We start from the raw sequence: 55780 nt of genomic DNA, 5'->3' as shown, positions 1-55780 counted from the left end.
GCCACCGGTGTGGGGATCGGCGTGTACGTAGCGGGAGTTACAGTCGGTGGTAACGGCGAGCGCTTTCTTCGACCCTTTCACGGCAACGATAGACGCGTCTGAAGGGGCGTTGGTGCTGGCGTTGGCGGTACCTACCATGCTGTCGTACTGCGTATATACCCAACGTTTGGACGCGATGTTGGGAAGCTGCGCGATCTTCTCGCCCACTTTCTTCGCATCGGCGATATCGGGAACGTTCTGGATATCGAACTGTTTAACTTTCTCGAAGTATTTGGGCTCTACGTAGGCGCGGTGGTACTGGGGAGCGCCGCCGCCGAGCACGAGGCTTTCTGCGGGCACTTCGGCTTCAAGCTCACCGTTCATATAGAAACGGAGGATGGGCTCTTTGGTTACTTCACCGATCTGCACGCAGTGGAGGTCCCATTTTTCGAAGATATCGAGGACTTCTTTCTCACGGCCTTTATGGACCACGATGAGCATGCGTTCCTGGCTTTCGGACAGGAGCATTTCCCAGCCTTTCATGTTAGCCTGGCGGGTGGGCACCTTGTCGAGGTGGATGATCATACCGTGTTCTCCTTTGGCAGACATTTCGGCGGTGGAGCAGGTGATGCCTGCTGCGCCCATGTCCTGCATACCAACGAGTGCGCCGGTGGGAACGAGCTCGAGGCAGGCTTCGAGGAGTTTCTTTTCCTGGAAGGGGTCTCCTACCTGAACGGCCGGGAGATCTTTGGCGGATTCTTCGGTGATGTCTGCCGAAGCGAAGGAAGCGCCGCCGATGCCGTCTTTACCGGTGGCGGAGCCTACGATGAATACGGGGTTACCGGCGCCGTGGGAGGTGGCGGAAACCATGGTGCCTACTTTCAGTACGCCCACGCTCATGGCGTTCACGAGGGGGTTGGTGCCGTAGCAGTCTTCGAAATATACTTCACCGCCCACGGTGGGTACGCCGAAGCAGTTGCCGTAATGGCCGATGCCGTGTACCACCCCTTTGAGGAGGTGCTGGTTCTTTTTATCGTTGATGTTGCCGAAGCGCAGGGAGTTGAGGGCCGCGATGGGGCGGGCGCCCATGGTGAAAATATCGCGGTGGATACCTCCTACCCCGGTGGCTGCGCCCTGGAAGGGCTCGAGGGCCGAGGGGTGGTTGTGCGATTCAATTTTGAATACGCAGGCCCAGCCGTCGCCGATATCTACCAGACCGGCGTTTTCCTCACCAGCTTTCACGAGCAGCCTACCGCCTTCCCGGGGCAGACTTTTCAGCCATACGATGGAGTTCTTATAGCTGCAGTGCTCGCTCCACATCACCGAGTACATGCTCAGTTCGGTGAAATTGGGGGTACGGCCCAGGATGGATTTTATGCGTTCAAATTCGTCTGCTGTCAGTCCTAACTGTTCGGCGGTTTCAACTGTGGTCGTTTGCATGAATTGAGAAGGTTTATAAAAGAAGATGCAAAACTACATAGATTTCTATCAATTGACAAGACGGAACACGAAAGCCCTTCATACGAATTATAAATTTTTTAATATATCAGTTTGAAGGGTTCCGGCCTTCGAATATTTGGCCGAATTTTAAAAAACACCTGTTTTTTCCGGCGAAATGCAATTTTTTGGTAACATTCTGCCGATTTGCTTGCATTTTAAACCAAACTGGCGTTTTTTTGTATAAAATTTTTCACATCATGCAATCGTTACGCTTTCAAGCGCTGGAAAATCTGACCGGCGTTGACTTCAAAGTAAAGCCTGAGCTGAATGGCAAAATTACCGACGTATTCGGCAGCAACGTGTTCACAGGCAAAGCCATGCGCGAACACCTCAGCGACGAGGCTTATAAAAGCCTGATGAATTCCATCAAGGGCGGAAATAAGATCGAACGCAAAATGGCAGAACAGATCGCTTCCGGCCTGAAATCCTGGGCTATGAAGAAAGGCGTAACCCACTATACGCACTGGTTCCAGCCGCTGACCGGTACTACCGCCGAAAAACACGACTCCTTCTTTACTATTAAAGGCGACGGTTCTTCCATCGAAACTTTCGACGGAGACGCCCTCGTTCAACAGGAGCCCGACGCTTCCAGCTTCCCCAACGGCGGCATCCGCGCTACTTTCGAAGCACGTGGCTACACCGCATGGGACCCCTCTTCACCCGCCTTCATCATCGAGCAAGGCACCGGCAAGACCCTCTGCATCCCCACCATCTTCGTAGCCTACACCGGCGAATCCCTGGACTACAAAGCGCCCCTCCTGAAAGCGCTCTCCGGCCTGGACAAAGCTGCGGTGGACGTATGCAACTACTTCGATAAAAACGTTACCAAAGTTACCGCCACCCTCGGCTGGGAACAGGAATATTTCATGATCGACGAAGGTCTGGCCAACGCCCGTCCCGACCTGCTGCTCACCGGCCGCACCGTAGTAGGCCACGCGCCCGCTAAAGGCCAGCAGCTGGAAGACCACTACTTCGGCGCCATCCCCGAGCGTGTATACGCTTACATGCGCGATTTCGAAGAAGAATCATACAAGCTGGGCATCCCCCTGCGCACCCGTCACAACGAAGTGGCTCCCGCTCAGTTCGAGTGCGCTCCCATCTTCGAAGAAGTGAACATCGCGGTGGACCACAACTCCCTGCTGATGGACGTGATGAGCAAAGTGGCCAAACGCCATAAACTGAAAGTGCTCCTCCACGAGAAACCTTTCGCTGGCATCAACGGTTCCGGCAAGCACAACAACTGGTCGCTCGCTACCGACACCGGCGTGAACCTGCTCGCCCCCGGCAAAACGCCGAAAACCAACCTGATGTTCCTCACCTTCTTCGTGAACACCATCAAGGCGGTACATGACTACGCTGACCTGCTGCGCGCTTCCATCGCTACTCCGAGCAACGACTTCCGTCTCGGCGCCAACGAAGCTCCCCCGGCCATCATCTCCGTATTCACCGGCAAATACCTCTACGAAGTTCTGCAGGAAGTTAAATCCCGCGTAAACAATAAGTTCGACGAACAAGACGAAGCGATCCTGAAACTGGACCTCCACCGTCACATCCCCGAACTGATGCTCGACAACACCGACCGTAACCGTACCTCTCCGTTCGCGTTCACCGGTAACAAATTCGAGTTCCGCGCCGTAGGTTCTTCCGCCAACTGCGCCTCCGCTATGACCGTTCTGAACACCATCATGGCTAAAACCCTCGTTGAGTTCAAGAAAGAAGTAGACGGCCTCATCGAAAAAGGCGAGAAGAAAGAAATCGCTATCATGCAGACCCTCCGCAAATACATCGTTGAATCCGAGAAGATCCTCTTCGAAGGCGACGGTTACAGCGAAGAATGGGCGAAAGAAGCGGAAAAACGTGGCCTTCCCAACGTGAAAACCACCCCGAAAGCCCTCGACGCTTTCGTTACGCCGAAATCTACCAAACTGTTCACCGAAATGGGCGTTTACAACGAGAAAGAACTCCACGCACGTCACGAAATCCTCCTGGAAGACTACGTGAAGAAAGTTCAGATCGAAGCCCGCGTGATCGGCGACCTGGCTACCAACCACATCCTGCCCGCAGCTGTGAAGTACCAGAATGAACTGCTCACCAACATCAAAGGACTGAAAGATGCCGGTTTCGGCGACGACGCTTCCAAAGCGCAACGCCAGATCGCAACCAAGATATCTGAACACATCAATGTCATCAGCGAAAACGTGCAGGCAATGATCGAAGCCCGCAAAGTAGCCAACAAGCTCGAAGACAGCCGTCAGAAAGCCATCGACTACTGCGAAAAGATCAAGCAACCGTTCTTCGACACCATCCGTTACCACTCCGACAAACTGGAGTTCCTGGTGGATGACAAAATTTGGGGTCTTCCCAAATACAGAGAGCTGCTTTTCTTGCGATAAAAACCGTAAGATTGTTTTGGTGTATGATGGCCCCCGGTATTCACCGGGGGTTTATCTTTTTCAGGGGACGCCCTGTGAACGATCCGTACGATTTTTTTTATATTGGGATAAATTCCCAAGCCCGTATGATAAGAACCCTGAAACTCCCGCTGTTCCTTTGCCTCCCGTTGCCCCTCTTCTCCCAGCAGTCAGACAAATCGATAAACATCCAATCCCGCAAAGAACCGCCGCCCTTCGGGCCGCTCCGTTTCCGTGAAGATTCCGTCACCATCATCGGTGAATTTAAGAACTCCGTTTCCAGCCCTCCCTTTATGGTTATTTTCACGAATTGGGTTACCCGGGAGCAGGTCAATTACGCCGCTGCTGTCGACGCTTCCGGGAAATTCAGGATGAAGTTTCCCTTGCCGGCGGAGAGCTCCATTATCATGAAATGGGGAAATGCCTATTTCGGAAACGTGGCTGTGCCCGGCGAAACGATTTACCTGCACGCCGATGCCAACGCGATAGTGGAACAAGTGCCGCAGGATTCCGCGGGCATTGTGGCGCATGCCGAAAGGCAGGCGGTCCGATATGCAGGAAAAAATGCGCGGCTGCATAATGAAATCCACCGGTACATGGAAGTATCCCAATCGCTGAAACTGCCCAGATACGCGGATTTCGACTGGGGCAGACAGTTTAAAACCATGCAGCAATATTCGGATACGATGGCCAGTCTGTTCCGTATTAAAATGCGGTATTTCGAAGACTATAATAAAAAGCACCGGCTGGAGGCGCGCAGCCGCCAGTTCATCGAAGCCCGCATACGGTACGATATTGGTTCGCGGCTTACCCAGCAATATTTTGTTATGCCCGGCAAGGATAAATATGCAGGCGACGATATTTTCTTCCAAACCGTGGATACCATCGCCAGCCAGCGTTTCGGAACGGGCTACCTGTCTGACGAGTACCTGGTCGTGATCGACAATATCCGCGACCACAGCGAAATGAAAGCCTTGGCGCTCCGGCTCAACGCAGATTCTATTTATGAACAACGCTACCGCCACCCCATAGAAAAAATCCTGACCGATACCTGGAAAACCTCTGAAAAGTACAGCCAGGGCTTCGTTTACAGCGATTCCATGCTGAAGGAAGTGCGCAGGAAAGTAACCGATACCTTCCTGTTGAACCGGCTCTACCGGCAAAACGACTCTCTCAAAGCGCTTGATGCAGATGATGCGATATTGGCTGAAACACACTTCATCACGGAGTTTCCCGTTATGAAGTCGGCGGATGAGATCTTTGCGCACATCGTTGCCCCGTTCAAAGGGAAAGTGATCTATCTGGATATCTGGGGTACCTGGTGCCCGCCCTGCCGTAAGATGATGGAATATATGCCCGCTATCAAAAAACAATATGCAGGAAAGGATGTGGTTTTCCTGTACCTGGCCCAAAACTCGCCCGAAGCCGCCTGGAAAAACACCATCAAACAACTCCGGATCACCGGCCCGAACGTTGTCCATTACCGTATGCCGGCAATGATGCAACAGGTATTTGAAAGACAATATCTTACAGGCGGCTACCCCAGCTACCTGCTCATCGATAAAGAAGGTAAGCTGGTCACCAAACAGGCGCCCTGGCCCTGGGCCCCGGATGCACTGTACGAAGCCATCGATAAGCTTTTATAAGGCTGTATATTCCTCCGGAAAACAAATCTACGAAAATTTCGTAATAATCTACGAAAGTTTCGTAGAAAGATGTAAATTGGATAAAATTCCACCTGTATGAATAAAATCCTTTTTACGATTTGGCTGATGGGATGCGGGTTTCAGGGTGATGCGCAGCCTGCCGGAACGGACACCGCGGCTTTCGGGCCTTTACGGTTCCGGGACGACTCCGTCACCATCATCGGCACATATAAAAACTTCCGGTTTTCGCCGGGGGCGTATTTCAAAGTTTCTTACCGGGACTGGGTCACCGCCCGGGAGGTCACCTTTTCCGCCCCTATCGACGAGGCAGGCAAATTCCGTATCCGGTTCCCTTTGCCGGTGGAGTCGCAGTTGTATATCGATTATGACCGGTTGTATGAAGTCAATCTTGGCATTCCGGGCGAAACGATGTACCTCCAGGCCGATATGAATAACTACCAGGTGCCCGACAGCATCGGCGGCGCTAACCGGAAAATTGTGGCCTGGCTCGGAAAATGGCCCGGCGCGCAATACAATGGCACACACGCGAAAATGCACAACGAGATCCGCGACTGGCACAGGCACCAGGCCAGGCTTGCATTGCCCGACTATCAGGATGAAACCTGGGAGCCGCAATTCCCTTCCACACAAGCTTACCTGGATACCATTGCCGGGATTTTCCGGCGAAATATGAATGATTTCAGCAGTTACGCAAAGTCCCGCAAGCTGGGAACCCGCACCCGGCAATATATTGAAGCGAACATCCGGTATGATGCCGGGTGTGCGCTTACGCAAAGTTATTATTTGAACGCACGGACAGACAAACAGGCGATCTTTCCCGAATATTTCACGACCGCCGACACGATCGCCTCGCTTCGCTACGGAGCCCCTTACCTGACCCGCAACTACATCGTTGTGCTGCGCGATATCCGCGGCCACAGCCAATCGCACGCCAGGAAGCTGAAACTGGACCCCGATTCCGCGTACCGCGTGTGGGTCCGCCATCCCATCGAATACGATTTAACCGCCACATGGCTCGCCTCGCAAGCTTTCAAGGCAGGAAAAACGCTGGACGAAACCGCACTTTCAAAACTGCGATCGCAGGTAAAAGATACGTTCCTTTTTCAGAATGTCATGGATCGGAACGAAGCGCAGAAGGCTATCCAGGTCAATGATAAGCTGCTTGCCGGCACCCGGCTTATCACTGAATTCCCCCATCTCAAATCGGCCGAAGAGATTTTCCAGCACATCACTTCGCCCTATCGCGGCAAAGTGATCTATCTCGATGTATGGGGCACCTGGTGCGGCCCATGCGTCGAAATGTTCCAGTATATGCCCGCCATAAAAAAGCAGTATGCCGATAAGGACGTCGTATTCATCTACCTCGCCAACCATACGCCCGAAACGGCCTGGAAGAATGCCATCAAAGTGCATGGGATCACAGGCGCCAACGTGGTGCATTACCGGATGCCGGAAACCATGCAGGCGATGTTCGAGAAAGGATACCAGTTACGGTCTTTCCCCAGTTTTCTGCTCATCGACCGGGAGGGCAAACTGGTGACCGGCCGCGCACCCTGGCCCCGCCATACGGAAGACCTCCACGCAGCCATTAACAAACTTTTATGAGCGCGCGGTTAAACCTGGGTCCCTTACAACGGTCTATGTAAGAAATTAATCGCCATGATGAAACAAATTGTATGGATGGTGCTACTGACCGGAAGCGTTTCCCTGGCCAATGCCCAGGAGAAGCCTGCTGCCAAGGCAGACCTGAACCTTACCGAACAGCAGACCACAAAAATCCGTGATATCAACAAATCGTATATGGACGGGTTGAGGGATCTGCGAAACAATCAATCCCTCAGCAAGGAAGACCGTAAATCACAGTTCGACGCCCTGCGCACTACCCGCCAGGACCAGATCAAAACCGTACTTGACAAAGACCAGTTCGCCAAATGGGAGAATAACCAAAAACTCCTTGCCGACCGTAAAGGCCGCCATCATGGCAAATTCGGAAGGGACGGGAGGTCCGGCCAGGAAGGCAAAGACGGTAAAATGGCCCGCCGCCATCACGATCGCAGCCAGGAAGCCGTAACAGCCCTGGGTCTCAGCGAAAAACAAGGCGCCGATCTGAAAGCGATCAATAAGGAATACATGGAAAAAGCCATGGCCCTTAAAGATGCCGGCAAAACCGAGCGCCGGGACAAGATCAAATCCTTCCACAACGAACGCCTCGAAAAAGTGAAACTCGCCCTCGGCGACGAAAAATTCACCCAATACAAAGCATGGCGTGAGCAAGAAAGAATGCAACACAAATCCGGTATGCGCAAGGAAGGCATGATGAAAAGGAAAGCAGCCACTCCCGCAGCCGAAAAATTATAAACTGCCTGTCCACGGTTCAGGACAGCAACTTTTGTGTCAATCAATTCGTCTAAGAACGTTTTAAGGTTTAATGCGACAGGCCGTCCGAAAGGATGGCCTTGTTGTTTTATAGGCTTACTTTTGCCGGGCATCAAACTTTCCGGCATGCAAACGAAAGTAATACCCGTTCTTCGCATCTTCGACCTCGCCAAAATGCGGGAGTTTTATATCGACTGGCTGGGGTTTACGGTAGACTGGGAACACCGCTTCGAAGCGGATGCGCCTGTCTATATGCAGGTTACGCGGGGCGATGTAACCCTGCATCTTTCGGAACATCATGGCGATGCGTGTCCCGGCGCAAAGGTGTTCATCGAAACGCAGGGCGTGCGGGAACTGCATGCCGAACTGACGGAGAAGCGGTATAAATACAACCGTCCCGGGCTGGAAGAGGCGTTCTACGGCGCCTGGGAAGTAACCCTGCACGACCCTTTCGGCAACCGGCTCGTGTATGTAGAGCGGTTCCGGTGAACTGGGCAACGCCATCAACTTTCCAGGTAACGAACTTTTAAGGCCTGAATTTGCGATCCTACGAACGGACGAATCCGTGAAAGCGACCGAAGCCTTGTTTTGATCCAGGCAAGCGCTTTCAATTAGCCAGGCCATAACAGGTGATTGATTCGTAACGGATTCCCGGTGGTTCATCCCATTTCGGAAAACTGCGTTGCCTGGCGGAGTAAATTCGTTCCATTACCGATCGAACGAATTATGGCGGCCGCCAGTTCCCTGGCGGGCCCAAGCAATTTCACCGGCAACGATAGTGTTGCGTGTTAATCAAACTGTCATTACAAATAATGCTGGCGGACTGCTTTTGCGGTCCGCTTTTTTATTGCCGGGGCCTGCAGAAAGGAAACGGCTCCCGCAGGTAAAACGGCCCAAAGCCAGGCAACGACGATCATGCAAATGGGAAACACAGGCGGGGCAAGGGATGTTAAAAAAGCAGGGCCGCTCCGGAAGAGCGGCCCTGGGCAATATTTACAAGTAAAACTATTGCAGTTTGAAGGTTTCGGTGAACTTGGTGGTAAAGTTGCCTTTACGGAAGTTCTCGTCCTGCATGAGTTGCTGATGGAAGGGGATGGTGGTTTTCACACCTTCGATCACGAATTCGGACAGGGCGCGCTCCATGGTGTTGATGGCTTCTTCGCGGGTTTGCGCAACGGCGATCACCTTCGCTACCATGGAATCGTAGTACGGAGGGATCACATAACCGGCGTAGATGTGAGAATCCACGCGTACGCCGTGGCCTCCGGGGGTGTGGAGGACGGTGATTTTGCCCGGCGAAGGACGGAAATCGTTATGCGGATCTTCCGCGTTGATGCGGCACTCTATGGCGTGCATCTGCGGCGTGTAGTTTTTCCCGGAAATGGGGATACCGGCAGCGATCTTGATCTGTTCCTTGATGAGGTCGAAATTGATCACTTCTTCGGTTACGCCGTGCTCCACCTGGATACGGGTGTTCATTTCCATGAAATAGAAATTACGGTGCTTGTCTACCAGGAACTCGATGGTGCCTACGCTTTCGTAATTGATGGCGGAAGCGGCTTTGATGGCGGCTTCACCCATTTTCTCACGAAGCTCGGGCGTCATGAATGGAGAGGGAGACTCTTCTACCAGTTTCTGGTGACGGCGCTGGATGGAGCAGTCGCGCTCGGAGAGGTGGCATACTTTGCCGTATTGGTCGCCGGCAACCTGGATTTCGATGTGACGGGGCTCTTCCACGAATTTCTCCATGTAGATGCCATCGTTACTGAAGGCGGCGCGGGCTTCGTTTTTGGCCATTTCGTAGGCATTGGCGAGCTCACTTTCGTCCCAAACCACGCGCATACCTTTACCACCACCGCCTGCGGTGGCTTTGAGGATGACGGGGAGGCCCATTTCCTTCGCCAGTTTCTGGGCTTCTTCCACGCTTTCGAGGAGGCCTTCCGAACCGGGGATTACCGGAACGCCGGCGGCGATCATGGTTTCCTTGGCCGTCATTTTGTCGCCCATTCTGCGGATCATTTCCGGAGTGGGCCCGATGAACTTGATGCCGTGCTCACCGCAGATCTCTGCAAAGCGGGCGTTTTCGGCGAGGAATCCGTAACCGGGATGGATGGCGTCTGCGTTGGTGATCTCGGCAGCAGCCATCAGGTGAGGGATATTCAGGTAAGAATCGCTGCTTTGCGGCTTTCCGATACACACGGCTTCGTCGGCGAAACGGACATGAAGGCTGTCTTTATCCGCCGTTGAATAAACTGCCACTGTCCTGATCCCCATTTCCTTACAGGTACGGATGATGCGCAGGGCAATCTCGCCACGGTTGGCGATCAATATCTTTTTGAACATGTTACGCAAATAGTGTTATAAAAAACGGCAAAAGGAAAAGGTTGCAAGCAAACTTACAACCTTCAACCGTTATGGAATGATTTACGGTTCTACAAGGAACAGCGGCTGGTCGTACTCAACCGGGGAAGCATCCTCCACCAGTACTTTCACGATCTTGCCGCTCACTTCGCTTTCGATTTCATTGAACAGTTTCATGGCTTCGATGATGCAAACTACCTTGCCGGGTGCCACTTCGTCGCCGACGTTCACGAAAGACGGTTTGCCCGGTCCTGCGCTGCGGTAGAAAGTACCGATCATGGGAGATTTGATGGTGATGAGGTTGCTGGCGGCGGGAGCTGCTGCGGGGGCGGCAGGTGCGGCGGCAGCGGGCGCAGCGGCGGCAGCTACGGGCTGGGGAGCCGCTACTACCGGTTGGACCGCCGTTACGGCCGGTACGGTAACGATCTGCTGTACTTCTTGCTCTTTCTGCTTTATCGTAATCTTAAACTGGTCCTGCTCAATGCTCAGTTCGCTGATATTTGATTTGTTGATCATTTTAATCAGCTCCTGAATCTGTTTAAAGTCCATGTAGACAGTTTTTGGTTTTAGTAATTTTGCTGTTCGCGAAAATGATGAATATGAGATGGTATATGGCTATTCTTTTACGCGCTCGATGTATTCACCGGTTTTGGTGTTAATGCGGATCAGCTCGCCTTCGTTCACGAACAGGGGCACCATGATGGTAGCGCCGCCTTCAACGGTAGCAGGCTTCAGGGTGCGGGTAGCGGTATCGCCCTTCATGCCGGGCTCGGAATAGGTCACTTTCAGGACGATCTTGTCGGGCAGTTCCACGGCCATGGGCAGTTCGGTCTCCGTGTTAATGGCGATCGCCACCTCGTCTCCGTCTTTAAGGAACTGGGGCGCGTCGATCATCTGCTCATTCACTACGATCTGCTCAAAAGTTTCTTTATCCATGAAATTGTACCCGCTTTCATCCTGGTACAGAAACTGGTATGCTTTTTTCTCCACACGTACCGGATAGATGGTATCGCCGGAGTTCCAGGTGTGCTCGATAGAACGGCTATTGTCAACCCCCTTCAATTTGGCCCATACCTTGGCGGCTGCACGGGCGGTTTTATTCTGACCAAACTCTACAACAGAATATAAGCTGTTATCCAGCTTAATGATTAATCCTGTTCTGATATCTGCGGTGGTAGCCATAAAAGGTCAAAGATTTAAAGTTAAAAATTTACATTAAGGATTGCAAAAGTAAAAATTTTAGAATATGAACAAACAATTCTTGCCGGATTTCCCACAAAAGCGGTATAGATTTGACGGCGAACCGCTTGTGCGGATGATTACTTTAACAATAAAACAAATATAAAGATGCGTACATGGTTATTCGTGCTTTTATGCCTCCCGACCCTGCTGAAGGCCCAATCCGGGCATAATCATGCTCATGAAAAACAACCGGGCACCCCGCTCCCCCCTTTCAAACAGTACAATTTCATCGCGCCTTTCCAGCTGACGGCCTATACCGGCCAGGTTTTCACCAAGAACGACATCCCCAAAGGGAGGCCGACCATGGTTTTCCTCTTCAGCGTGGAATGCGACCATTGTGCGCATATGACGGAAGACATTCTAAAGAACATCGACAAATTCAAAAAATCGAACATCCTCATGGTAACACCTTTCAAACTCGAAAGGATGAAGGCCTGGTACGACCAATACAAGATCGGGAATTACCCCAATATCATCATGGCGGCCGAGCCTACCCGGCAGATCGTATATTACTATGACCTGCACAACTTTCCCGGTATTTACCTCTACAACAGGAAAGGCCAGCTGGAAGCGGATTACGAAGGTACGGTTAAACTGGACACCGTGTTAAAGCATTTGTAAATTTTCCGGAAGGGCCGCCGAAAGGGGAAATTTTAGCAGTTTCCTCCGAAATTACGGTTCCGATATCCTATTTTTGTTACCCAATTAATTCTTCACCTTTTTAAAATATTCAGATACGATGAAAGTAACTGTTGTAGGAGCTGGAAATGTGGGCGCAACATGCGCTAACGTGCTGGCCCACAGAGATTTCCTGCAGGAAGTAGTTTTGCTGGACATCAAGGAAGGAACCGCAGAAGGCAAGGCACTCGACACCTGGCAGCAAGCGCCGATCGATTACTACAGCACCAAAGTGACCGGCGTTACCAACGACTATGCTAAAACCGCCAACAGCGACGTGGTAGTGATCACTTCCGGCCTCCCGCGCAAACCGGGCATGAGCCGCGACGACCTGATTTCCACCAACGCCAATATCGTTAAATCTGTTACCGAGAATATCGCCAAACATTCTCCCGACGCCATCATCGTAGTGGTTTCCAACCCGCTGGACGTAATGACGTACTGCGCGTTCCTCACCGCGAAGAAAGACAGCTCCAAAGTGTTCGGCATGGCAGGTATCCTCGATACCGCCCGCTACCGCGCTTTCCTGGCAGACGAGCTCGGCTGCTCCCCGAAAGACATCCAGGCCATCCTCATGGGCGGCCATGGAGACACTATGGTGCCCCTCCCCCGCTACACCACCGTTGCCGGCATCCCCGTAACTGAACTGATCGCCAACGATAAACTGGAAGCGATCATCCAACGCACCAAAGTGGGCGGCGGCGAAATCGTGAACCTGCTCGGCACCTCCGCCTGGTACGCTCCCGGCGCGGCTGCAGCTCAAATGGTTGAAGCCATCCTCAAAGATGAAAAACGCATCTTCCCCGTTTGCGCATGGCTCACCGGCGAATACGGCCTGAAAGACATCTACCTCGGCGTACCCGTGGTACTCGGCAAGAAAGGTATCGAGAAAATCATCGAACTGGACCTGAACGAGGGCGAAAAAGAACTCCTCAACACTTCCGCCAAACACGTGAAAGAAGTGATGGACGTGCTCGACAACATGAAAACTCCCGCCTAACCAAGGCCCAATATCTTCCGGAAAGCACCTGTTACCAGGTGCTTTCCTTTTTCCATACAGCCCCGCCCGTTCATATCATTGATTATCGTACCTTTGGCCCGGGCTATATCAACTAAAATCATCACCGGCCCCCAAAACCATATCATGAGCAGGCTCCTGTTTGCCATACTGTTATGCTCTTCGTTGGCCTCGATTGCACAAAGCCCGGTCTGGAAAGCGGACCGCGAAAGATCGTCTGTGTCCTTTTCCGTCACCCATCTCATGATCTCCAAAGTGGAAGGCCGCTTCCGGGAATTCGACGGCGAAATCTCCGCCGCAAAACCCGACTTCACCGACGCCTCCATCAAATTCGATGTAGACGCTTTCAGCATCACAACGGGAGACGATAAGCGCGACAACCATCTCAAATCGAGCGATTTCCTCCATGCGGAACAATTCCCCAAACTGTCTTTCCGCAGCACCGCCTTCCGCCGCATCACCGAAGGCAGATACCAGCTGGAAGGAGACCTCACCATCCGCGACGTCACCCGCCGCGTCAAATTCAACGTTGCCTATGGCGGCACCACCACCGAAGGCAACCGGCAAAGGGCCACTTTCAAAGCCACAACGTATATCAACCGGTTCGATTATAATTTACAGTGGGACAAACTGACCGAGGCAGGGGGCATGGTCGTCGATAAAATGGTCAGCATCATACTCAAGCTCGAGTTCGTAAAATAATAAAGGGCCGCCACAGGGTCGAGGAAATCCCTGTTTGCCGCCAATCCGTTAATTTGCAAGATATTATTGCCGCATATGTCCAATATCGAAAAATTGATCTCTATCAGGAATTTCACCAGTGAACACCATAAAGGTCTGGTCAGCCTCATCTTCGTAGGCAACTGGATCATCTCCAAACACCAGAACTTTTTCAAGGAGTACGACATCACCATGCAGCAGTTCAACATCCTGCGCATCCTCCGCGGTCAACACCCCAAATCCGCCAGCATCAACACGCTCAAAGAAAGAATGCTCGATAAAATGAGCGACGTTTCCCGCCTCGTGGAACGGCTCCGCAAAGCCGACCTCGTGGAAAGAAAAAGCTGCGAGGCAGACCGCCGCGCCGTAGATGTGAAAATCACCCAGAAAGGCCTGCAACTATTGAAAGAAATCGACGAGAAAATTTTCGTATTGGAAGAAACCCTTAAAACCACGTTGACAGACAAGGAAGTAGCACAACTCAACAAACTGCTCGACAAGCTTCTTGGCGCCTACGAATAGCCTTTACTCCTCCACGTAATCCAGGTCTTTACCGAACGTTTCCTCCATGGAATACGCGAACCCGAACGCCAGCACAATGCAGATCACACCCGTGGCCAGGCCGCTTTGGAGGTAACTGAGCCCTGCCGTCTGCAAGCCGCCGAACACCAGCGAGATCACCGGCAGCATGCCCCGCGCGTAATTGGGCACCGTAGTGGCCGCCGTGGCGCGAAGGTTGGTACCGAACTGCTCGGCCGCCACCGTTACGAAAATCGCCCAGAAGCCCACGCTGAAGCCCATGACGCCGCAAACCGTGTAGAACAGTTGCACGCTGGCGCCGTACAGGTTGAAATACAGCACCACGCTGATCAATACGAGGGTATAAAAAATATACAGCACCTTTTTCCGGCTGCGCATGATTTGACTGAGGTACCCGCTGGCCAGATCGCCGAACGTCAGCGCGGCGTAACAGATCATAATGGCCTTCCCGGGGTTGATGGGGCCCTGCACGCCCATTTTCTCCGCAAACGCGTTGGAAAACGTCATGAGAATGCCCACCACGTACCAGGTCGGCAGCCCGATCATGATACATTTCAGGTAACGGAAGAACCGCTCCTTATTGGTGAAGAACTTGAAATAATTGCCGCGGCTGACGCTGCTTTGCTTGATATTGTTGAACATCCCGGACTCTACCACGCTGATGCGCAGAATGAGGAGCGCCAGGCCCAGGCCACCGCCGATGTAATAGCAGATCCGCCAGTTATCGCCGAAATATTCCGACACGAAATAGGCCGCCACGGCCCCGGAAATGCCCACACTCGCCACGATCATCGTGCCGATGCCCCGCTTTTCCTTCGGCAGCACTTCCGACACGAGCGTGATCCCCGCGCCCAGCTCGCCCGCCAGCCCAAGCCCCGCTATAAACCGCCAAACCATATACCAGAAAATGGCATTTTCTCCCCCTATCATCCCGTTGGCGACATTCGCCACGGAATAAAGCAGGATCGATCCGAACAGCACGGAAAGCCGGCCGCGCTTATCCCCCAGCACGCCCCAGATAATACCGCCGATCAGCATCCCGATCATCTGGATATTGATCAGCCACATGCCCACGGAATCGATTTTGTCGGCCGAAACGCCCAGCGATGTTAGACTTTTGATACGGATGATGCCAAAAAGCAGCAGATCGTAAATATCGACGAAGTAACCCAGGGAAGCCACGATCACGGCGGCGTTCAATAATTTGACGGGTTTGCTGGCGGAATTCATAAAGGACAAGATTTTCGGTTGATACGTGGACTTTCTGTAAAAAAGAAAGAGACGCAAATTTATTGCGTCTCTCTAAATATCAAAATTTATTATGATTTTATTTCTTCCCGCTTTTCCGGCGTTTCGATCGGATGGCCTTCTTCATCGAAATTGGCGTGGATGCCCGATTTGCCGAAAATCAGCTTGATCGCCACCGGCAGCGTCGTGATCACCACGATGATGACGATGATCCATTCCAGGTGGTCTTTCAGGGTCGGGAAAGCCTTATCCAGGAAGTGGCCGGCCAGCATGAGCGAAAATACCCAGGTAAACGAGCCGATGATGTTCCAGAACATGAATTTTTTCCTTTCCATCCCTACGATCCCTGCGATGATCGGGGCGAACGTACGGACGATGGGCAGGAAACGGGCCACGAAAATAGCCCCGCCACCATATTTGTCATATACTTCCTTCGCCTGCCAGAGGTGTTTTTTCTTGAACAGGAAGGTATCTTTCCTTTTGAACAGGATGGGCCCGGTTTTGCGGCCGAACCAATACCCCACGATATTTCCGAGCACGCCCATGATCGCGATGAGGGTCATCATCACCAGGAGCGGCATATTGAAAAAGCTTTCGGCCAACAGCTCGGCATAAATACCGGCAACAAAAAGCAGGGAATCCCCCGGGAGGAAAAATCCAATAAACAAGCCCGTTTCCGCGAAAATGATCGCGAGAATCAGGTAATATCCTCCGTTTGCAATAATCCACTCAGGGTTAAGAATGTGCTTGAAAAAATCTATGATCTGGTCCATGCTAATGTTTAAAAACTATAGTTAAGCGGCTAAAAATAATCTTTTATATGTCAAGAGGAAGTTAATATTTCCTGAAATAGGCCTTAGGCTTTGGTTTCAGGCGGAAGTTCCTTGAAATCGACCTCTCCTTCCCACTTTCCGATCACGGCGGTGGCCAAACAGTTGCCGATCACGTTTACCGAGGTACGGGCCATGTCCATCAGCTCGTCGATCCCCAAAATGAGGAAAACCGGCCAGGTGGGCAGGTGGAACGAGGCCACGGTGCCGAGGATGATCACCAGGGTGGCGCGGGGAACGCCGGCTACGCCCTTGCTCGTGAGCATGAGCGTAAACACCATGAGGATCTGCTGGGGCCAGGTCAGCGGGGTGCCGGCCGCCTGGGCCACGAACACCGACGCCAGGGCCAGGTACAGGGTGGAACCGTCGAGGTTGAAGCTGTAACCGGTCGGCATCACGAACGCGATGATCTTCCGCGGAACGCCCATCCTTTCCATGGCTTCCATGGCTTTCGGCAGGGCGGATTCCGAGCTGGTGGTGGCAAAGGCGATGGAAACGGGCTCGGAAATTTCCTTGATGAACCGTTTGATGGGCAGGCCGATGATCAGCGCCACCGGTACAAAAACCAGCAGCACGAACGCAATGAGCGCCACATACAGGGTAAGGAGCAGTTTCAAGAGGTTCCCCAGCACATCGAGCCCGCCATGGCCCACGGTATAGGCGATGGCCGCACCCACGCCCACCGGCGCGAAGTACATGACGATGTTCGTGAATTTGAACATGGTCTCGGAAAGACTGCCGCAGAAATCCAGCATGGGCTGGCGCATTTTGTCTTTCACCATGAGCAGCGCGATCCCGAAGATGACGCTGAACACCACGATGGGGAGGATTTCGCCATGATAGATCGATTTGGCGATGTTTTCGGGGAAGATGTGAAGGATGATATCCTGCCAGTTCTGCGGTTTGGTGGCCGGCAGCACTTCATGGCCTGCGGGAGGCTGCGGAACGCCGACGCCCGCCTGCGAAATGTTAATGGCGGCCAGGCCGATGAACAGGGCGATGGTGGTAACGATCTCGAAATAAACGAGTGATTTCCAACCCATACGGCCCACCTGTTTAATATCGGAGTGCCCGGCGATGCCCACCACCAGCGTGGCGAAAAGCAGCGGGGCGATGATGGTTTTGATCAGTTGCAGGAAGACTTTACTGAGCACCTGGAAGTTCACGGCGATGGCCGGCCAGTCGTGCCCCAGCTCTCCGCCCACCAGCATGCTCACGAGGATCCAGGTGGTGAGGGATTTTTTAGCGATAGCAAACCACACGAATGCCGCAACCACGATCCAGCGGGTGATCACAAGGATATCCTGCGGAATGGATACCGCAGTGTAAATATCAATGACATGCAAGATGGCAACGATCGTTAAAACGATAAATGCGGTGATGCCTGCCTTCCGTTTATTCATCATGAAATAGAGGTGATTTAGGTTTAGATGCGACAAAAATTGCCCAAAAATAAGGTTCTCGGTCGAAAATTCCCGCAGATGGGCGTTACCGCTCGTACATAAAATAAAATATGGCATTTATCATTAAGACACTATATTTGGCGATCTATAAAACAAATCTAACCGCTAATATCAACCACAACCCTCTATTTGTATGAGTAGACTCTTTGTCAAAAAGCCGCTTGCACAGTTATTCTCGGAAGCTTCCGATTCTGAAAAAGGGCTTAAAAGGTCTTTAACTGCCACCAGCCTCGTTGCACTCGGTATCGGCGCCATCATCGGCGCGGGCCTCTTTTCCCTTACCGGGCTGGCCGCCGCCAACAACGCCGGCCCCGCCGTAACGCTTTCCTTCGTGATCGGCGCCATCGGATGCGCATTCGCCGGGCTTTGCTACGCCGAATTCGCTTCCATGATCCCCATCGCGGGCAGCGCCTACACTTACAGCTACGCCACCATGGGCGAATTCCTCGCCTGGATCATCGGGTGGGACCTCGTGCTCGAATACGCACTCGGTGCCGCCACCGTTTCCATCAGTTGGTCGCAATACCTCGTCAAATTCCTCCATCACTACAATATTCATTTGCCGGCACAGCTCACCGCCTCGCCGTTCGAAACCATCACTATGCTCGATGGTTCCACGGTAACCGGCATCATGAACCTCCCCGCCGTCCTGATCATCATCGCGCTGTCGCTCCTGCTGATCCGCGGCACCCGTGAATCCGCGCTGCTGAATGGTTTGCTCGTTGCCCTGAAAGTTGCGGTGGTACTGGTATTCATCGCAGTGGGCTGGAGCCACGTAAACCCTGCCAACTACGATCCCTACATTCCCGCCAACACCGGCGAATTCGGCCACTTCGGCGTTTCCGGCCTGTTCCGCGGCGCTGCCGTGGTATTCTTCGCCTTCATCGGGTTCGATGCGGTGTCCACCGCCGCCCAGGAAGCCAAGAACCCCAAGCGCGACATGCCCATCGGCATCCTCGGTTCCCTCGCCATCTGCACCGTTTTATATGTGCTTTTCGCGCACGTGATGACCGGCCTGGCCAACTATACCGAGTTCAAGGATAGCGCCGCCCCCGTAGCCATCGCCATCGCCAAAACGCCCTACGGCTGGCTGCAGCAGGCTATCATCCTGGCCATCCTCGCAGGCTACACTTCCGTGATCCTCGTGATGCTCCTGGGCCAAAGCCGGGTGTTCTATTCCATGTCGCTCGACGGCCTCCTGCCCAAAACCTTCTCGCAGGTTCACAAAAAATACCGCACACCGTATAAAGCCAACATCCTGTTCATGGTGTTTACCAGCCTTTTCGGCGCCTTCGTTCCGGTTCACATCGTGGGCGAAATGGTGAGCATCGGTACCCTGTTCGCTTTCGTGCTGGTTTGCGTGGGCGTGATCGTGATGCGCAAAACCGACCCCGATGTACCGCGCGCTTTCAAAGTGCCCCTGGTACCGGTGGTACCCATCATCGGCATCATCATCTGCCTGGCCCTCATGGCCTCCCTCCCGCTCGATACCTGGCTGCGCCTCGCCGCCTGGATGGGCCTGGGCCTCGTGATCTACTTCGCCTACAGCAAGCATCACAGCAAACTCGGCAACAAACTGTAACCAAACACCCATCATACAAAATCCCGCCAGCCATGGCGGGATTTTTATTTCCGGTAATCCCGGATTTGACGGGAATTTAATATTTTTGCAGCCTCCTTATCACCGGCCCCCCGGAGCATAAGGCAAACTCTTTCAAACATTATGGGACGTATTTTTGAAGTAAGAAAAGCGACCATGTTCGCCCGCTGGGACCGCATGGCCAAACAATTTACCCGTATCGGCAAGGAAATCGCCATGGCGGTGAAACAAGGCGGTATGGACCCCGATAACAACCCAGCTCTCCGTCGATGCATCCAGAACGCCAAAGGCGTGAACATGCCGAAAGACCGTGTAGACGCCGCCATCAAGCGCGCGATGGGGAAAGACAAGACTGATTACGAAGAAGTTGTATACGAAGGATATGCCCCTCACGGCGTCGCCGTTATGGTAGACACCGCCACCGACAATACCACCCGTACCGTTGCCAACGTGCGCATGCACTTCAACAAATGCGGCGGCAGCCTTGGGAACAGCGGTTCCGTAGGCTTCATGTTCAACCGCCTCGGTGAATTCAAGATCAAAAACGCCGGCCAGAACCTCGAGGACCTCGAACTCGAACTGATCGACTTCGGCCTGGAAGAAATCGGGGAAGACAGCGAAGGCAACATCATCGTTCGCGCCACCTTCACCGAATTCGGCAACATGTCGAAAGCGCTGGAAGAAAAAGGCCTGGAAGTGATCGCCGCCGAACTGAAGCGCATCCCCGCTACCACGGTGGAACTGAACGAGGAACAAGCCAAGGAAGTACTGGAGCTGATCGACCGCCTGGAACAGGACGACGACGTACAGCAGGTATTCCACAACCTGAGATAATCGTACCCACGAAATAACAAAAAGGCCCGCCGGTTGGCGGGCCTTTTTTATTATCTGAAACGCCTTCGCGAGGCGCTAATAGTTTGTTTCAAACGTATCACGGCTGCAGGGCCGCTACTCGCAAATGCTCAGGAAACCTTAAGACAGCTCCCGCTACCCGCCGATCACATTTTGCGGCACCCCATCCAGGAAAGCTTTCACATTCTCCACTACCTTGTTCATGAGGCGGGAACGCGCTTCGCGGGTGGCCCAGGCGGTTACCCGCCGATCACATTTTGCGGCGCCCCGTCCAGGAAAGCTTTCACATTCTCCACCACCTTGTTCATGAGGCGGGAACGCGCTTCGCGGGTGGCCCAGGCGGTTACCCGCCGATCACATTTTGCGGCACCCCGTCCAGGAAAGCTTTCACATTCTCCACCACCTTGTTCATGAGGCGGGAACGCGCTTCACGGGTGGCCCAGGCGATGTGCGGCGTAACGTAGCAGTTGCGGGCCGTCAGCAGCGGATTGTCTGCGGAAGGGGGCTCCACTGATAAAACATCCAGTCCTGCCCCGGCAATCACCCCATTATTGAGCGCATCGGCAAGATCCTGCTCGTTGATGAGCGGACCGCGGCTGGTATTGATCAGCATGGCCGAAGGGCGCATCGTAGCCAGCAGCACGGCATTCACGAAGCCTTTATTGGCCTCGTTGAGCGGACAATGCAGGGAAACGATGTCCGCTTCGCGGAAACAGGTGGCCTGGTCCGTGAAGGTGACGCCTTCCATCCGGTCGCGCTCCGGATGTTTGTGGCTCACGATCACGCGCATCCCGAACGCCAGGGCGATACGCGCCACCGCCTGCCCGATCTGTCCGAAACCGATGATAGCCAGCGTTTTCCCGGATAATTCGGTGAGCGGCATCTTCCAATAGCTGAAATCGGGACAGGCCGCCCAGTCGCCGTTCCGGACGCTGTCTGCATGCAAACCCACGCCCTGGCAAAGTTCCAGGATGAGGGAAAAAGTGAGCTGGGCCACGGAAGCCGTGCTGTATGCGGGAACGTTGGAGACAATAATGCCTTTGGCGCGCGCTGCGGCAACGTCTACCACGTTGTAGCCGGTGGCCATGACGCCGATGTAGCGAAGGGCTGGCAGCTGGTGGATGACGGACGCGGGGATGAGGGATTTATTGGTGAGGAGGATTTCTGCTCCGAGGGCGCGGGCCGCCACATCGGCGGGGGCCGTTCTGTCGTGGACGGTTAAGGTGCCGAGGGAGCCTAATGCATCCCACGACAGATCTCCGGGCTGTAAAGCATATCCATCCAGTACTACGATTTTCATATGTGCCGGCTTTTTGATGAAGGACTAAAAATAGACAATTCCGCCGTCGATCAAAAGCCTGCACGGCAATATCGTACCCTTCAAAAAATCCCGTTGCGACCAGGCATAGGAAGGGAATCCCACACCCAACCCCGAAAGACCGGTCTCCCACCGTTCAACGGAAGAAAACCGGCCCTTCAGTGAAAAAAACCAACATGGAAAGGATGATCGATCTGCGCGGATAACTGCAGGTACATCAACAAAACCAGGCAATTAAAAAATCTGCACAAATCAAGAAGTTGGTTAACAAACAACATCACCCTTATATATTACTCATGGGAAACCCATAAAAATTCCTTGGTACAGGAATATTCCGGATGATCTGGCGTGACAAAAGGCTTCAGGAGAGCATTCGCGCTGGTAATTCCCGTTGTAACATTATCAACGGCAGCAACCATCAATATCAGCACCATACTGCTCCGGATCATTTAATAGCCGGATCACCAGGTACCATCGCTCCATCGACCCGGCAAAAAAATCCAGCTCCCGGCGCACCTGGCCCCGCGGCTTACCTCATGCGAAATCTATACTTAACAGGAAAAAAGATTCGCATGGGAAGCGAAGCCTCATGTCAACCGGTCGATCATCCAAATGAAAAAAACGTGTTCGTACATCTGTAGCGGAATGCATGCCTCATCGCAACAGCGTCACTTTATGGAACTGGTTGTTCAACTTGTCGACCACGAAATTTCCATAGATCGACCGGTAAGTACCATAACAAAGTTTCCCCCCTACTTCCATATTATGTTCCTTACCCAGCGGGTGAAGCCCCTCTATCAGCCCCACGAACCGCATTCTTTGCAATTGGCCGCCACAGCGGCATTTGATTTCAGAAAGCCTCTTGTGAGAGTGTACGATCGTACTGCATCTGATACATCTTGCTTCCATAATTCAGTTACGTTTTAATAAATTTTGGTTGTTGTCCCCTAACGCATGGATAGATGTTCTTTTGATATAAAGCGGTTAACAAAGCGCACACGCGTTTGTATAGACTAAAGAGGAGAAAAATGTAGCAGAGGGTTAAAAAAAAAGAGAAAACCTGTACCTGTTTTTTCCGGGTGGTTAATCCGGCGATCATAGGAAATGGTTAAAAATCTTTTAAAAAAACCAGGCCAGGTCCGCACAGAAAAATTCAGAGGATATGGGTAAACAATCTTTTCGATCTGGCGCCCGGGTAACCCCACTGTAATGAAAACTGAAAGAAGGCCGCCCTTTTCAGAACGGCCCCCGTTTTCAGCCTATTTGAACCGTCTAAGCAATTTTCATTTTGATTATGCCTGCAATTTATCTCATTCCATTAACCAACGAATAGCAATGGGAGAATGAACAGACAATGAACATTACGAAAGACAATGAACAAACAATTGGCTGATAATGAATACGATATAGATTAAATTGAATAACTTTTCTTGAAGAGCAGCCACTGCGCCTGCGCCACCGCAGGGTTCCTGGGATCACTGTTAACAATCAATAAATAACCCGCCAGCCGGCTCAACTGCCAGTCTTCCGACATCTCCCCGCCCTGCCAGCAGTAAATCCGCCGGAAATTCAACGTCACGGGCATCCGCAGCGCCGCACAGGCCTGCATCGCACGGTCCAGCGCCATCCGCAGCCCCTCCCGCGTATACCCCAGCATCTCCAGCAACTCGCTTGCATAAAAATCAGGCGCCGCCTCCGATTCCGCCCGGTGCTGCTGCTCGAGGATTTCTTCCAGGTAATCGATCGTTTGTAACATAAGCTTCCATTTTTTGTGGTTTACTGATCCCTGTTCGCCAATTTCCGGAACATCGCCTTCTCTTCATCCGTAAGGTTTTGCGGCACGGTGATCCTGATCCGCACATAAAAATCCCCCGGCTCCCCACTCCCTCCTTCCGCAACAGGCAACCCCTTTCCTTTCAACCTGAACATCCGCCCGCTATCCGTCCCCTCCGGGATCGTCAATTGCAACGCACTCCCCGGCACCGGCACCTGCACCTTCCCGCCTAAAATCGCCGTATACACGTCAATCGGCACTTCCAGGTACACATCCTTCCCCTTCAACTCAAATCCCGATCCCGGTACAATACTCACCTCTATCAACAAATCTCCCGCTTCGCCGCCGTTCAAACCCGGACTGCCCTTACCTTTCAGCCGCAACACCTGTCCATCCGCCGTACCCTTCTTTATCTTCAGATTCAACTTCTGTCCGTTCACATTGATCTGCCGCGTAGCGCCCGTGTAGACGTCTTCGATACTCACGTCCATCGTAGCATGCAAATCCCCGCCACGCCGCGTGCGCGAACGCCCCTGCTGTGCGCGGCTGCGGAACCCGCCGCCGAACAGGTGCTCGAAGAAATCGGAAAACTGCCCGCCTTCCCCGAACATGTCCTCGGCGTCGTACTGCTGTCTGCCGCCCTGCTGTTGCTGCGCCCGCCAGCGGTTCCAGTCGAAATCGCCCTGCTGCGCGCCGGCCTGCTCATAATACTTCCAGTTCTCGCCGAACTCGTCGTACTTTTTCCGCTTCTCCGCATCGCCCAATACTTCATATGCCTCGTTCAATTCCTTGAACTTCTCTTCCGCGAGCTTGTCGTCGGGATTTTTGTCCGGATGATACTTGACCGCCAGTTTGCGATAAGCCTTCTTGATCTCGTCGGCACTCGCCTTTTTATCTACGCCCAGTATCTTGTAATAATCTTTATAGTCCATATTTCCAGTATAACAATTTGTGCGCCGGCCTTGTTTGGCCCCGCTGTCCATAAAAAATGCCCCCTGCGCATACAGGGGGCACGTACCTTCACGGCATATCGTTGCAGGTCCGTTATTCCCTGATCATTTCCATAACTACTTTCACCACATCCTCCACGTTGGGCTTGGAGAAGTAATCGCCGTCGGAACCGTAAGCCGGGCGGTGCGCCTGGGCAGACAGGGTGCGGGGCGCCACGTCGAGCCAACGGTAACCGCCCTGCAGTTCCATCACTTGCTGGAACATGTAAGCGGTGCCGCCGCCGGGCACGTCTTCGTCCACGAAAAGGATGCGGTTGGTCTTTTTCAGCGAATCCAGGATGGAATGGCTGGTATCGAAAGGCAGGAGCGTTTGCACATCGATCAGTTCGCAGGAAACGCCAAGCCCGGAAAGGGTTTGAATGGCTTCCTCGATGATGCGCAGCGTACTGCCGTAAGAAACGATGGTAATGTCGGTACCCTCATGCAGGATTTCCGGAACGCCCATGGGCACCGTGAATTCGTTGAGGTTCTCCGGCATGCGCTCTTTGAGGCGGTAACCGTTGAGCGATTCGATGACGATCCCCGGTTCGTGGGCGCGCAGGAGGGTGTTGTACATCCCTGCCGCCTGCACCATGTTGCGGGGCACGCAAACGTAGAAGCCGCGCAGGGAATTGATGATCATTCCCATGGGGCTGCCGGAGTGCCAGATCCCTTCCAGCCGGTGGCCGCGGGTGCGGACGATGATGGGACAGAACTGCGTGCCGCGGGTGCGGTACTGCAGGGAAGCCACATCGTCGCTCAGGGGCTGCAGGCCGTACAGCAGGTAATCCAGGTACTGGATTTCCGCGATGGGCCGCAGGCCGCGAAGCGCCATCCCGATCCCCTGGCCCATGATGGTCAGTTCGCGGATGCCGGTATCGGAAATGCGGACTTTGCCGTGTTTGGCCTGGAGGCCGGCGAAGCCCTGGTTCACGTCGCCGATCTTGCCCACATCTTCGCCGAAAGCGAATACCAGCGGGTTGTCGGTGAACAGTTGATCGAAGTATTTATTCAGCACTTCGTAGCCGTTGAGCACGGGAGCGTCTGCCGCATATTCGGCCGGCACTTCCGGCACGTTGAGCGCCGAATTGGCACCCGTGGCGTACAGGAGGCTGTTGTAATTTTCTTTTTCGGTGACGAGCTGGTTGTCGTAAAACAGTTGCAGATCGTTCAAAACCGGGGAAAAATCGCGCGGGTAGCGGAACAGGATATGCGCGGCGGATTTGAGGATATCGCGGCGGAGGGGCTCACGGTTGGCGGCCAGCTCCTGGATGGTATGCTGTACCAGTTCCGTTTCCACCCGGCCTTCCTCGACGAGGTTTTTGAGGATGGCGGTCAGCCCCTGCACCTGGCCCCTGATGGGCGCGATGTATTTTTCCCAGGCGCGTTTGCGGCCTTCGTGGGCGAGCACTTTGGCTTCGGCTTCCACTTCCTGGAGGGCGCCTTCGTCGGCCAGTGCGTTCACGAGGATCCACTGGCGCATTTTGCTGTTGCAGTCGAATTCCTTTTCCCAGGCCAGGCGTTCCTTGCTTTTGTACCGCTCGTGCGAGCCGGAAGTGGAGTGCCCCTGTGGCTGGGTGATCTCTTCTACGTGGAAGAGCACGGGCACGTGGGTTTCACGGGCTTTGCGGATCCCTTCCTCGAACACTTCGCAAAGGCCGGCGTAATCCCATCCCTTTACATTATATATCTCCAGCCCGTTGGTCTGCTCCCCTTTCCGGAAGCCTTCCAGCGCGGCGCTGATAGAACCTTTGGTTGTCTGATACTTGCGGGGAACGGAAATACCGTATCCATCGTCCCACACAAAAATGCAAAGCGGCACCTGCAGCACGCCGGCGGCGTTCACGGTTTCCCAGAAATGGCCCTCGCTCGTAGATGCGTCGCCGATAGTGGCGAAGCAAACTTCGTTGCCCTGGTGGGAAAGGTGCGTCATCCCCTCCAGCTCCGGCACTTCGCGGAACAGCTTGGAAGCATAGGCCAGGCCCAGCGCCCGAGGCATCTGTGCGGCAGTGGGCGCCATATCCGCAGCGGTGTTCTTCTGCGCGGTGAGCGGCAGCCAGTTACCGTCCATATCGATATTAGGAGTGGCGAAATGCGAATTCATCTGGCGGCCGGCGGAAAAAGGATCGTTCGCCAGGTCCGGATCTGCATACAGCTGTGAGAAAAACTGCTCTACATTGGCCACACCCGTTGCGAAAGCCCACGTCTGATCGCGGTAATAGCCCGAACGGAAATCGCCCGGCTTGAAATATTTGGACATCGCGATCTGCGCCACTTCCTTGCCATCGCCAAATATCCCGAATTTGGCCTTGCCGGTCAAAACTTCCCGGCGGCCCAGCAGGCTTACTTCCCTGCTGATACAGGCCAGCCTGTAATCATTCAAAACTTCCCTGCGGAACTCCTCAAATGACAACTGGCTTTGCATATTCATAGCTAATTCGTTGTTTTCGATCATGCCATCCTTGTTAAAGCACAAATGTAGGGGAAATTGATGAATGGGTAAATGCCCGCGCTCATCGCGTAAAAATTAAATTTTTAAGAAATTTTTAATATCTTGATATGCACGGTTCAGTTTTTGGCCGTAAATTTGAATTGGAAACTGGTAGAAACGTAAATGTTTAACCAATCGACTAAAAAACCAATATTATCATGAAAAAATTCGTTGTATCCCTATTTGCAACTTTACTGGTTACCACTTCACTGTGGGCGCAGGCACAGAACGGCGGCGGAACGACTAATGCAGTAGACGCCAAGCTCAAATTCAAGAAAGAAACAGTTGATTTCGGTAAAACCAAGCTCAACAAACCCGTAACCGTTACTTTCGAATTCACCAACGTCTCCAAAGAGCCCGTGCTGATCGAAGCTGCCAAACCCAGCTGCGGCTGCACCACCCCGAAATGGACGGCAGAGCCCATCCTTCCCGGAAAGGCAGGTACCATCACGGCCACCTACAGCGCGAATGCGGTAGGCAAACCGATGAAAACCATCTACCTGAAGTTAAAGGGAGTTGACCAGGAGAAGGAACTATTCCTCACAGGAACGGTTGAAAACTAAAAAAAGCAACAGCAAATAGCAATGCCTCCCGGACAACCGGGGGGCATTTTTGTTTAATATCGTCCATAACATAGCGAGTTGCCTTACCTTTGCCTCGCTAAAAACCAACACCAAATGCCGAACATCAGTCAGCGCGGCCAGATCATGCCGCCCTCTCCGATCCGAAAACTGGTACCCTTCGCGGAAGCAGCTAAAAAGAAAGGAGTTACGGTTTATCATCTCAACATCGGGCAACCCGATATCGAAACGCCGCAACCCGTGCTCGACGCGGTGCGCAATTCCCATTTCAAAGTCCTGGAATACAGCCACAGCGCAGGCAACGAATCTTACCGCCGCAAACTCACCACGTATTACGACCGTTTCGGCATCCAGGTGGATTACAACCAGATCATCGTGACCACCGGCGGCTCCGAAGCCATTATCTTCGGTTTCATGGCCTGCCTCGACCCGGGCGATGAAGTGATCATCCCCGAGCCCTTCTACGCCAATTACAACGGCTTCGCCGTGGAAGCGGAAGTGAAAGTGGTGCCCGTGACCTCCGGCATCGAATCCGGCTTCGCCCTGCCACCCATTGCCGACTTCGAAAAGAAGATCACGCCCAAAACCAAAGCCATCCTCATCTGCAATCCCAACAACCCGACCGGTTACCTCTACAGTCCCGAGGAACTGAACGTGCTGCGGGATATCTGCAAAAAACATAACCTCTTCCTCTTCTCCGACGAAGCGTACCGCGAGTTCGCGTATGACGGCACCACCCTGTCTGCCCTGCAGCTGGAAGGCCTGGAAGACAACGTGGTGGTGTTCGACACCATTTCCAAGCGCTATAGCGCCTGTGGCGGCCGTATCGGCGCCCTGGTGACCCGCAATAAAACACTGCTGGATTCGGTGATGAAGTTCGCCCAGGCCCGCCTGAGCCCGCCGAGCTTCGCGCAGATCGCTGCGGAAGCTGCCGTAGACCTGCCGGAAGATTATTTCGACGGCATCAAGGCGGAATACAAGAGCCGCCGCGACCTGCTCGTGAAGCGCCTCAACGGCATCCCCGGGGTGTTCTGCCCCAATCCGGGCGGTGCGTTTTACGCCATGGCGAAGCTCCCGATCGACGATGCTGACAAATTCTGCCAATGGCTGCTGGAAGATTTCAGCTACGACCAGCAAACGGTGATGCTGTCTCCCGGCACCGGCTTTTACGCCACTCCGGGCCTTGGCAAGCAGGAAGTGCGCCTGGCGTACGTCTTGAACCTGGAAGCGATCGATAAGGCCATGACGGCACTGACAAAAGCGTTGGAGGTGTATCCCGGCCGCCGCTAAACTGTCAGCGTTTCCTGTCAGTATGAGTTAAAAAAGTATTAAATCTGAAAAACTGACAAAAATCATGTTTTTGCGATCGATGGCCTGGAAAGCCTGGCAGCAGCAAGATTTTACATTATAAATAATTCTATATGATGTTTTTCAGATAAAAACTATAAATTTTAATGACTTACTGTTTTGAAATTTGATTTTTATGCCTACATTTACTGTGTAATCAGGACGCAAAGGTGCAGATTAATCAAATAACAAAATATAAAATACATGTTAGGCAAATTTCTAAACCTGCTTTGCAAAAAATTAACTTGTATAATTTTGACAAATGGGAAAATGGCCCGACCTTTGCATTATCAACATTATGTAAAAAATCGGCGACTAACTAAAACGTTTTAGCCAAACAACATATTTTTGTATCAGTTTTTCATAACGTGGAATTTATAAAGGCAAACGGCTCTGTTCACAGAGCCGTATTTTTTTTCCCATACAATTTCAGCCCTCTCCAACCGATTGCATTTTGAAATCCTCTATTTCAAGAAAACTTAGCCCCTTTTTAAATCCTCATCTCGCCGAATTTTTCCTATTATTGTCATGTAATGAAAAGACAAGGTAGGTATCGTGCTTTACCGCATGGTACCTTTCGCTAGTTTTCATAACGTGGAATTTTAAAATGCAACGGTCCTGACTCCTCAGGACCGTCCATTTTTCCCCTATCCCACATTTCAGGGCATAAAAAAAGGCCCCCTGTGCGGAGGCCTCTTCCCTATCTTGTCGCATTCACACCTTATTTGGTATGATTGCGGATCATTGTAAAGAAATCATCGAACAGGTAACGCGAATCGTGCGGACCAGGCGTGCTTTCCGGGTGATATTGCACCGAAAACGCCGGTTTGTTCTTGATCCGGATACCTTCTACGGAATTGTCGTTCAGGTTGATATGGGTCACTTCCACGTTCTCGGAAGCTTCCACCGCCTGCTTGTCGATCGCGAAACCGTGGTTCTGCGTAGTGATCTCGCATTTGCCGGTCTGCAGGTTCTTCACCGGGTGGTTCAGGCCGCGGTGGCCATGGTGCATTTTATAGGTCGGGATCCCGTTGGCCATAGCCAGCAGCTGATGCCCGAGGCAGATGCCGAAGAGCGGGCGCTCGGCGGCCAGTACTTTCTTGATGGTTTCCACGGCGTAAGTCAGCGGAGCAGGGTCGCCAGGGCCGTTGGAAATGAAATAAGCGTGCGGTTTGAACTCCTCGCAGGTTTCGAAAGACGTTTGCGTGGGGTGCACTTTCAGGTAGGCACCTTTTTCGGAGAGGCATTTCAGCATGTTGCGCTTCACCCCGTTGTCCAGCACCGCGATGCGGATCTCGGCGTTGGGGTCACCTACGAAATAAGGTTCTTTGGTAGATACTTCGGCGCAAAGCGCGAGGCCTTCCATGGAGGGAACTTCTTTCAGGCGCTTGGCCAGCTCCTGTTCGTCCAGGATTTCGGAGGAGATGATGCAGTTCATGGCGCCCTTGTTGCGGATATGGGCCACCAGCGCACGGGTATCCACTTCGTGAATCGCGACCAGGTTGTTCTCTTCCAGGAAAGTGGCGAGGCTCTGGTCGGCCATTTTACGGGAGTAGTTGGAAGCGATGTTCTTGCAGATCAGACCGCTGATCTTTACGGAACTGGATTCCACGTCTTCCTTTTTGGTGCCGTAGTTGCCTACGTAGCAGTTGTTCATGATCAGCACCTGACCTTTGTAGGAAGGGTCTGTGAACACCTCCTGGTAGCCGGTCATCCCGGTATTAAAACAAAGTTCCCCGGACGCGGTACCTACTTTACCGAACGCTTTTCCGTGGAAAACGGTGCCATCTTCGAGCAACAGCATGGCAGGCTGTGTGGATCTGATAGTCTGCGGCATTTCTTCTTACCCTTACTTTTTTTATGTCCCGAAAAGGACGATTAAAACTGCGCAAAGTTAGGGCATGATTTTGAATTTCGTGCAGGTTTTTCCGATCAATTCATATGAATGGATGTCATGATTTTGTCAGCAGTCTGTTTACCGGCAGGATCATCGGCCGAATGGGTCACTAACAACTGTACCTGGCTGCCGCCTTTTACGAAAACGAGGCTTTGAAAAGCAACGGGCGAAGTTTCCTGCAACACGTACGTCCCCTGTTGTAACAGCGCCGGCTGGCCGTCCACTTGCAGTTCGCGGGAAGTATAGCTGAACCGGGATACGCCGGGTTTGATCTCCATTTCGCGGGCCGTCCGTTGCGCCGCCTCCTCCAGGACCACGCTGGCCTGCGCCAGGAATACCGATTCTTCCATCCTGATCATGATCCCTTCTGCCCTTCCGCCGGCCTGGAAGGCCTTTCTGCGCATATTGGGACGGTCGTCGGGGGATTCGGGCCGCAGAGACAATGGTGTTTGGATCCGGATGAGATGCCCTTTAAAAGTCCGCCATTGATCGGCCTGCAGCAGCGTGGGTGACACCCTGGGCTCCCTGAAAAACGCCATCAGGTAGGGCCCGTACAGGAAGCTCAGTCCCAGGACCGCCACAAAGCAAACGATCCCGAAAGCCAGCGTCGCTTTTTTCCGCAGCGTAAAATGGGCCTTCCGCTCCTTCCGGCGCTCCAGTGCGGCAAATTCCTCCCCGGAAATACCGTTCTCCAGCCCGAATGCGTCGAGGTTGCCATCCGGATGATGTGCCAGCCAATCTTTATAAATGACGGGAAATTTCTTGCCGCAATGGTCGCAGAACGTGAGGTATTCGGATTTCAATGCGCTGTATTCGGTACAGTGCTGGCATTTCATGTAGTTCATAGGGAGGATATTAGGTGCCGGTGACGCTAAATTACGTTTTTTCTATATGTATTCAAAATCTGGCGGCCGTGAACCACGAAGCGGTCAAGGTTTTTCATGATCAATTCGTCTTTAAATTCCAGCTTTCCTGCTTTGCATTCGGGGCAGCAGATCTCAGCCCCTGGCGTTTCACGTAAAACCCGGGCAACCTCCATCCACCTTTTCCATTTATCGTTCATAACAAAGTGGTGATGATGCGATCAAAAAACGTGATTTTGCAGCAGCTCCGGAATCCCTCTTTTCAAAAATCCATTTCTTCCTTTCCTGCATAAAAAAAGGGATAAGGTATGAACCTTATCCCTTCTGTATAGCTTTCTCGAAAAACTACTCAGCAGCTTTTTCTTCAGCAGCGGGTGCTTCAGCGCCTTCAGCTTCAGCCTTTTTCTTACCGCCGGCACGACGGGTTTTCTTGGCGGGAGCTTTATCAGCAGCGGCAGTTTTACCGTAGATTTCGTTGAAGTCAACCAGTTCGATCAGCGCAGTTTCGGCGTTGTCACCGATACGTTTGCCAAGCTTGATGATACGGGTGTATCCACCGGGACGGCTGGCGATTTTCTCGCTGATGGGGCCGAACAGTTCCTGGATAGCTTCTTTGTCCTGCAGGTAGCTGAACACGATACGACGGTTGTGGGTGTCGTCGGTTTTACCACGGGTCAGCAGGGGCTCTACGTAAACGCGGAGTGCTTTGGCTTTAGCCAGGGTGGTGGTGATACGTTTGTGAGCAATGAGTTCGCAAGCCAGGTTGCTCATGAGGCTTTTGCGGTGAGCGGACGTGCGGCTCAGTTTGTTCAATTTCTTTCCGTGACGCATGACTTTTTGTTGTTTGGTTTCCCTCGCACCGTGTCAGGAATTGCAAGGTACTTGTTATAAAATGCAAATCACGCCCATCCTAACGGCGGCGTGATTTACGAAATGAATACTATTCTTCGTCGAGTTTCAGTTTGGACAGGTCCATACCGAAATGCAGGCCTCTTTCGCCCAGCACTTGTTCGATCTCGCTGAGGGATTTCTGACCGAAGTTGCGGAATTTCATCAGCTCTTCCTGTTCGTACTGTACCAGTTCGCTCAGGGAGTTGATTTTGGCCGCTTTCAGGCAGTTGAATGCGCGTACGCTCAGGTCCAGATCTTCCAAGGGAGTTTTCAGGATCTTGCGCAGCTGCAGGGTTTGTTCGTCTACCACATCTTCTTTCTCAGCGTCTTTGGTATCAAAGCTGATGTTTTCATCGGTGATGATCATCAGGTGCTGGATGAGGATACGGGAAGCTTGTTTTACCGCTTCTTCCGGATGGATGGTACCGTCTGTCACTACTTCCATGATCAGTTTCTCGTAGTCGGTCTTCTGCTCCACACGGGTGTTCTCGATGCTGTATTTCACGTTTTTGATGGGCGTGAACACGGAATCGATCGCGATATAACCAAACACTGCATCTTTGGGTCTGTTTTCCTCTGCCGGAACGTAACCGCGGCCTTTGCCGATGGTCAGCTCGATGTCCAGCTTGGCGGAAGGATCCAGGGTGCAGATCAGCAGTTCGGGGTTCATGATCTGGAAAGAGTTGGTCGCTTTCTCGATCATATCTGCCCGGAACTCGGTTTTGCCCTTGATAGAGATCTGGATTTTCTCGCTGCTTACTTCATTCTCAACGATTTTCTTGAAACGAACCTGTTTCAGGTTGAGGATGATCTCAGTAACGTCTTCCGTGATCCCTTTCAGGGTGCCAAACTCGTGATCAGCGCCTTCGATCTTGATACCCACAATGGCATAGCCCTCCAAAGACGACAACAGCACGCGGCGGAGCGCGTTACCAATTGTCACACCATAACCCGGTTCTAACGGACGGAATTCGAATTGAGCTTCAAAGTCGGTAGACTTCTGCAAAACGATCTTGTCAGGCTTTTGGAAATTAAGAATTGCCATTGATATGCTTGATTTATGTTTTTAAGGTATGTTTTACGGATATAGCCATCCCGGGTTACGGGATGGCTATAACGTTATTACTTGCTGTACAATTCCACGATCAGCTGCTCCTTAATGTTTTCGGGAACAGATTCTCTTTCGGGGTAAGCGATGAAAGTACCTCTCAGTTCTTTCTCGTTGAAGTCTACCCAGTTGTACTTGGGGTTCTTGCCGCGAACCTGGCTGGTCACCGCGGTGTTGCCTGCGGATTTAGCTTCGAGGCCTACGATGTCGCCGGGTTTCAGCTGGTAGGAAGGAACGTTCACCACCACGCCGTTAACGGTAATGTGTTTGTGGGAAACGAGCTGACGGGCAGCCGGGCGGGAAGGAGCGATGCCCATGCGGAACACGGTGTTGTCCAGACGTGCTTCCAGCAATTTGATCAATACTTCACCAGTAACGCCTTTACGACGGTTCGCTTCTTCGAAGAGGTTACGGAACTGTTTTTCCAGTACGCCGTAAGTGTACTTCGCTTTTTGTTTCTCTCTCAGCTGCAGCGCGTACTCGCCCAGTTGTTTACGCTTGCGCTGTGCGCCGTGCTGACCGGGAGGGTTGCTGTTCTTGCCTAAATACTTGCCATTGCCTAAGATAGGCTCTCCAAAAATCCTGGAGATCTTGGTCTTTGGTCCTGTGTACCTTGCCATGTTCTGTGTTGCAGATTTTTAGTTCCGATGCACGCTCATTTAAAAATCTTAAAATCCGATCGTGCACCCACTGGTGAATAATAAATGTAATAAAATATTAATTACGAATACGAATTAACCGGTACAAAAGTTCAATTGTACCGGATAATTCGTATCGGAATATCTCGAGACTATACCCTTCTCTTTTTCGGAGGACGGCAACCGTTGTGCGGCAGCGGAGTAACGTCTTTGATGAGGGTTACCTCGATACCGGAATTCGCGATGGCGCGGATTGCGCTTTCACGGCCGGCGCCGGGTCCTTTCACAAATACGTCAGCTCTTTTCAGGCCAGCGTCGATTGCAGTTTTGGCGGCATCGCTAGCAGCCAGCTGAGCAGCATAAGGAGTGTTCTTTTTAGAACCCTTGAAGCCCATCTTACCAGCAGAAGACCAGGAGATAACCTGACCCTGCTTGTTGGTGATGCTCACGATGATGTTGTTGAAACTTGCAGAGATATGTACATCTCCGAAGTTATCCACTTTTACTACCCTCTTTTTAGCGGCAGCTTTAGTATTTGATGCTTTTGCCATAATACGTTAAAATTCCAACTATGAAACTCCAAATCCGCTTGTCTATAAAAACCCCTTATGCCGCCGCCTCCCGGATTTGGACGGAGGACCAGCAGACCAGGGAATTTATCACTATTTCTTCGGTGCCTTCTTTTTACCTGCAACCGTCTTACGCTTACCTTTACGGGTACGGCTGTTGGTACGGGTACGCTGGCCTCTAACCGGCAGACCTTTACGGTGACGCAGACCACGGTAGCAGGCGATATCCAGCAGACGCTTGATGTTCATCTGAACCTCGGAACGCAGTTGACCTTCAACTTTCAGCTCGCCATTGATAATGTTACGAATCGCAGCTTGCTCATCGTCATTCCAATCCTTCACTTTCTTGTTCAAGTCAATTTCCGCCTTATTCAGGATATACACTGCGGTGGAGTGACCGATTCCGAAGATGTAAGTCAGTCCAATTTCACCCCTTTTGTTTTTAGGAAGATCAATACCGGCTATACGTGCCATATTAATTGTTTAGTTTATTATTCTTTATAATGAGTAACAGATGCGATTATCCCTGACGTTGCTTAAAACGGGGATTCTTTTTGTTGATCACCAGCAATTTACCCTTGCGGCGAACGATCTTGCAGTCTGCACTTCTTTTCTTGATGGAAGCTCTTACTTTCATGAGTCAATAGTTATAAATCTACTAGTGTATTTTATTATTTATACCTGAAAATTATACGACCCCTGCTCAAATCATAAGGGCTCATCTCAACCCCAACCTTGTCGCCCGGCAGGATGCGAATATAGTGCATCCGCATTTTCCCAGAAATGGTGGCCAGAATCTCATGCCCGTTTTCCAGTTTCACCCGGAACATCGCATTTGATAAGGCTTCGAGAATAATACCATCCTGTTTAATCAGTGCCTGTTTCGCCATAAAAATTTTTAGGAATGCAAAGATACCATAAAAGTTTCTGAAAGAGAAAAATTTAGGGCAAATAATATTTTTAAATATCCGGATTGTGGATAAAGTCCCCCCACTTGTTGTGAATAATTCTACAACTATCTACAAAGCAAGATGATATGTATATAGGATTACTTATAGGCATGGGGCATTTTATTGCGCCACCGCCGCCGCCAACACCGGGTTTTGCTGCTCAGCCGCCTCGATTTCCACAAAAGTGGACAGCACGTCGGCCTTCCCCTTCTGCACCGAAACCGTATGTTCGTAGTGCACCGACACCTTCCGGTCTCTCGTCACAACCGTCCAACCATCTTCCAGGTACTCCACGTCCCGGGTACCCAGGTTCACCATCGGCTCGATCGCGATCACCAATCCATCCTTCAGCACGGCACCGCTGCCCCTGCGGCCATAATTCGGCACCTGGGGGTCTTCATGGAGGTTACGGCCCAATCCGTGGCCTACCAGCTCACGCACCACGCCATATCCCCGCTCCTTCTCCAGGTAGTCCTGGATGGCATAGGCGATATCGCCTACCCGGTTGCCCACAATGGCCTTTTCAATGCCCTTGTTGAGCGCCACCTTCGTAGCGGTCATCAGCTTCCGTACATGCGCCGGGACCTCCCCTATCGCGAAGGTATAGGCACTGTCGCCATGGAATCCGTTCTTGAACACCCCTACGTCTACAGAAACGAGGTCGCCCTCCTTGATCACATATGCATTGGGAATGCCATGCACCACCGCTTCGTTCACGGAAATGCAGCAGGTATTGGGAAACCCTTTATAATTTTTGAAGGAGGGCACCGCACCGTGGTCGCGGATGAATTGCTCCGCGATGGCGTCGACGTCCAGCGTGCTCATGCCTGGCTTCAGCCGGCGGGCCACCTCTGCGAGCGTGGCGCTTACCAGCTGGGCACTTTCCCGCATCAGCTCAATTTCTTCTTTTGTCTTATAATGAATCATAACATGCAAAATTAACTAAAAATGCCGAGACGGCATTGCCGTAAACAAAACAGCCATCCTGCTCATTAGTTCAGGATGGCTGCCAATATATTTGCCTGGTGCGGTTATGCGTTGGCGGGTGAAGTTCTGCCTTTGATGCGGCCGGAGCTCATGAGACCGTCGTAGTGACGCATGAGCAGCTGGCTTTCGATCTGCTGCAGGGTATCGAGGATTACACCTACCATGATCAGCAGCGAGGTACCACCGAAGAAGGTAGCGAACTGGCTGTTCACGTTGAGTGCGGCAGCGATACCGGGCAGTACGCCTACGAGCGCCAGGAACACCGAGCCCGGGAGGGTGATGCGGTCCATAACGGCGCCGATGTAGTCGGCAGTAGCTTTACCGGGTTTCACACCGGGGATGAACCCGTTGTTGCGTTTCATTTCGTCCGCCATTTGGGTGGGGTTGAAAATGAGCGCGGTGTAGAAGAAGGTGAAGACGATCACCAGTACCGCATAGATCACATTGTACCAGGGGTTGGTGTGATCGCTGAAGATACGGATGAAGCCGGACGCGCCTTCGCTCTGGGTGGCAAAACCGATCGCCGTGGCCGGGATGAACATGATGGCCTGGGCGAAGATGATGGGCATAACGCCTGCAGCATTCACTTTGAGGGGAATGAACTGGCGAACGCCACCGTATTGTTTATTGCCTACGATTCTCTTGGCGTAATTCACCGGGATTTTGCGTGTTCCCTGTACCAGCAGGATGAGCCCGATGGTGATCACGATGAACATGGCAATTTCCACGAGGAAGATGAGGAGACCGCCGCCGGCGCCTGTTGTTTTCAGGGAGAATTCCTGCAGGAGGGATTCGGGGAGGCGGGCGAGGATGCCCATCATGATGATGATGGAGGTACCGTTACCAATGCCCTTATCCGTGATTTTTTCACCCAGCCACATAACGAACAGCGTTCCGGCGGTCAGCACCACGGTGGTGGAGAGCCAGAACATGAAGCCGCCGTATGCGGGGATGAGCGCCGCACCGGATTGCGTTCTGAGGTACGCAACGTAGGCACTGGCCTGGAAAGCCGTCACGATAACTGTGAGCAGGCGGGTGTATTGGTTGATCTTCTTCCGGCCGCTGTCACCTTCTTTCTGTAATTTCTGGAAATAGGGAACGGCGATCGTGAGGAGCTGAATGGCGATAGACGCCGAGATATAGGGCATGATGCCGAGGGCGAAGATGGATGCGCGGGAGAAAGACCCACCGGCAAACATGTTGAACAGCCCCAGGATACCTTGCTGGGAAGTCTCGGAGAATTTGGCCAGCTCGTTGGGATCGAGACCGGGAAGGGTGATATAGGAACCAACACGGTATACCAGTACCAGGAGCAGCGTTGTGAGGATGCGTTTACGCAGGTCCTCGATACTCCAGATGTTCTTTATGGTTTCGATAAATTTCTTCACAGGAAGATAAGAGTTTAATAACGCGTGTAAAATTCGAAAAGACGCACTACTCCGTAGGCGCCTTCTCTATCGTAATTTCTTAAACCAGTTCCACAGAACCACCAGCTGCTTCGATGGCTGCTTTGGCTTTCTCGCTGATCGCGTTCACTTTCAGCGTTACTTTGCTCTTCAGTTCACCGTGGCCCAGTACTTTCACCTGGTCGGTTTTGCTGATGAGGCCGTTCATGTAGAGGTTCTCGAGGCTGAATTCCTGGATACCGTATTTTTCAACGATAGTGTCCAGCTGACCGATGTTGAAGACTTTGTAGTCTACACGGCTGATCGGATGGAAACCACGTTTGGGCAGACGGCGCTGGATCGGCATCTGGCCACCTTCGTGACCACGTTTGCTGGAGTAACCGGTGTTGGATTGGGCACCTTTGTTACCTTTCGTAGAGGTACCACCTTTACCGGAGGCCTCACCGCGACCCAGGCGTTTTTCTTTATGTACTGCGCCTTGTGCAGGACGGAGTTGATGTAAGCTCATTTGTGTAATTGTTTTACTTGCGCGGAAATCAACCGCTCGCTTTTACAATGATAATTCAAAAAAACAGAAAGCCAAATGTAAAAATGAAAATTTTACATTATGCATTCACTTGTTCCACTTTCACCAGGTGGTGAACGGTGCGAACCATGCCCAGGATCTGGGGAGTAGCTTCCACCTCAACGGAATTGTTCATCTTTTTCAGACCGAGCGCCTTCAGCGTCAGCTTCTGACGTTCAGGACGGTCGATTCCGCTCTTTACCTGGGTGATCTTGATCTTTGCCATTTTACTTTGATATATTTCCAATGAAAAATTCCGGTAACTGAAGCCTGGCCGCAGCACCGGGATTATATCGGCCCGGTGATTATCCGTTGAAGACTTTCTTCAGGGACACGTTGCGGGTTTTGGCTACCTGAATAGGTTCACGCAGCAGGCCCAGCGCCTTGAAAGTAGCTTTCACCACGTTGTGGGGGTTTGCGGAGCCGAGGGATTTGGCGAGTACGTCGGTGATACCAGCGCTTTCCAGAACGGCGCGCATGGAACCTCCGGCGATTACACCGGTACCGTGAGCAGCAGGTTTGATAAGCACTTTGGCAGCGCCTTCCTTAGCCAGCTGGTCGTGAGGAATAGTACCGTGGTGAACGGGGATCTTGATCAGGTTCTTCTTTGCATCGTCGATACCTTTGGTGATCGCTTCCTGCACTTCCTTGGCTTTACCCAGACCGTGACCTACCACGCCGTTTTCGTTACCCACTACCACCAGCGCGGAGAAGGAGAAAGTACGACCACCCTTGGTAGTCTTGGTAACCCTGTTGATAACTACAACCTTCTCTTTCAGTTCCAGATCGCCGGCTTTTACTTTATTGAATGAATTCTTTGCCATTTTTATTTAATAAGAATTACGATATCAGTTTGATTAGAATTGCAGACCGCCTTCGCGCGCGCCTTCGGCAGTTGCCTTAACGCGGCCATGGTAGAGATAACCGGAACGGTCGAACACGCAGGTAGTGATACCCAGTGCGGTCGCTTTAGCGGCCAGGGCAGCACCTACTTGCTTCGCCTTTTCGGATTTGTTGCCAGTCACACCTGCCAGCGCTTTATCGCGGGAAGATGCAGATGCCAGGGTAGTGCCGGTCGTATCGTCGATCAACTGGAGGTAAATCTCCGCGTTGCTGCGAAATACGGACAGTCTGGGCTTCTGTGCAGTTCCGCTGATCTTCTTACGGATACGAAAGCGGATATTCTGTCTTCTGTTTGCTTTTGTAATCATTACTTTAAGTATTTGATCTCCCGATGCTGCCGGGATTTTATTGGTAAAGTAAACATCGGGCACTGCTGTCCAATGTTTACTTTCATGTTTTAAAATGGTCCTGTCCCCTATCCTTACAGCCTTATGCCGCGCAGCGAAGGGACCGGAAATTATTTACCGGCGGATTTACCAGCTTTCTTACGTACCACTTCGTCGCTGTAGCGCACACCTTTACCTTTGTACGGCTCGGGTTTGCGGAGGCTGCGGATTTTAGCGGCAACCTGGCCCAGGAGCTGGTTGTCGATACCTTCCAGCTGGATCAGCGGGTTTTTACCTTTTTCGGTAACGGTGTTCACCTTCAGTTCCTTCGGAATTTCGAAGATGATGTTGTGGGAGTAACCGAGGGACAGGTCGAGCAGCTGACCGTTGTGAGCAGCTTTGTAACCTACACCTACCAGTTCCAGTTGTTTCTTGAAACCTTCGGTTACGCCGGTCACCATGTTGGCGAGGAGGGCGCGGTACAGACCATGCAGGGCGCGGTGACGGATCTGGTCGGTCGGACGGGTAACCAACAGTTCGCCGTCTTTCGTTTCCACTTTGATATCGCGATCGATCGCTTGTTTCAGTTCGCCTTTGGGGCCTTTTACGGTCACCTCGTTAGTAGCGTTCACGGTAACCGTTACGCCGCTGGCCAATTTAATCGGGCTTCTGCCTATACGTGACATGATGTGTCAGTTTATTTGTTGTGAACCGGCATCCCGGGTTCAGCCCGTATAGAAGGCTTAATAATCGAAAATGCCGTTAATCCCGCCCTGGTAAAGGACGGGATCAAAATATGATTAATATACGTAGCAAACTACTTCGCCACCTACGTTTTGCGCTTTGGCTTCCTTGTCGGTCATAACACCTTTGGAAGTGGAGATGATCGCTACACCCAGACCGTTCTTGATTCGCTTGAAATCTTCGGGTTTGGAGTATTGACGCAGACCGGGACGGGAAATCCGCTGCAGGTCGGTGATAGCCGGAACCTTGGTCTGGGGATCGTATTTCAGAGCGATCTTGATGATGCCCTGTTTGTTGTCTTCCTCGAATTTGTACTTCAGGATATAACCTTTGTCGTACAGGATCTCGGTAATGCGTTTCTTCAGTTTGGAAGCTGGAATTTCCACGATCCGGTGGTTTGCCATTTGGGCATTGCGGACGCGTGTCAGAAAATCTGCTATTGGATCAGTAACCATTGTTAGTTAAAGTTGTAAATGTGTACAATGCGATATCCAATCGATATAGATAGGAATCAAAAAAACTTGTCGGAGCTGCCGGTAAAAATTACCAGGAAGCTTTTCTTACGCCAGGGATTTTGCCTGCCAGTGCCATGTCGCGGAACATGTTACGGCAAATGCCGAACTGACGCATGTAACCTTTCGGACGACCGGTCAGCTGGCAACGGTTGTGCAGGCGAACGGGAGAAGCGTTTTTAGGCAGTTTGTCGAGCGCTGCGTAATCACCTTCAGCTTTCAGCTGGGCGCGTTTTTCAGCGAACTTAGCCACCATGGCTTCTCTCTTTCTTTGTCTGGCTTTTACGGATTCTTTTGCCATGTGTTATTATTGTTGATCTTTTTTGATGTTCTTGAACGGCATACCCATTTCTTTCAGGAGCTCGTAAGCTTCTTCGTTGGTTTGGGCGGTAGTAACGAACGTGATGTCCATACCAGTGATTTTGGTCACCTTGTCGATGTCGATTTCCGGGAAGATGATCTGCTCGGTAATACCCATGGTATAGTTACCGCGGCCGTCGAAAGCCTTCTCGTTCACACCCTTGAAGTCGCGTACGCGGGGGAGGGAAACGGCGATCAGGCGATCGAGGAATTCGTACATGTTCACGCCGCGCAGGGTTACACGCGCACCGATGGGCATGTGCTTACGCAGTTTGAAGTTGGAGATGTCTTTCTTAGACAGGGTAGCGATGGCTTTCTGACCTGCGATGCGGGTCATTTCGTCTACCGCAACATCTACCAGTTTCTTGTCACCCACAGCACCGTTGATACCCTGGTTCAGGCAGATCTTGGTCAGGCGGGGAACCTGCATCACGCTTTTATAGTTGAATTTCTTTTGCAGCGTAGCTACCACTTCGTTGCGGTATTTAGCCTGCAGTCTGGGTTGATATGATGTGTTTGCCATTATTTGATTACCTCCCCTGATTTTTTAGCGATACGAACTACTTTACCATTTTCTCTCTGGCGGTTTACGCGCGTAGCTTTACCAGCCTTAGCATCCCACAACATTACGTTGGAAAGGGAAATGGGAGCCTCCTGCTTAACGATACCACCCTTGGTGTTCTGCGCAGTCGGTTTCGTGTGCTTGGTGATGATGTTCACGCCTTCTACCAGCACTTTAGGATTGGTGGCATCTACGATGACTTCCAACACCTTGCGCGCTTTGGTACGGTCCTTGTCCTCACCGGAAATTACCACAACCAGGTCGCCTTTCTTAATGTTGAACTTAGGCTTAAATCTAGTTTTCATCTGTTTGTTTGTTTATACGCCAAGCAAAACTTGGGTCTCGCTTGATTAAAATATATGTCGTTTTATGAAACGGGCTGCAAAGATATGCAAAGATTTCGGATACTGAATCCAGTTATTCACATAAAGCGCGTCACTATATATAACCCACTTATGCCCAACAACTTTGATCCTGTATCCGAAATCCTATGTCGACTCCTTAAAGCACTTCAGGTGCCAGGGAGATGATCTTCATGTATCCTTTATCGCGAAGCTCACGGGCAACCGGACCGAATATACGGGTACCGCGCGGCTCGTCAGAGTTATTCAGCAATACTACGGCGTTGTCGTCGAAGCGGATGTAAGAACCGTCGCGGCGACGGAGTTTCTTCTTCGTTCTTACAATAACAGCTTTGGTTACGGTACCTTTTTTCATACCGCCACCGGGGATGGCGTCCTTCACGGTCACCACAATCTTGTCGCCCACACCTGCGTAGTCCTGGCCGGAGTTGCCGAGTACGCGGATGCAGAGCACTTCTTTGGCGCCACTGTTATCTGCTACGTTCAGCCTTGATTCTTGTTGTATCATCGTAATGCGTTTGTAATTGTTTTAGCAGCGGCTGCAGGGCCATGATCGGTTTCCGGCAGCTTGAAACAAATAATAATTATTTTACTTTTTCGATCACTTCCACCATGCGCCAGCATTTGTTTTTGGACATCGGGCGGGTTTCCATGATACGAACAGTGTCACCAATGCTGCACTCGTTTTTATCGTCGTGCGCCATGAATTTGGTGGTTTTCTTTACGAACTTACCGTAGATCGGGTGTTTTACCTTACGTTCAACGTTCACGGTAATGGTTTTATCCATTTTGTTGCTGGATACAACCCCGATCCTGGTTTTTCTTAATTTTCTTTCGGTCGTCATTGTTGAAAGTTTATTTACTTCCTTACCGCCTTCCGGCGGAAATGGTGAATGCTAATGTTTAGAATCCCAGTTGTCTTCTACGCAGTTCAGTTTGAATGCGGGCGAGCTCTCTTCTCATGAAGCGGATCTGCATGGGATTTTCGATCGGCGTTACCGCGTGGCTGAACGTGATCTTTTTCAGGCGCAGGGCTTCTTCAGACAGTTTGTCTTTCAAATCCTGATCGCTCAGGCCTTTAAGATCCAGTTTTGCTTTAGGCATCGTTATTTATTTTGTTTCTGGTTATCAGGTTTAATTATACTCGGTGGAGTCCTCTCCTATTACGCAACGTAGTCGCGACGGATAACGAATTTCACCTTGATCGGAAGCTTCTGTGCTGCCAGTTCCATCGCTTCTTTGGCTACCTGTAAGGGTACACCGTCAGCTTCGAACAGGATGCGACCGGGCTTCACAACGGCCGCCCAATGGTCGGGCGCACCTTTACCTTTACCCATCCTCACTTCCAGCGGTTTTGCCGTGATCGGCTTGTCGGGGAAAATACGGATCCACACGTTACCTTCACGTTTCATGTGACGGGTCAAAGCCACACGGGCAGCTTCGATCTGACGGTCAGTGATCCATTTAGGTTCCAATGCTTTAAGGCCGAATGAACCGAAAGAAAGCAGCGCACCGCGTTTCGCGTTCCCTTTGATGCGGCCTTTTTGCATCTTCCTGTGTTTCGTTCTCTTGGGCTGTAACATCGTTTATGTTGTTAAAAAGTTGTTGTTAATGAAATATCCAAAGTTCAGCTTACTTGCGAGGGCCACGGTCACCACCTCTTCTTTCGCCGCCACGACCACCACGGTCGCCACGATCACCGCCACGGCCGCCGCGATCACCACGGTCACCGCCCGGACGTCCGCCTTCAGCCTTATCGGAGATGGCGTTCGGGTTGAGGTCGCGCTTACCCAGCACTTCACCTTTACAAATCCAAACTTTGATACCGATCTTACCGTAAACGGTCAGCGCGAAGAGGGAAGCGTAGTCGATGTCCATGCGGTAAGTGTGCAGGGGAACGCGGCCTTGCTTCATTTCTTCGGAACGTGCGATTTCAGCACCACCGAGGCGGCCGCCTACTTTCACCTTGATACCTTCTGCACCCATGCGCAGTGCGGTAGCAATCGCCATTTTGATGGCGCGTTTATAGTTGATACGGCTTTCGATCTGTTTGGCGATAGTTTCAGCTACGATAGTGGCGTCGATCTCGGGGCGACGGATCTCCAGGATGTTGATCTGTACGTCTTCCTTACCGGTCAGCTTTTTCAGCTCTTCCTTGATGCGATCCACTTCGTTACCGCCTTTACCTATGATGATACCAGGTTTGGAGGTATGAATGGTAATGATAAGCTTACCCAGGGTACGCTCGATCACTACGCGGGAGATACCACCCTTGTTGATACGTGCGTTGAGGTAAGTTCTGATCTTGTTATCTTCGATCAGTTTAACAGCATAATCTTTTTTGCTGCCATACCAATTAGAGTCCCATCCTCTGATGATACCTAACCTGTTACCAATAGGATTTGTTTTCTGACCCATGTTCTGGTTTTATTTGTCTATGAGTTTAAATATATTTTTCCTACAGTTTGCTTAACCTTGTTGAACCGGACGGCTATCAACAGCCAGTGTTACGTGGTTGCTGCGTTTGCGGATACGGTACCCTCTTCCCTGGGGAGCGGGGCGCATTCTTTTCAGCATACGGCCGCCGTCAACGAAGATCGTTTTAACGTACAGGTTAGCATCTTCTACCCGTGCTCCTTCATTCTTCACTTTCCAGTTAGCCACAGCGGAGAGCAACAGTTTCTCCAGCGGAGTGCTCGGGTGTTTGGGATGGAATTTCAAAATATTCAAAGCTTTCTCTACATCCAGGCCGCGGATCAGGTCTGCAAGCAAACGCATTTTGCGGGTGGAGGTAGGATTATTGTTCAGCTTAGCTACTGCTTCCATTGTTATTTGTTTCTGAGTGATGTTAAGTTTCTTGTTTCAGCGTCCGGTCCTGTCTGTTTCCTTCGTCCTTTCGAGAATCTCCTTTAGCCGGAACCGAAAACGGGAAACCTTAAAACCGATGACTACATTTTCTTGTTAGCGTGCCCTTTGAAGTTGCGGGTAGGGGCGAATTCGCCCAGTTTATGACCTACCATGAACTCAGTTACGTAAACCGGGATGAACTTGTTACCGTTGTGAACGGCAAAAGTGTGACCCACGAAGTCAGGCGTAATCGTAGAACGGCGGCTCCAGGTTTTGATCACCGTGCGTTTGGTGCCTTCGTTCTGCTTGAGAACCTTGTTTTCTAATTTAATGTCTACGTAAGGACCTTTTTTAATGGAACGACCCATGTTGTTAGTTTATTTACCATCCCCGTTCCGCTGTTACGCGGAACGGGAACGCGTTAGACGTTATTAAAGTTTTTTACCGTTTTTGCGGCTGATGATCAGCTTGTCGGAGCTCTTATGCGGCTTCCTCGTTTTCAGGCCTTTGGCGTATTTACCAGTTCTGGAACGGGGGTGACCACCGGAGGACTTACCTTCACCACCACCCATCGGGTGATCTACGGGGTTCATCGCTACACCACGGTTGCGGGGCTTGATACCTCTCCAACGGTTGGCACCAGCCTTACCGATGGATTGCAGACCGTGATCGGAGTTCGAAACGGTACCCACGGTAGCCATGCAGGTGTTCAGTACCTTGCGCAGCTCGCCGGAGGGCATTTTCAATACGGCATATTTTTCTTCCTTGTTGCTCAGCTGGGCGTATGCACCTGCGGAACGCGCGATGGCTCCACCTTTACCGGGCTGCAGTTCGATGTTGTGAACTACGGTACCCAGGGGCATATTCTTCAGCGGCAGTGCGTTCCCTACTTCAGGAGCGGAATCAGCGCCGCTTACTACGGTAGCGCCAACCTGCAGGCCCTGGGGAGCGATGATGTAACGTTTTTCGCCGTCTGCATAGTTCAGCAGCGCGATGAACGCGGTACGGTTCGGATCGTACTCGATCGTTTTTACAGTTGCGGGAATACCGGTCTTGTCGCGTTTGAAGTCAACAACACGGTATTGTTTCTTGTGCCCGCCGCCGATGTAACGCATGGATCTACGGCCTTGTGCGTTTCTACCGCCGGTCCTTTTTGCCGGAGCCAGGAGGCTCTTTTCAGGCGTGTCGGAGGTCAGCTCTGCGTAGGCATTACCAATTTTCCAACGGGTACCGGCTGTAATCGGTTTGTATTTTTTCAGTGCCATTTCTACTTAATTCTAAGATTTAATAGACTATTGTTTAATTGATCTGTATATACATCCAGGTTAACGGCTTACGCCGCTAACGGCACTGGTATATTATATGTTAGCATACAGATCGATGGATTCTCCTTCTGCCAGCGTGATTACCGCTTTCTTGTAGGAAGGCTTGCGGCCGGAGATAAAACCGGCTTTGGTAAAACGGGTTTTGTTTTTGCCCGGCATTACCATGGTGTTCACTTCTGCTACCGTCACACCGTAAAAATCTTCCACAGCTTTCTTGATCTCCAGTTTGTTGGCTTTCTTGTCAACAATGAAGTAGAAGCGGTTGAACTTTTCGGTTGCTTTGTTCACCTTCTCAGTGATCACCGGTTTAATTAAAACATCAGACAGTTTCATCTGTTAGTTATTTTATAGTTCGCCGGACTGAAACCGGCCTTGTTGATTGAATTGATTAAGCTTCTACTACAGTCTCGTCTTCAGCGAAGATTTTGGCTGCGCTCTCCGTCAACACCAGGAAGTTGGAGTTCATGATTTCGTAAGTGTTCACGTCGCTCAGCACGGTGGAATCCACAGTGGGGATGTTGCGCAGTGACAGGTATACGTTATCGTTGTACTCGGGCAGCACCACGAGGGTTTTCTTGCCGTCAACGTTGATGTTCAGGTTGGAGAGAATGCTCTTGAACTGTTTGGTTTTAGGAGCGTCCAGCTGCAGGTCTTCCACGATAATGATGGAGCCGGCTTTCGCTTTCACGGACAGGGCGGAGATTTTCGCCAGGTCCTTCACCTTACGGTTCAGTTTGATGTCGTAGCCGTGGGGCTTGGGACCGAAGATGGTACCACCGCCTTTATACAGCGGGTTACGGATGTTACCTTTACGGGAACCGCCGGTACCTTTTTGCTTGTGCAGCTTGCGGGAAGCACCTTTCACCTCGGCACGGGTTTTTACCTTGTGGGTACCCTGACGCTGAGCGGCGAGGTACTGTTTAACCGCGAGGTAAATCACGTGATTGTTCGGCTCCACGCCAAAGATCTCCTCAGGGAGTTCGATGGTACGGCCGGTTTTCTTACCTTCTATATTTAAAATATCGAGTTGCATGTTACTTCTGGATTAAAACGATTGAACCATTGTGGCCGGGAACGGAACCACTTACCAGGATATAATTTTTCTCAGGGAAAATCTTAACGATTTTCAGACCTTTCACTTTCACGCGTTCAGCACCCATCTGACCTGCCATGCGCATGCCTTTGAATACACGGGAAGGATAGGAAGAACCACCTACGGAACCCGGAGCACGCTGACGGTCGTGCTGACCGTGGGTCTTTTCACCCACACCGGAGAACCCGTGACGTTTAACAACGCCCTGGAAACCTTTACCTTTGGAAGTACCTACAACGTCAATTTTCTCACCTTCAGCGAAAATATCGCAGGTGAGCGTCTCTCCGAGGGCTTTAGCCACGGCAGCATCCGGATTGCGGAACTCGGTAACGTAACGTTTAGGGGAGGTTTGTGCTTTCGCGAAGTGATTTTGTTCAGCTTTGGGAGTGTTTTTGGCTTTCTTTTCGCCAAATGCAACCTGAACAGCGTTGTACCCATCAGTTTCCTGGGATTTCACCTGGGTAACCACGCAGGGACCGGCTTCGATGATGGTAACGGCGGTCTGTTTGCCGTTGGCCTCGAAGATGCTGGTCATGCCAATCTTTTTACCAATAATACCTTTCATTTGTTATATAATTTAGCCCAGCGCCTGAGGGATCTCTAGCTATCCTCAGGATGAGCGGTTTAAATGCTATTGGGCGGCTACCCGGAAGGCGTAGCCTGTATTTAATGATGTCGTCATAAAATACCTCAGGCGGGCGTAAAGCCCACCCTTGCTGAGGTCCCTTCTATTCCTACGCTTTGATCTCCACTTCAACACCAGACGGCAGATCGAGCTTGCTCAGCGCATCTACGGTTCTGGAAGAAGATGTGTAAATATCCAACAGGCGCTTGTGGGTGCACAGTTGGAATTGCTCACGCGCCTTTTTGTTCACGTGCGGAGAACGCAGCACCGTAAAGATTTTCTTCTCGGTCGGTAAAGGAATTGGACCTGTTACCACGGCGCCCGTATTGCGAACGGTTTTAACGATCTTCTCGGCAGATTTATCTACCAGGTTGTGATCGTAGGACTTCAGCTTGATTCTAATTCTCTGAGACATATGCAATGAACTTCTTCTATTATTACCCCTCAATTTGGGAGGGCAAAGGTAATCAAGTTTTTTATCCCCACAAATAATTTTTCAGGATATTTTCCCCCAATCATTGACTTTTTCGACGCCATTCCCTAGTTTTAGTCGGCCGGCTCCTTTTGCCCAGCCTCCCACCATCCAAATAATACGCTTATACCCAATCCATTACACCCGTCAATTCTACTTTCATATGCACCTCCGCCTCCTCATAGCTTTTTTTCTCCTCTCCCTCCCGATTTTTGCCCAATCCCACCTCCCCGACTCCACTTACGACCGCGAAAAAGAACTCGACGCCCTCCAGGCCGACGAACTCCCCGAATTCCCCGGTGGCCCCGAAAAAATGGGACTGTGGATCAACTATCACCTGAAAATCCCCTACATCCCCCTCCGGAACGACACCACCGTTACCGTCAACGTTCATTTCACCGTACAACCCGACGGCAAACTCTCCGATATCACCATCCAGCAACCCGGGTTCCGGAACCTCGACAAAGCCGTCATTGACGCCTTCACCGCCATGCCCACCTGGAAACCCGGCTACCTCGGCGAACGCGCCGTTCCCGTCCGGTTCTCCCTCCCCCTCGCCCTCCATCTCGGCAACACCCTCCGCAAACCCTACGACGTTCCCACTCCGGATGTAACCACCATGCCGCAGTTCAACGGCGGCGGCAAAGCACTCGCCTACTTCATCCGGAAAAACCTCAAATACCCCGATGAAGCCCGCGCCGCAGGAATCGAAGGAGTTGTCACCGTAGAATTTACCGTATTATATAATGGCGTAGTAGCCAATGCATTCACAGCAGGGAACGCCCTGGGGTACGGACTGGAAGAAGAAGCGATACGCATCGTGGAGAAAATGCCCCGCTGGAAGCCCGCCGTACTCGACGGCAAGCCCACCACCGCCAAACACAAAATCCTCGTCCGCTTCGAGCTCCCGAAATAAGGAGGATAAAAAAGACAAAAGGGCCAGCTGCAGGGCTTCTGCCGCCGGCCCCTTGCAATGGGGTTGGATTATATCGACTTTCAGGGGGTGTATTCCTGCTATTTCGCCATTTTCGTCTCCCGGATCGTTTGGCGCGCCTTTGCACTGGGCAGATAAATCTGGAATCCCAGGTTCAGCCCTACGTTATGCGCCGTCACCGAACTACCGAAGCCTACCGTCAGGTTGTATTTCAGCAAGGCTTCCAGCGCGATGTTGGGCGTGATGAAATAAGCCAGACCAGGCCCGAAACCAAGGCCAAGACCATTGGTATTTGTGCTCGCCACATTGCTCGCTTTGGTATTTACACCATTAAAGCCTGCGTTGGCTTCCAGGAACCAGCGGGTTTTATTCAATAATTCGATCCGTTTGTCTTTAATGTAATAACGCCCGAACGCCCCGATCCCGTAATTGAAACGGGTAGATCCGTTGCCGGTCAACAAACCGAGGTTCACTTCGGGGCCGATCGCGATATCGTCTTTAATGAACCATCCTGCCTTGGGCGTCAGATTCAGGCTGAACGTGCTCCCTCCGTCCTGAAACGTGCCGCCGATGTTGGCGAGGTTGGCGCCCACAAGGATGTTTCCTTTCTGTGTTTGCGCATTTGCATTGATACTCAGGAACATGCCGGCGAGGGCAACTGCCAGGTAGCCAATTTTCTTCATATGGGATGTGTTTTGATGAAATGCTTGCTTGCCTATATGATTTCGCGGTGGGGATAAACAGGATATGGTTGATTATGAATACAATAAACATAAACTTAACATCCCGATTAAGAAAAGGTTGAAATGTGTCGGGATTTTTTTTGACTGGCAGACAATTTGCACCCCTTTCTCCAGTTCTTCTAAAAAACCAGGTCTATGAAAACTTCCTTCCCGGCCCTGCTGCTATTACTTTTAATTACCGCTTCGGGCGGATGCGGTAAAAAGAGCACCCCCAATCCCGCAGACCCGCCCGAAGATCCGGACTGGCCGGCCGATAAAGTCCGCGTAGTCGTCGCTTCCGGCATCGGGCGCCCATGGGAAATTCTCTGGGGACCAGATAATTTCATCTGGATGACCGAACGCGGCGGCCGTATTTGCCGCGTAAACCCCAAAACGGGACAGGTGCTGCCGCTCCTCACCCTGCCCGACATCGTAGCCAACGGCGAAGGAGGGCTCCTGGGCATGGCGCTCCATCCCTATTTCAACAATTCCCCTTTCGTTTACCTGTCTTATAACTATGGATCGCCCTATCGTGAAAAGGTAGTGCGATACGAATACCGCAACAACACCCTTGCTTCGCCCCTCGTCCTGCTCGACAATATACCTGCGGCCGGCATCCACAATGGTTCCCGGGTACGGTTCGGGCCAGACGGCATGCTGTATGTCACTACCGGCGATGCCGCCAACGGAAGCGCGGCACAAAACACGGCTTCCCTCAGCGGCAAGGTGCTCCGCCTGCGGCCCGACGGATCGGTCCCGGCGGATAACCCGGTACCGAACAGCCCGTTGTGGAGCCTGGGACACCGCAATCCACAAGGCCTGGTATTCGCCGGCACCACCCTGTACACCTCCGAACATGGCGCCAATACGGAAGATGAGGTCAATATCATCGAAAAAAACCGGAATTACGGGTGGCCCGATGTGCAGGGCCCCTGCAACGGCGGCGAACTGGACTTCTGCAATGCCAACAACGTCAAACCGCCAATCTGGTCTACCGGCAACAGTACTTACGCCGTCAGTGGCATGGATTTCTACAACCACGACCGCATTCCCGCCTGGAAAAATTCCCTGCTCCTCGTCAGCCTCAAAAACGCGACGCTTTACCAGCTGAAACTTTCGTCCAACGGGCAAAGCGTCACATCAACAACAAACTGGTTCGCCAACCGGTACGGCCGGCTCCGCGACATCTGCGTGTCGCCGAACGGGCGGGTCTACATCTGTACCGATGCCGATCCGGGGCGCATCATCGAGATCAGCGATCCCGGTTAGGAAGCGGGCATGGTACCGGCGGGAAGATCGCCCTCGCTGATCCGGCGCCAGGCGCAACCGTGGAGGATGAGGGCAAGGTGGGTACGGTCCATCGAGACGCAAATCCACCCCATGTAGGGGATGTTGTCGCGGGTGAACTGGAAACCGATGTATTTCCGGTTGGCGCTTAGCCAATCGCCCGTCCAAACGGTATCGTTAGGTCTGGCGGCGGGGATGTGGGCTTCCACGAGGTAGGATTCCATCCCTTTCCAGTCGCGCGGGTGCGGCGCGATGGATTTGATGACTTCGTTCTGTTGCAGGCAAATCGTCGAATCCACTTTCACCAACAACTTTGTGCTATTGATCCCGGCGGCGAAGAATTTGCCGGTTGTGCCGGTGGCATCTCCGGTGACGCCGAGGGCGAGATAGACGTTGTGGGTACCGTCGAGGTCGATGTCGAGATGATAGGATTGGAGGTTTTTCACCTGAACGTCGCCGAGGGAGCGGTACTTGATGGAATTGGACGGGGCGGGGTCGCAGTTTTTCTTTTTCGAGCAGGCAAAAAGCATGGTCATGGCCACAAAAGCTGTGGCCAGCAGGGGTTTTGAATGCATAATCAGTGGTTTGAAGGGGTTTAATTAAGCCGGCATGTTGAGCGAACAACAGTCCGGATATATGACGGGGGATGGGCGTGATATGTTACAGCGGCGGCTGATCCGGCGTTTGGGGCGGCTCAGGTGGGAAAAAAGATGGATGAAATGGACGAGGTAGTGGATGAAAAAAGCCCCCCGGAATACCGGAGGGCGTTTTTTTCTTATTTCTATCTATCAACTTGTGGCTGATTAGGCATTCACTTTACCTTTTACCTTCGCGATCACCTCTTCGGCGATGTTGTTCGGTGCGGGGTTGTAGTGAGAGAACTCCATGATGGAAGTTGCGCGGCCGGAAGACAGGGAGCGGAGTTGGGTTACATAACCGAACATTTCGCTCAGGGGCACTTTCGCCTTGATAACCTGTGCACCATTGCGGGATTCCATACCTTCCAGCATACCACGACGGCGGTTGAGGTCACCGGTTACATCGCCCATGTACTGGTCGGGGGTGGTAACTTCCACTTTCATGATGGGTTCGAGCAGAACCGGTTTCGCTTTACGGCCGGCTTCACGGAAGGCGGATTTGGCGCAAAGCTCGAAGGACATTGCGTCGGAGTCCACTGCGTGGAAGGAGCCGTCGAACAGGCGAACTTTCAGGGAAGTCAGGGGGAAGTTAGCGAGAACGCCATTGTTCATGGATTGCTCGAAACCTTTCTGAATTGCCGGAATGAACTCTTTCGGAACGGAACCACCGAAGATATCGTTGATGAACTGGAAGGACTTACCGTCGTTTTCTTTCAGCCATTCTGCGTCTGCGGGTCCGATTTCCACCTGGATGTCGGCGAATTTACCACGACCACCGGTTTGTTTCTTGTACACTTCGCGGTGTTCAACCTTGTTGGTGAACGCTTCTTTGTAAGCTACCTGGGGAGCGCCCTGGTTAACTTCCACTTTGAATTCGCGGCGCATACGGTCTACGATGATCTCCAGGTGGAGCTCACCCATACCGCTCAGTACGGTTTGGCCGGTTTCTTCGTCGGTTTTAGCTCTCAGCGTGGGATCTTCTTCCACGAGCTTGGCGATAGCCATACCCATTTTATCGACGTCTGCCTGTGTTTTAGGCTCGATGGCGATGTGGATTACGGGCTCGGGGAAAGACATCGATTCGAGAACGATCGGATGGTTTTCCGCGCAGAGGGTGTCACCGGTTTTGATATCTTTAAAACCTACAGCAGCGCCGATATCGCCGGCTTCGATGAAGTCGATCGGGTTCTGCTTGTTGGCGTGCATCTGCATGATACGGCTGATACGCTCGTTTTTGCCGGTGCGGGTGTTCAGCACATAGGAACCTGCGTCCAGATGGCCGGAATATACCCGGAAGAATGCCAGGCGGCCTACGAACGGATCGGTAGCGATCTTGAACGCGAGGGCAGCGAAGGGTTCTTTAGCGGAGGGAGCGCGCTTGATTTCCTCACCATTTTCGGGGTCGGTACCGGTTACGGCTTCAACGTCCATGGGAGAAGGAAGGTAGCGGCAAACGCCGTCGAGCATTTTCTGAACACCTTTGTTTTTGAAGGAAGAACCGCACATCATGGGGATGATAGCCATGTCGATAGTGGCTTTGCGGATCGCTTCGTGGATTTCGGCTTCGGAGATGGAGTTAGGATCTTCGAAGAATTTTTCCATGAGGGTGTCATCGTATTCAGCAACAGCTTCTACGAGTTTAGCTCTCCATTCTTCGGCTTCTTCCTTCATATCTGCCGGGATTTCGATTTCCTGGTAGGTAGCGCCTTTACCGGCTTCGTCCCAGATGATGCCTTTCATGGTGATCAGGTCAACCACGCCTTTGAAGTTATCTTCAGCGCCGATGGGCAGGGTCAGGGGAACGGGGTTTGCGCCGAGCATTTCCTTCACCTGTTTAACCACGTTCAGGAAGTCTGCACCGGAGCGGTCCATTTTGTTAACGAAACCGATACGGGGTACGCGGTATTTGTTTGCCTGGCGCCAAACCGTTTCGGATTGGGGCTCAACACCGGATACGGCGCAGAACAGGGCAACCAGACCGTCGAGTACGCGCAGGGAGCGTTCTACTTCCACGGTGAAGTCCACGTGGCCCGGGGTATCGATGATATTAAATTTATACTGTTTGGTATCCGGCAGGTTCTGGCCCTGATTGGTAGGGAAGTTCCAGAAACAGGTGGTAGCAGCAGATGTAATGGTAATACCTCTCTCCTGCTCCTGGGCCATCCAGTCCATGGTAGCGGCTCCTTCGTGAACCTCACCGATTTTGTGAGTCTTACCTGTGTAATACAGGATACGCTCTGTGGTAGTGGTCTTACCGGCATCGATGTGCGCCGCAATACCAAAGTTTCTTTGAAATCTTAAGTCTGCCATAAAAGTAAAATGACTATAAGTAATGCAATTTGGGGGGCAAAGGTAATCTTTTTCTATCAATAAATAAAGCGGTCTGATTTTGTCAAATTGTTAAAAACGTCCTTCCCGTCCAATCCCGCCGCTTATCCGGCCAAAACCGCCAAAAATGAAACGGATTCCGCTAGTCCGTTCACCGGGACAATTTTTTTCTAGTTTTACGTTGTCGAAAGCTGAAGAGACCCCATTGTCCTCTAAAAATGAACCGTTTATACAGTAACCGTTTCCCCGGGCCCCAAAGCCGGGGGGATAGCAGCATGGCATCACAGACCGCAAAATGAAGGGCCCTCGTCAACCAGATCGCTCAATGCTCCGTTACCGGTATTTCCTGTAACCATTTTACCCCGTTTTCCAGAACCATCATATAACCATTGTTTTATGAAGCATATTTCTACCAAGCACCTATTGCTTGCCATGTTCCTGGCCATTTCCTGGCTGCCTGCCCGTTCGCAGCTGGTACTGGTCAGACAGGTGGCCGCCTCCTCGGGAGGGTCCGGCATCATCGGCGGTATACAGTTCGATTACACCATCGGGGAAGCCGTTATTACCCCGCTGGCCGCGGGGCCCATCCTGCTCACACAGGGTTTCCAGCAGCCGGAAATCGTACCGCCCCTGGCTCCGGGAAGCAATCCCATCCTGGATTTCTCCCTCTACCCCAACCCGGCCCTCACCACCTTCAAGGTACAGTTCAGCCTCCTGAACAATGCCACCGTCACTTTCCTGCTCATGAACACCGCCGGACAGGTCATGTACCAGGACGTGCGCAATTACGCACCGGGTAAGGTCGTCATTCCCACTTCCGTTGACAAGCTGGCATCCGGTATTTATACCGTCATCCTGAAGGTCAACCAGTTCGTATTCAC

General features: G+C 52.0%; 62 protein-coding genes and 1 pseudogene (1 of these 63 cut by a window edge). 16 read left to right on the top strand and 47 right to left on the bottom strand.

What is annotated here, in order from left to right; genetic code table 11:
- Window positions 1–1419, bottom strand: the 5' portion of a protein-coding gene (purL, locus tag ACQKLP_RS18795) for a phosphoribosylformylglycinamidine synthase subunit PurL (protein ID WP_427324408.1). Its footprint begins 804 nt before the window's first position; the window shows 1419 of its 2223 coding nt (coding positions 1–1419); it begins with the start codon at window positions 1417–1419; its stop codon lies beyond the left edge, outside the window.
- Between the two features lie 257 nt (window positions 1420–1676).
- Here purL and ACQKLP_RS18790 point away from each other — a divergent pair, with 257 nt between their 5' ends.
- From ACQKLP_RS18790 to ACQKLP_RS18770, 5 genes are all read left to right on the top strand, one after another.
- Window positions 1677–3872, top strand: a complete 2196-nt coding sequence (locus ACQKLP_RS18790; protein WP_427324407.1) for a glutamine synthetase III — start codon at window positions 1677–1679, stop codon at window positions 3870–3872.
- A 125-nt stretch (window positions 3873–3997) separates the two neighbouring features.
- Complete coding sequence (locus tag ACQKLP_RS18785) at window positions 3998–5536, top strand: TlpA family protein disulfide reductase (RefSeq protein WP_427324406.1); 1539 nt, start codon at window positions 3998–4000, stop codon at window positions 5534–5536.
- Between the two features lie 96 nt (window positions 5537–5632).
- Window positions 5633–7162 carry a TlpA family protein disulfide reductase gene (locus ACQKLP_RS18780; protein WP_427324405.1) on the top strand — a complete coding sequence of 510 codons (1530 nt, stop codon included), beginning with the start codon at window positions 5633–5635 and terminating at the stop codon, window positions 7160–7162.
- A 54-nt stretch (window positions 7163–7216) separates the two neighbouring features.
- Window positions 7217–7915, top strand: a complete 699-nt coding sequence (locus tag ACQKLP_RS18775; RefSeq protein ID WP_427324404.1) for a hypothetical protein — start codon at window positions 7217–7219, stop codon at window positions 7913–7915.
- 144 nt (window positions 7916–8059) lie between these two features.
- Entirely contained in the window at window positions 8060–8422 is a 363-nt protein-coding gene (locus tag ACQKLP_RS18770; RefSeq protein ID WP_427324403.1) for a glyoxalase superfamily protein, read from the top strand.
- A 516-nt stretch (window positions 8423–8938) separates the two neighbouring features.
- On the opposite strand, the gene accC is transcribed toward ACQKLP_RS18770, so the two are convergent.
- The 3 genes from accC to efp form a co-directional block, all read right to left on the bottom strand.
- The gene (gene accC, locus ACQKLP_RS18765; protein WP_427324402.1) at window positions 8939–10276 is read right to left on the bottom strand and encodes an acetyl-CoA carboxylase biotin carboxylase subunit; all 1338 of its coding nucleotides are present in this window, start codon (window positions 10274–10276) and stop codon (window positions 8939–8941) included.
- An 81-nt stretch (window positions 10277–10357) separates the two neighbouring features.
- A complete protein-coding gene (gene accB / locus ACQKLP_RS18760; protein ID WP_126246811.1) occupies window positions 10358–10843 on the bottom strand; it encodes an acetyl-CoA carboxylase biotin carboxyl carrier protein in 486 nt (161 codons plus the stop codon).
- A gap of 66 nt (window positions 10844–10909) precedes the next feature.
- Window positions 10910–11476, bottom strand: coding sequence for an elongation factor P (efp, locus tag ACQKLP_RS18755; protein WP_126246810.1), 567 nt, complete (start codon window positions 11474–11476; stop codon window positions 10910–10912).
- A gap of 165 nt (window positions 11477–11641) precedes the next feature.
- On the opposite strand from efp, the gene ACQKLP_RS18750 reads away from it, so the two are divergent.
- From ACQKLP_RS18750 to ACQKLP_RS18735, 4 genes are all read left to right on the top strand, one after another.
- Complete coding sequence (locus ACQKLP_RS18750) at window positions 11642–12157, top strand: peroxiredoxin family protein (RefSeq protein ID WP_427324400.1); 516 nt, start codon at window positions 11642–11644, stop codon at window positions 12155–12157.
- A 118-nt stretch (window positions 12158–12275) separates the two neighbouring features.
- Window positions 12276–13214, top strand: a complete 939-nt coding sequence (gene mdh / locus ACQKLP_RS18745) for a malate dehydrogenase (RefSeq protein ID WP_126246808.1) — start codon at window positions 12276–12278, stop codon at window positions 13212–13214.
- A gap of 144 nt (window positions 13215–13358) precedes the next feature.
- Complete coding sequence (locus ACQKLP_RS18740) at window positions 13359–13934, top strand: YceI family protein (RefSeq protein WP_427324399.1); 576 nt, start codon at window positions 13359–13361, stop codon at window positions 13932–13934.
- 75 nt (window positions 13935–14009) lie between these two features.
- Window positions 14010–14474, top strand: a complete 465-nt coding sequence (locus tag ACQKLP_RS18735; RefSeq protein WP_126246806.1) for a MarR family winged helix-turn-helix transcriptional regulator — start codon at window positions 14010–14012, stop codon at window positions 14472–14474.
- A 3-nt stretch (window positions 14475–14477) separates the two neighbouring features.
- Here ACQKLP_RS18735 and ACQKLP_RS18730 read toward each other — a convergent pair whose 3' ends face one another.
- The 3 genes from ACQKLP_RS18730 to ACQKLP_RS18720 all read right to left on the bottom strand — a co-directional run bounded on the left by ACQKLP_RS18730 (window position 14478) and on the right by ACQKLP_RS18720 (window position 17976).
- A complete protein-coding gene (locus tag ACQKLP_RS18730) occupies window positions 14478–15722 on the bottom strand; it encodes an MFS transporter (RefSeq protein WP_427324398.1) in 1245 nt (414 codons plus the stop codon).
- A gap of 89 nt (window positions 15723–15811) precedes the next feature.
- Window positions 15812–16513: a DedA family protein gene (locus ACQKLP_RS18725; RefSeq protein WP_341841112.1), complete on the bottom strand. Its 702-nt coding sequence runs from the start codon at window positions 16511–16513 to the stop codon at window positions 15812–15814.
- Window positions 16514–16596: 83 nt separating this feature from the next.
- Window positions 16597–17976, bottom strand: coding sequence for a dicarboxylate/amino acid:cation symporter (locus ACQKLP_RS18720; RefSeq protein WP_427324397.1), 1380 nt, complete (start codon window positions 17974–17976; stop codon window positions 16597–16599).
- A gap of 190 nt (window positions 17977–18166) precedes the next feature.
- Between ACQKLP_RS18720 and ACQKLP_RS18715 the strand changes: the two genes are divergently transcribed.
- Together ACQKLP_RS18715 and ACQKLP_RS18710 are read left to right on the top strand one after the other, a co-directional pair.
- Window positions 18167–19615 carry an amino acid permease gene (locus ACQKLP_RS18715; protein WP_427324396.1) on the top strand — a complete coding sequence of 483 codons (1449 nt, stop codon included), beginning with the start codon at window positions 18167–18169 and terminating at the stop codon, window positions 19613–19615.
- A gap of 141 nt (window positions 19616–19756) precedes the next feature.
- Window positions 19757–20467: a YebC/PmpR family DNA-binding transcriptional regulator gene (locus ACQKLP_RS18710; RefSeq protein ID WP_126246802.1), complete on the top strand. Its 711-nt coding sequence runs from the start codon at window positions 19757–19759 to the stop codon at window positions 20465–20467.
- Between the two features lie 361 nt (window positions 20468–20828).
- Here the strand turns inward: ACQKLP_RS18710 and ACQKLP_RS18705 are convergent, their stop codons facing one another.
- The 5 genes from ACQKLP_RS18705 to ACQKLP_RS18685 form a co-directional block, all read right to left on the bottom strand.
- The gene (locus ACQKLP_RS18705) at window positions 20829–21785 is read right to left on the bottom strand and encodes a D-2-hydroxyacid dehydrogenase (protein ID WP_427324395.1); all 957 of its coding nucleotides are present in this window, start codon (window positions 21783–21785) and stop codon (window positions 20829–20831) included.
- Window positions 21786–22457: 672 nt separating this feature from the next.
- Window positions 22458–22610, bottom strand: coding sequence for a hypothetical protein (locus tag ACQKLP_RS18700; RefSeq protein WP_427324394.1), 153 nt, complete (start codon window positions 22608–22610; stop codon window positions 22458–22460).
- Between the two features lie 604 nt (window positions 22611–23214).
- Complete coding sequence (locus ACQKLP_RS18695; protein WP_427324393.1) at window positions 23215–23559, bottom strand: hypothetical protein; 345 nt, start codon at window positions 23557–23559, stop codon at window positions 23215–23217.
- Between the two features lie 20 nt (window positions 23560–23579).
- Window positions 23580–24509, bottom strand: a complete 930-nt coding sequence (locus ACQKLP_RS18690; RefSeq protein ID WP_427324392.1) for a DnaJ C-terminal domain-containing protein — start codon at window positions 24507–24509, stop codon at window positions 23580–23582.
- 112 nt (window positions 24510–24621) lie between these two features.
- Window positions 24622–26997, bottom strand: coding sequence for an alpha-ketoacid dehydrogenase subunit alpha/beta (locus tag ACQKLP_RS18685; protein ID WP_427324391.1), 2376 nt, complete (start codon window positions 26995–26997; stop codon window positions 24622–24624).
- 218 nt (window positions 26998–27215) lie between these two features.
- Here ACQKLP_RS18685 and ACQKLP_RS18680 point away from each other — a divergent pair, with 218 nt between their 5' ends.
- Together ACQKLP_RS18680 and ACQKLP_RS18675 are read left to right on the top strand one after the other, a co-directional pair.
- The gene (locus ACQKLP_RS18680) at window positions 27216–27620 is read left to right on the top strand and encodes a DUF1573 domain-containing protein (RefSeq protein WP_341841119.1); all 405 of its coding nucleotides are present in this window, start codon (window positions 27216–27218) and stop codon (window positions 27618–27620) included.
- A gap of 114 nt (window positions 27621–27734) precedes the next feature.
- Window positions 27735–28928, top strand: coding sequence for a pyridoxal phosphate-dependent aminotransferase (locus ACQKLP_RS18675; protein WP_427324389.1), 1194 nt, complete (start codon window positions 27735–27737; stop codon window positions 28926–28928).
- Window positions 28929–29775: 847 nt separating this feature from the next.
- On the opposite strand, the pseudogene carA reads toward ACQKLP_RS18675, so the two are convergent.
- The 32 genes and pseudogenes from carA to rpsJ all read right to left on the bottom strand — a co-directional run.
- A pseudogene (gene carA, locus ACQKLP_RS18670) lies at window positions 29776–30789 on the bottom strand (glutamine-hydrolyzing carbamoyl-phosphate synthase small subunit); the annotation flags it as partial.
- Between the two features lie 128 nt (window positions 30790–30917).
- The gene (locus tag ACQKLP_RS18665; RefSeq protein WP_427324388.1) at window positions 30918–31727 is read right to left on the bottom strand and encodes a hypothetical protein; all 810 of its coding nucleotides are present in this window, start codon (window positions 31725–31727) and stop codon (window positions 30918–30920) included.
- A gap of 363 nt (window positions 31728–32090) precedes the next feature.
- A complete protein-coding gene (rplQ, locus tag ACQKLP_RS18660; RefSeq protein ID WP_126246792.1) occupies window positions 32091–32576 on the bottom strand; it encodes a 50S ribosomal protein L17 in 486 nt (161 codons plus the stop codon).
- A 109-nt stretch (window positions 32577–32685) separates the two neighbouring features.
- Window positions 32686–33681 carry a DNA-directed RNA polymerase subunit alpha gene (locus tag ACQKLP_RS18655; protein ID WP_427324386.1) on the bottom strand — a complete coding sequence of 332 codons (996 nt, stop codon included), beginning with the start codon at window positions 33679–33681 and terminating at the stop codon, window positions 32686–32688.
- Window positions 33682–33758: 77 nt separating this feature from the next.
- Window positions 33759–34364 (bottom strand): 30S ribosomal protein S4, encoded by a 606-nt coding sequence (gene rpsD, locus ACQKLP_RS18650; RefSeq protein WP_427324385.1) that lies wholly within the window; start codon window positions 34362–34364, stop codon window positions 33759–33761.
- Between the two features lie 170 nt (window positions 34365–34534).
- Window positions 34535–34933 carry a 30S ribosomal protein S11 gene (gene rpsK, locus ACQKLP_RS18645; RefSeq protein ID WP_126246789.1) on the bottom strand — a complete coding sequence of 133 codons (399 nt, stop codon included), beginning with the start codon at window positions 34931–34933 and terminating at the stop codon, window positions 34535–34537.
- A 111-nt stretch (window positions 34934–35044) separates the two neighbouring features.
- Complete coding sequence (gene rpsM / locus ACQKLP_RS18640; protein WP_427324384.1) at window positions 35045–35425, bottom strand: 30S ribosomal protein S13; 381 nt, start codon at window positions 35423–35425, stop codon at window positions 35045–35047.
- A 46-nt stretch (window positions 35426–35471) separates the two neighbouring features.
- Window positions 35472–35588, bottom strand: coding sequence for a 50S ribosomal protein L36 (gene rpmJ, locus ACQKLP_RS18635; RefSeq protein ID WP_072360626.1), 117 nt, complete (start codon window positions 35586–35588; stop codon window positions 35472–35474).
- Between the two features lie 34 nt (window positions 35589–35622).
- Entirely contained in the window at window positions 35623–35841 is a 219-nt protein-coding gene (gene infA, locus ACQKLP_RS18630; protein WP_012789309.1) for a translation initiation factor IF-1, read from the bottom strand.
- Window positions 35842–36021: 180 nt separating this feature from the next.
- Window positions 36022–36828, bottom strand: coding sequence for a type I methionyl aminopeptidase (gene map, locus ACQKLP_RS18625; protein WP_427324383.1), 807 nt, complete (start codon window positions 36826–36828; stop codon window positions 36022–36024).
- A gap of 104 nt (window positions 36829–36932) precedes the next feature.
- Complete coding sequence (secY, locus tag ACQKLP_RS18620) at window positions 36933–38276, bottom strand: preprotein translocase subunit SecY (RefSeq protein ID WP_341841128.1); 1344 nt, start codon at window positions 38274–38276, stop codon at window positions 36933–36935.
- Window positions 38277–38355: 79 nt separating this feature from the next.
- A complete protein-coding gene (gene rplO, locus ACQKLP_RS18615) occupies window positions 38356–38802 on the bottom strand; it encodes a 50S ribosomal protein L15 (protein ID WP_126246785.1) in 447 nt (148 codons plus the stop codon).
- 97 nt (window positions 38803–38899) lie between these two features.
- On the bottom strand, window positions 38900–39085 hold the full coding sequence (gene rpmD, locus ACQKLP_RS18610; protein ID WP_126246784.1) for a 50S ribosomal protein L30: 186 nt from the start codon (window positions 39083–39085) through the stop codon (window positions 38900–38902).
- Window positions 39086–39164: 79 nt separating this feature from the next.
- Window positions 39165–39683, bottom strand: a complete 519-nt coding sequence (gene rpsE, locus ACQKLP_RS18605; protein ID WP_427324382.1) for a 30S ribosomal protein S5 — start codon at window positions 39681–39683, stop codon at window positions 39165–39167.
- 33 nt (window positions 39684–39716) lie between these two features.
- A complete protein-coding gene (gene rplR, locus ACQKLP_RS18600; RefSeq protein WP_427324380.1) occupies window positions 39717–40070 on the bottom strand; it encodes a 50S ribosomal protein L18 in 354 nt (117 codons plus the stop codon).
- A gap of 149 nt (window positions 40071–40219) precedes the next feature.
- Window positions 40220–40774, bottom strand: coding sequence for a 50S ribosomal protein L6 (gene rplF / locus ACQKLP_RS18595; protein ID WP_427324379.1), 555 nt, complete (start codon window positions 40772–40774; stop codon window positions 40220–40222).
- A 114-nt stretch (window positions 40775–40888) separates the two neighbouring features.
- Entirely contained in the window at window positions 40889–41287 is a 399-nt protein-coding gene (gene rpsH, locus ACQKLP_RS18590; RefSeq protein WP_126246780.1) for a 30S ribosomal protein S8, read from the bottom strand.
- 88 nt (window positions 41288–41375) lie between these two features.
- Complete coding sequence (rpsN, locus tag ACQKLP_RS18585) at window positions 41376–41645, bottom strand: 30S ribosomal protein S14 (protein ID WP_126246779.1); 270 nt, start codon at window positions 41643–41645, stop codon at window positions 41376–41378.
- A gap of 6 nt (window positions 41646–41651) precedes the next feature.
- Window positions 41652–42227 carry a 50S ribosomal protein L5 gene (rplE, locus tag ACQKLP_RS18580; RefSeq protein WP_427324378.1) on the bottom strand — a complete coding sequence of 192 codons (576 nt, stop codon included), beginning with the start codon at window positions 42225–42227 and terminating at the stop codon, window positions 41652–41654.
- The gene (gene rplX, locus ACQKLP_RS18575; RefSeq protein ID WP_126246777.1) at window positions 42227–42571 is read right to left on the bottom strand and encodes a 50S ribosomal protein L24; all 345 of its coding nucleotides are present in this window, start codon (window positions 42569–42571) and stop codon (window positions 42227–42229) included. The genes rplE and rplX overlap by 1 nt, the downstream gene beginning before the upstream one ends.
- Window positions 42572–42767: 196 nt before the next feature.
- Complete coding sequence (gene rplN / locus ACQKLP_RS18570; protein ID WP_109698268.1) at window positions 42768–43136, bottom strand: 50S ribosomal protein L14; 369 nt, start codon at window positions 43134–43136, stop codon at window positions 42768–42770.
- A gap of 76 nt (window positions 43137–43212) precedes the next feature.
- Window positions 43213–43473 carry a 30S ribosomal protein S17 gene (gene rpsQ, locus ACQKLP_RS18565; protein ID WP_109698267.1) on the bottom strand — a complete coding sequence of 87 codons (261 nt, stop codon included), beginning with the start codon at window positions 43471–43473 and terminating at the stop codon, window positions 43213–43215.
- Window positions 43474–43531: 58 nt separating this feature from the next.
- Window positions 43532–43732, bottom strand: coding sequence for a 50S ribosomal protein L29 (rpmC, locus tag ACQKLP_RS18560; protein ID WP_126246776.1), 201 nt, complete (start codon window positions 43730–43732; stop codon window positions 43532–43534).
- 59 nt (window positions 43733–43791) lie between these two features.
- Window positions 43792–44211 (bottom strand): 50S ribosomal protein L16, encoded by a 420-nt coding sequence (rplP, locus tag ACQKLP_RS18555; RefSeq protein ID WP_126246775.1) that lies wholly within the window; start codon window positions 44209–44211, stop codon window positions 43792–43794.
- 49 nt (window positions 44212–44260) lie between these two features.
- On the bottom strand, window positions 44261–45046 hold the full coding sequence (rpsC, locus tag ACQKLP_RS18550; RefSeq protein ID WP_341841132.1) for a 30S ribosomal protein S3: 786 nt from the start codon (window positions 45044–45046) through the stop codon (window positions 44261–44263).
- A 51-nt stretch (window positions 45047–45097) separates the two neighbouring features.
- Window positions 45098–45454, bottom strand: coding sequence for a 50S ribosomal protein L22 (gene rplV, locus ACQKLP_RS18545; RefSeq protein WP_126246773.1), 357 nt, complete (start codon window positions 45452–45454; stop codon window positions 45098–45100).
- A 122-nt stretch (window positions 45455–45576) separates the two neighbouring features.
- Complete coding sequence (gene rpsS, locus ACQKLP_RS18540) at window positions 45577–45843, bottom strand: 30S ribosomal protein S19 (RefSeq protein ID WP_126246772.1); 267 nt, start codon at window positions 45841–45843, stop codon at window positions 45577–45579.
- 63 nt (window positions 45844–45906) lie between these two features.
- Entirely contained in the window at window positions 45907–46740 is an 834-nt protein-coding gene (rplB, locus tag ACQKLP_RS18535; protein WP_427324376.1) for a 50S ribosomal protein L2, read from the bottom strand.
- A gap of 93 nt (window positions 46741–46833) precedes the next feature.
- Window positions 46834–47133: a 50S ribosomal protein L23 gene (gene rplW / locus ACQKLP_RS18530; protein ID WP_126246770.1), complete on the bottom strand. Its 300-nt coding sequence runs from the start codon at window positions 47131–47133 to the stop codon at window positions 46834–46836.
- Window positions 47134–47188: 55 nt separating this feature from the next.
- Window positions 47189–47833 carry a 50S ribosomal protein L4 gene (gene rplD, locus ACQKLP_RS18525; protein WP_341841133.1) on the bottom strand — a complete coding sequence of 215 codons (645 nt, stop codon included), beginning with the start codon at window positions 47831–47833 and terminating at the stop codon, window positions 47189–47191.
- Between the two features lies 1 nt (window position 47834).
- Window positions 47835–48458, bottom strand: a complete 624-nt coding sequence (gene rplC, locus ACQKLP_RS18520; protein ID WP_126246768.1) for a 50S ribosomal protein L3 — start codon at window positions 48456–48458, stop codon at window positions 47835–47837.
- Between the two features lie 169 nt (window positions 48459–48627).
- Window positions 48628–48933: a 30S ribosomal protein S10 gene (gene rpsJ, locus ACQKLP_RS18515; protein WP_012789286.1), complete on the bottom strand. Its 306-nt coding sequence runs from the start codon at window positions 48931–48933 to the stop codon at window positions 48628–48630.
- Between the two features lie 220 nt (window positions 48934–49153).
- On the opposite strand from rpsJ, the gene ACQKLP_RS18510 reads away from it, so the two are divergent.
- Window positions 49154–49906 carry an energy transducer TonB gene (locus tag ACQKLP_RS18510; protein WP_427324375.1) on the top strand — a complete coding sequence of 251 codons (753 nt, stop codon included), beginning with the start codon at window positions 49154–49156 and terminating at the stop codon, window positions 49904–49906.
- A 98-nt stretch (window positions 49907–50004) separates the two neighbouring features.
- On the opposite strand, the gene ACQKLP_RS18505 is transcribed toward ACQKLP_RS18510, so the two are convergent.
- Complete coding sequence (locus ACQKLP_RS18505) at window positions 50005–50607, bottom strand: outer membrane beta-barrel protein (protein WP_341841135.1); 603 nt, start codon at window positions 50605–50607, stop codon at window positions 50005–50007.
- Window positions 50608–50802: 195 nt separating this feature from the next.
- Between ACQKLP_RS18505 and ACQKLP_RS18500 the strand changes: the two genes are divergently transcribed.
- On the top strand, window positions 50803–51915 hold the full coding sequence (locus tag ACQKLP_RS18500) for a PQQ-dependent sugar dehydrogenase (protein ID WP_427324374.1): 1113 nt from the start codon (window positions 50803–50805) through the stop codon (window positions 51913–51915).
- Here the strand turns inward: ACQKLP_RS18500 and ACQKLP_RS18495 are convergent.
- Both ACQKLP_RS18495 and fusA read right to left on the bottom strand, forming a co-directional pair.
- A complete protein-coding gene (locus ACQKLP_RS18495; RefSeq protein WP_427324372.1) occupies window positions 51912–52508 on the bottom strand; it encodes a hypothetical protein in 597 nt (198 codons plus the stop codon). The two genes, ACQKLP_RS18500 and ACQKLP_RS18495, sit on opposite strands and share 4 nt — an antisense overlap.
- A gap of 228 nt (window positions 52509–52736) precedes the next feature.
- Complete coding sequence (gene fusA, locus ACQKLP_RS18490) at window positions 52737–54881, bottom strand: elongation factor G (protein WP_427324371.1); 2145 nt, start codon at window positions 54879–54881, stop codon at window positions 52737–52739.
- Window positions 54882–55295: 414 nt separating this feature from the next.
- Between fusA and ACQKLP_RS18485 the strand changes: the two genes are divergently transcribed.
- The coding region (locus tag ACQKLP_RS18485) for a T9SS type A sorting domain-containing protein (RefSeq protein ID WP_427324370.1) at window positions 55296–55780 on the top strand (485 nt) is incomplete at its 3' end.

It is taken from the genome of Chitinophaga sp. NPDC101104 (genome assembly GCF_050277495.1).
Lineage (GTDB): Bacteria > Bacteroidota > Bacteroidia > Chitinophagales > Chitinophagaceae > Chitinophaga.
The sequence above is the reverse complement of the archived record's forward strand: the minus strand, read 5'-3'. Positions and strand labels throughout refer to the sequence as shown.

Bases quoted from the DNA above. Each gene is read 5' to 3' on its own strand.
- ACQKLP_RS18695 (WP_427324393.1), bottom strand. From the start codon at position 23,559: ATGTTACAAACGATCGATTACCTGGAAGAAATCCTCGAGCAGCAGCAC.
- ACQKLP_RS18770 (WP_427324403.1), top strand. From the start codon at position 8,060: ATGCAAACGAAAGTAATACCCGTTCTTCGCATCTTCGACCTCGCCAAA.
- rplV (WP_126246773.1), bottom strand. From the start codon at position 45,454: ATGGAAGCAGTAGCTAAGCTGAACAATAATCCTACCTCCACCCGCAAA.
- ACQKLP_RS18665 (WP_427324388.1), bottom strand. From the start codon at position 31,727: ATGAACTACATGAAATGCCAGCACTGTACCGAATACAGCGCATTGAAA.
- ACQKLP_RS18655 (WP_427324386.1), bottom strand. From the start codon at position 33,681: ATGGCAATTCTTAATTTCCAAAAGCCTGACAAGATCGTTTTGCAGAAG.
- rplR (WP_427324380.1), bottom strand. From the start codon at position 40,070: ATGATTACAAAAGCAAACAGAAGACAGAATATCCGCTTTCGTATCCGT.
- ACQKLP_RS18685 (WP_427324391.1), bottom strand. From the start codon at position 26,997: ATGAATATGCAAAGCCAGTTGTCATTTGAGGAGTTCCGCAGGGAAGTT.
- rplF (WP_427324379.1), bottom strand. From the start codon at position 40,774: ATGTCACGTATAGGCAGAAGCCCGATTAAATTGGCCAGCGGCGTAACG.
- rpsM (WP_427324384.1), bottom strand. From the start codon at position 35,425: ATGGCACGTATAGCCGGTATTGATCTTCCTAAAAACAAAAGGGGTGAA.
- ACQKLP_RS18710 (WP_126246802.1), top strand. From the start codon at position 19,757: ATGGGACGTATTTTTGAAGTAAGAAAAGCGACCATGTTCGCCCGCTGG.
- rplX (WP_126246777.1), bottom strand. From the start codon at position 42,571: ATGAAAACTAGATTTAAGCCTAAGTTCAACATTAAGAAAGGCGACCTG.
- ACQKLP_RS18790 (WP_427324407.1), top strand. From the start codon at position 1,677: ATGCAATCGTTACGCTTTCAAGCGCTGGAAAATCTGACCGGCGTTGAC.
- ACQKLP_RS18720 (WP_427324397.1), bottom strand. From the start codon at position 17,976: ATGATGAATAAACGGAAGGCAGGCATCACCGCATTTATCGTTTTAACG.
- rplE (WP_427324378.1), bottom strand. From the start codon at position 42,227: ATGGCAAACACATCATATCAACCCAGACTGCAGGCTAAATACCGCAAC.
- rpsS (WP_126246772.1), bottom strand. From the start codon at position 45,843: ATGGGTCGTTCCATTAAAAAAGGTCCTTACGTAGACATTAAATTAGAA.
- ACQKLP_RS18740 (WP_427324399.1), top strand. From the start codon at position 13,359: ATGAGCAGGCTCCTGTTTGCCATACTGTTATGCTCTTCGTTGGCCTCG.
- ACQKLP_RS18505 (WP_341841135.1), bottom strand. From the start codon at position 50,607: ATGAAGAAAATTGGCTACCTGGCAGTTGCCCTCGCCGGCATGTTCCTG.
- rpsH (WP_126246780.1), bottom strand. From the start codon at position 41,287: ATGGTTACTGATCCAATAGCAGATTTTCTGACACGCGTCCGCAATGCC.
- rpmD (WP_126246784.1), bottom strand. From the start codon at position 39,085: ATGGCAAAGATCAAGATCACCCAGGTAAAGAGCGGAATCGACCGTCCT.
- ACQKLP_RS18735 (WP_126246806.1), top strand. From the start codon at position 14,010: ATGTCCAATATCGAAAAATTGATCTCTATCAGGAATTTCACCAGTGAA.
- ACQKLP_RS18510 (WP_427324375.1), top strand. From the start codon at position 49,154: ATGCACCTCCGCCTCCTCATAGCTTTTTTTCTCCTCTCCCTCCCGATT.
- rpsC (WP_341841132.1), bottom strand. From the start codon at position 45,046: ATGGGTCAGAAAACAAATCCTATTGGTAACAGGTTAGGTATCATCAGA.
- rplO (WP_126246785.1), bottom strand. From the start codon at position 38,802: ATGAGCTTACATCAACTCCGTCCTGCACAAGGCGCAGTACATAAAGAA.
- rplQ (WP_126246792.1), bottom strand. From the start codon at position 32,576: ATGCGTCACGGAAAGAAATTGAACAAACTGAGCCGCACGTCCGCTCAC.
- ACQKLP_RS18705 (WP_427324395.1), bottom strand. From the start codon at position 21,785: ATGAAAATCGTAGTACTGGATGGATATGCTTTACAGCCCGGAGATCTG.
- ACQKLP_RS18680 (WP_341841119.1), top strand. From the start codon at position 27,216: ATGAAAAAATTCGTTGTATCCCTATTTGCAACTTTACTGGTTACCACT.
- rpsE (WP_427324382.1), bottom strand. From the start codon at position 39,683: ATGGCAAAGAATTCATTCAATAAAGTAAAAGCCGGCGATCTGGAACTG.
- rpsK (WP_126246789.1), bottom strand. From the start codon at position 34,933: ATGGCAAAAGCATCAAATACTAAAGCTGCCGCTAAAAAGAGGGTAGTA.
- rplN (WP_109698268.1), bottom strand. From the start codon at position 43,136: ATGATACAACAAGAATCAAGGCTGAACGTAGCAGATAACAGTGGCGCC.
- accB (WP_126246811.1), bottom strand. From the start codon at position 10,843: ATGGACTTTAAACAGATTCAGGAGCTGATTAAAATGATCAACAAATCA.
- ACQKLP_RS18725 (WP_341841112.1), bottom strand. From the start codon at position 16,513: ATGGACCAGATCATAGATTTTTTCAAGCACATTCTTAACCCTGAGTGG.
- rplC (WP_126246768.1), bottom strand. From the start codon at position 48,458: ATGAAAGGTATTATTGGTAAAAAGATTGGCATGACCAGCATCTTCGAG.
- rplW (WP_126246770.1), bottom strand. From the start codon at position 47,133: ATGAAACTGTCTGATGTTTTAATTAAACCGGTGATCACTGAGAAGGTG.
- ACQKLP_RS18780 (WP_427324405.1), top strand. From the start codon at position 5,633: ATGAATAAAATCCTTTTTACGATTTGGCTGATGGGATGCGGGTTTCAG.
- rpsJ (WP_012789286.1), bottom strand. From the start codon at position 48,933: ATGTCTCAGAGAATTAGAATCAAGCTGAAGTCCTACGATCACAACCTG.
- ACQKLP_RS18785 (WP_427324406.1), top strand. From the start codon at position 3,998: ATGATAAGAACCCTGAAACTCCCGCTGTTCCTTTGCCTCCCGTTGCCC.
- ACQKLP_RS18715 (WP_427324396.1), top strand. From the start codon at position 18,167: ATGAGTAGACTCTTTGTCAAAAAGCCGCTTGCACAGTTATTCTCGGAA.
- fusA (WP_427324371.1), bottom strand. From the start codon at position 54,881: ATGGCAGACTTAAGATTTCAAAGAAACTTTGGTATTGCGGCGCACATC.
- rplB (WP_427324376.1), bottom strand. From the start codon at position 46,740: ATGGCACTGAAAAAATACAAACCGATTACAGCCGGTACCCGTTGGAAA.
- rplP (WP_126246775.1), bottom strand. From the start codon at position 44,211: ATGTTACAGCCCAAGAGAACGAAACACAGGAAGATGCAAAAAGGCCGC.
- ACQKLP_RS18690 (WP_427324392.1), bottom strand. From the start codon at position 24,509: ATGGACTATAAAGATTATTACAAGATACTGGGCGTAGATAAAAAGGCG.
- ACQKLP_RS18500 (WP_427324374.1), top strand. From the start codon at position 50,803: ATGAAAACTTCCTTCCCGGCCCTGCTGCTATTACTTTTAATTACCGCT.
- map (WP_427324383.1), bottom strand. From the start codon at position 36,828: ATGATTCATTATAAGACAAAAGAAGAAATTGAGCTGATGCGGGAAAGT.
- efp (WP_126246810.1), bottom strand. From the start codon at position 11,476: ATGGCTACCACCGCAGATATCAGAACAGGATTAATCATTAAGCTGGAT.
- ACQKLP_RS18495 (WP_427324372.1), bottom strand. From the start codon at position 52,508: ATGCATTCAAAACCCCTGCTGGCCACAGCTTTTGTGGCCATGACCATG.
- rpmJ (WP_072360626.1), bottom strand. From the start codon at position 35,588: ATGAAAGTAAGAGCTTCCATCAAGAAAAGAAGTGCAGACTGCAAGATC.
- rpsQ (WP_109698267.1), bottom strand. From the start codon at position 43,473: ATGACGACCGAAAGAAAATTAAGAAAAACCAGGATCGGGGTTGTATCC.
- ACQKLP_RS18750 (WP_427324400.1), top strand. From the start codon at position 11,642: ATGCGTACATGGTTATTCGTGCTTTTATGCCTCCCGACCCTGCTGAAG.
- mdh (WP_126246808.1), top strand. From the start codon at position 12,276: ATGAAAGTAACTGTTGTAGGAGCTGGAAATGTGGGCGCAACATGCGCT.
- ACQKLP_RS18675 (WP_427324389.1), top strand. From the start codon at position 27,735: ATGCCGAACATCAGTCAGCGCGGCCAGATCATGCCGCCCTCTCCGATC.
- rpsN (WP_126246779.1), bottom strand. From the start codon at position 41,645: ATGGCAAAAGAATCCGTAAAAGCCAGACAAAGAAAGAGAGAAGCCATG.
- rplD (WP_341841133.1), bottom strand. From the start codon at position 47,833: ATGCAACTCGATATTTTAAATATAGAAGGTAAGAAAACCGGCCGTACC.
- rpsD (WP_427324385.1), bottom strand. From the start codon at position 34,364: ATGGCAAGGTACACAGGACCAAAGACCAAGATCTCCAGGATTTTTGGA.
- accC (WP_427324402.1), bottom strand. From the start codon at position 10,276: ATGTTCAAAAAGATATTGATCGCCAACCGTGGCGAGATTGCCCTGCGC.
- ACQKLP_RS18730 (WP_427324398.1), bottom strand. From the start codon at position 15,722: ATGAATTCCGCCAGCAAACCCGTCAAATTATTGAACGCCGCCGTGATC.
- infA (WP_012789309.1), bottom strand. From the start codon at position 35,841: ATGGCGAAACAGGCACTGATTAAACAGGATGGTATTATTCTCGAAGCC.
- rpmC (WP_126246776.1), bottom strand. From the start codon at position 43,732: ATGCCTAAAGCAAAACTGGATCTTAAAGGCCTGAGCGATCAGGATTTG.
- ACQKLP_RS18775 (WP_427324404.1), top strand. From the start codon at position 7,217: ATGATGAAACAAATTGTATGGATGGTGCTACTGACCGGAAGCGTTTCC.